Here is a 55,681-nt window from a genome sequence, read left to right on the forward strand (position 1 = left end):
AGTGACGGTCCTGCCGGAGCTCGCGGCCCACCGCCTGCCGGACGGCGTCCGCGCCGTGCCCGTCGTCCGTCCCCGGCCCGTCCGCTCCCTCGAGGCCGTCGTGCGCAACTCCGCCGCCTCCTCCGCACCGGTGGCCCTGGTGCTGGAGACACTGAAGGCACTCGCCGCACGCCGTTGAGCGCGCCTGCACGGGCGAGCTCGCAGCACACCGGAGCACGATAGGCGCGTGAGCTCCGTCGAACCCGTCACCCGTTCCGCGCCCGCGCTCGGCGGACCGCGCATCCTGAAGCAGCGCTGGACCGAGGCGACGTTCCTGCACTGGCGGGTCGACCCCGCCCTGGTGGCGCCCCACCTCCCGGCCGGGACGAGGCCCGACGAGCACGACGGCTCCTCCTGGGTGGGCCTGATCCCGTTCCGGCTCTCGCGGACAGCCTTCCTCGGCGGCCCGCGGGTGCCCTGGCTCGGCACCTTCCCCGAGGTGAACGTCCGGCTCTACTCCGTCGACGAGCAGGGACGACGCGGAGTCGTGTTCGTCTCGCTCGACGCCTCCCACCTCCTTCCCGTGCTCACCGCGCAGGCGGTGTTCGGGCTCCCCTACCGCTGGGCCCGGATGAGCATCGAGCACCGCCACGGCGCGGTGATCTACGACACGATCCGGCACTCGGACTCGGCCGCCCGCTCCCGGATCGTCGTCCGCCCGGGCGACCCGGTCGGCGAGGACCCGCTCGCCTCGTTCCTCACTGCACGCTGGGCCTACCACGAGCGCCACCTGGGCTCCACCTGGTACGGCCGCAACCTGCACCGGCCGTGGCCGTTGCGCCGCGCGGAGCTACTGGCGCTCGACGACGGGCTGCTCGACGCCGCGGGCTTCCCCGGGCTGGCGACGCGCGCGCCGGACTCGGTGCTGTACTCGGCGGGAGTGGAGACCGTGTTCACGGTGCCGCGGAAGGTGTGAGGGGGGGCGACGCTCCTCCACAGACGGTTCTTCGCGATGCTGTCCGATGAAACGGCGCTCCCGAGGCCCACGGCGAGACTTCGTCCGGTGAGATCAGGGCATGAAGGAATCGGCGACAGTAGACGACGCGCTCACGGAGGCGCTCGCGCTCGCCGGCTCACGGCACGCTGAGCGGTCCGCCGTCGAGGCATCCCGGTACCGGGCAGTCGAGGAGGCACGCCGCCTCGCGATGGCGGCACCGGCGGCGCTCGTCGGCGAGCACGTCCAGGTGCAGGTGGATCGGGCGGAGGCGGCGCACCGGGCGCTGATCGCGGAGCTCGCGACGAGACTCCGGGTCTCGGAGGCGCACGCCTCTGCACTGGTCGACGAGGCACGCCTGCTGGTGAACGACCTCCCGGCGACGTTGCGCGCACTCGCGGACGGAGCGCTCTCCCCCGAGCACGCGCGACTCGTGGTGCGAGGAGCGCTCGACGTCCCGGCCGAGGTCCGTGGGCGCTTCGACGAGGAGGCCGCCACGATCGCGGTCGCCTGCACGCCGCCCCAGCTGCGACGCGCCCTCCGGTCGCTCCGGGAACGGCTGCACCCGCAGACGCTCAGCGAACGTCATCGGGACTGCGCCCGTCGTCGCGCGCTCTGGGTGGAGGGCCTCGACGACGGGATGGCGATCCTGCACCTCTACACCGCAGCTCCCGATGTGCTCGGCGCGATGGACAGGATCGACCGGGCCGCCCGCTCCCTCGCGGATCTGCCGGACGAGGAGCGGACGCTGGGCCAGCTCCGCGCAGACATCGCCGCTGCGCTGCTGGTCGACGGGGAGACATCGGCCGACGGAGACGGCACGTCGATGCCGGCGGGAGTGCGCGCCGAAGTCGCGGTGACCGTGCCGGCGCTGACCCTCCTCGGGCGGTCCGACCAGCCCGCCGTCCTCGACGGATACGGACCCGTCGATCCGGAGACCGCGCGGCGTCTCGCAGCAGGTGCTCCCTCGTTCACGCGGCTGCTCACCCATCCGGAGAGCGGAGCGGTCCTCTCCGTCGGACGCGACTCCTACCGAGTGCCGGCGGACCTGCGTCGCCACCTCCAGCACCGCGACGGGACCTGCCGGTTCCCGGGATGCACCCGCAGCACCCGCCACGCGGACGTCGACCACACGAACGACTGGCAGCACGGAGGCACCACGTCGGCCGACAACCTCGCACACCTCTGCCGACACCACCACCGGCTCCGCCACACCACGGGGTGGACCCACCGGCAGGAGCCGGACGGCACGCTGCGCTGGACGAGCCCGACGGGACGGCAGCATGTCACCCGGCCCGGGGAGCCGGGGAACGGGACGGAGGGCGGACACGATCCGACCGGGACCGGCGGGCCGTGACAAGGGGCAGGTCGAGTGGCGTGGACCGGCAGGTCAAGGGGCGGGCCCGCTTCGGCGCGCCTGCGTAGCGTGGACGGCACGGGCCGATAGGCGCGGAAGCGACAAGAGGGGCAGCGACATGGCAGGAACGAAGGACAGGAAAGACGCGACGACGGGGACCTCCGCGGTGCTCTTCGACATCGACGGGACCCTCGCCGACACGAACTTCCTCCACGTCGAGGCGTGGTCGCGCGCCTTCTGGCAGGCCGACCTCGTCGTGCCCGCCTGGCGCATCCAACGAGCGATCGGCGCAGACTCGTCGGAGCTGCTCGACATGCTCCTCGAGGACGAAGTGAAGGAGGAGCAGCGCGCACTGGTGAAGTCGCTGCACACCAAGAACTACACCGAGACGACAGCACGCATCGTTCCACTTCCGGGAGCTCGCGAGCTCGTCGCGACGCTCGTCGGTCGAGGCGTCCACGTCGTCCTCGCCACCTCGGCACCGCAGAACGAGCTGGACGTGCTTCTCGACGTCCTCGACTTCGGCGGGTCCGTCCACGCTGTCACCAGCGGCGCCGACGTCTCCACCGCCAAGCCAGCACCCGACGTAATCTCTATCGCGCTCGACCGCGCGGGTGTCTCCGTCGACCGCGCCGTCATGGTCGGCGACGCGACCTGGGACGTCCTGGCCGCCGAGCGCGCGGGCCTGGCAACGGTCGGAGTCCTCTCCGGCGGTACCTCGGAGCACGAACTCCGCGAGGCCGGGGCCGTCGCCGTCTACGAGGACGCGGCGGCCGTCCTGACCGGTCTCGGCGAAGGGCCCCTCGCGAGCCTCCTGAACTGACCGACCGCCACCCCAGGAGGCTCACGAGCCTCAGTCGCGGGTTCGCCGTCGCAGCACGAGGAGCGTCACTCCGATGGCGGCGGCGACCGCGGCGAGAGCGCCGCCGATCCACAGGACGTCCCCGAGGAGTGCCGGGTCCGATCCGGACGTCGCCTGCGCCTCGTCGGCGGACTCGGCCTGTCCTCCTGAGACCGCGACGGTGCCGTTGCAGTCCGGGACCGAGTCCGACCCGTCGGCGAGCGCGGTCCCGTCGGACGGCGCCCAGTCGAACGCGTACTGGCCCGACACGGGGTGCCCGTCGGTGGACACGACCTGCCAGGTCACCTCGTACTCCCCCGCCGCGCCGAGCTCGAGCGGCATCGACGCTTCCGGCCCGACGACGCTGACGCAGCCGTCGCCGTAGTAGAGCCCGTCCGGCCCGACGACGCGCAGAGCCGCCGCCGTTCCGTCCGTCCCGAGGACGAGCAGGTCGTCGTTCGTCGTCAGCACCAGCGTTCCCGGCTGCTCCGTCACGGTCGAGTCCGCAGCGGGAGTCGTCGAGACGAGGTAGTTGTGCGCGCTGGCGGGCGCCGCCACCGCGATCGAGCCGAGCAGCCCGATCGCGGTAACGGCGACGAGGGCCTTCCGACGGGTCACGCCGACGCCCGGGGTCCGCGGCGGCGGGAGGCGAGCCCGACGGCCACGCCGACCGCGCCGACGACGAGCCCGCCGACTCCGAGGATGCGGGCGAGCACGTCGTCGCCGCTCGTGGCCGTCGTCGCCGAGGCGGTGGTCGCGACCGCGTCGTCACCGTCGCCGTCGTCGTCGTGTCCGCCCCCGTGGCCGGACCCCGCTTCCGCCGCGGTCACCGCGACGGTGGGAGCGGGCAGCTCGGGCTCGTCCTGGCCGTCGACGGTCGGCTGGTCCCAGGCGGTGCTGCCGGTCTCGCACGTCTGCAGCACGGGGAACTCCAGCGTGGAGCCGGCTGCGTCCTCGGGGAGCTGAAGCTGGAGGGCGACGGTGTCGCGGTAGCCGTCGGCGAGGGGCGTCTTCGCCGTGTAGACCACGTCCGAGACCCGCTTGGTCGCGGTGTTCCCGTGGGAGTCGGTGACCGGGTCGGCGATCGCGACCTCGTTCTTCACGACGTCCCAGTTCGGGTTGATCGTCGGGCTGACCGAGTTGATGCCGTCGGGCATCGTGATCGTGAGTCCCGTCGTCGGCGAGCCCTCGCAGCCGTGGGCCAGCGAGAACGTCACCACCGTGTACGAGCCGGCGGCGGTGCTGCTCGCCGCCGCGGTCACGTGGGCGCTGGCCGCCGTGGGCGCGGCGACAGCGAGCGCGATCGATCCGGCGGCGACGAGTGCGCCGCTGCCGACGAGGCGGAGCCGCGAGAAGGAAGAAGAAGAAGAAGAACGGGTCATGACGGTCGTGTCCTCGGGGGAGATCCGGCGCGGGGCCGGGAGTTCTGGACGCAGCGCGGGTGCGCGGTGCGTGCGGGGCGCCGACCGGAGCCGCTCCCGCACGGGAGGGGCGTCAGGCGGCGCGGAGGACCCGCAGCGGCGGCCCGCGGTGCCGGAGGATCGAGAGGACCGCGTCGAGGGATCGAGTCGCCCGCGGCTCGTGGGTGCCCGTCATCGAGACGCCGGGGACCGACGGGAGCGCGACCGCGGACGCGCGGGCGACGATCCGAACGACGACGCGCTGGAGGCCTGCTCCCAGCGTCCAGAAGAGGCGCTCGCCGTACCGGAACGCCGCGATCGTGAAGGCAGCCGCAGCGAGGTGGGCGACGAGCATCAGCGGAGCGTGGGCCGCGTGTCCGCCTCCGCCGGCGATCAGCTCGATGGTCGACCCGTCGTGGAAGTGCGCGCCGGTGCCCGTCGTCCCGACCACGCTCACCTCCCCACCGCTGCCCGTGATGAGGAAGAGGCCGTGGTACGCGATCTGGCTGAGGAGCACGGAGAGCGTCAGCCGGGGAAGGGACGGACGGCGCCCCGAGAGGAGGACGCAGACGACGACGGCGAACGCCGCGGCGAGGGCGAGCACGGCAGGAGCGGGGGTCTCGGCGCCCGCGAGGGTGTGGGAGGCGGCGGCCGTGGCGGTCGCGGCGAGAGCGGCGGCGACGCCGCGAGCCACTCGTGCACCTCGGGTCTGCACTCGCCCGTCCTCTCGTCGTCGCGTCGACGCGTGCGCGCGACGTCTCCAGGATAATCGACGCGGCGGAGCAGCTCCCCGCCGTCCCGGTTCCCTGCCGTTACGAAGCCGTTACCTAGATCACCGAAAGAAATCCAAACCCCCGCGGGGAGGGCTCCGAACACATGTCAACGGCCGCGACACGGTCCACACAGAACAGGTCCTCCGCATCACGTGGGGGCCGTCTCACGAAGGAGTAATCCCATGCGATCCACCAAGCGTTCCGCCCTCGCCGCATTCGCCCTGCTGGGCACCGCCGCCCTCGGCCTCACCGCCTGCTCGAGCGGAAGCGGCTCGACCACCGCCGCCAGCGACGCGGCGACCGAGATGTCGACCCCGATGGCCACCTCGTCGGCCTCCGCCTCCTCGACCCCCATGGCGACCATGGACCCGGCCGCGAACCTCGTCGGCCCCGGCTGTGCCGCGTACGCCGAGCAGGTCCCGGACGGCGCCGGCTCGGTCGAGGGCATGTCGCTCGACCCCGTCGCGACCGCCGCGTCGAACAACCCGCTGCTCACCACCCTGACCGCTGCGGTCTCCGGTGGCCTCAACCCCGACGTCAACCTCGTCGACACGCTGAACAGCGGCGAGTTCACCGTCTTCGCCCCGGTCGACGACGCGTTCGCCAAGCTCGACGCCGCGACCGTCGACTCCCTCAAGACCCCCGAGGGCGCCGCCACGCTGTCCTCGATCCTGACCTACCACGTCGTCCCCGGCCAGATCGCCCCTGACGCGATCGCCGGCGACCACGCCACCGTCCAGGGTGGCAACCTCACCGTCACCGGTTCCGGCGACGACCTGAAGGTCAACGACGCGTCCGTCATCTGCGGTGGCGTCCAGACCGCCAACGCGACCGTCTACCTCATCGACACCGTGCTGACCCCCCCGGCCAGCTAATTCCCCTCACCGGCTCCGGCCGGTGAACACGCCGAAGGGCGGGCACCGCGAGGTGTCCGCCCTTCGGCGTTCGTGCGTGCAGAAGCCTTGCGCGAAGCCGGGCACTGCAGAGTCGTCCGGCACAGAGTCGTCCAGCACAGAGCCGTCCAGCACAGAGTCGCGCAACGCAGCGCCGCCCCACGGGAAGCCGCACAGCGAGGAGCCCTGCGCAGCGCGGAGTCGGAGGGTCACCACGACCCGGCATTCGCCGTCACGCCGCACCACAGAACCCACCATGAACGACACGAGGCGCGGACCCCGATGCAGGGGTCCGCGCCTCGTCGTCGTGCGGTCGGCGGCTACTCGACCGGGGCGCTGATCTCGCGCAGGACGCGGTCGCCGGGGCGGGCCTCGATCATCTCGGCCTCGATCTCGGCACGGTCGAGCAGCTCCTCCATGCGGCGGCGGCGGTTGCGCGTGATGAGCGTCACGACCGTGCCCGTCTTGCCCGCGCGGCCGGTGCGGCCGGAGCGGTGGAGGTAGGTCTTGTACTCGTCGGGAGCGTCGGCCTGGATCACCAGGTCGATGTCGTCGACGTGGATGCCGCGCGCGGCCACATCGGTCGCGACCAGCACGTCCACGCGTCCGCTGGTGAGCAGTGCGAGGTTGCGGGTGCGGCGCGACTGGTTGAGGTCGCCGTGGAGGCTCGTCGCGGGGATGTCCGCGTGGTCGAGCTGCTCCGCGAGCTGCTCCGCGAACGCGCGGGTCCGGGCGAAGATCAGCGTCTTGCCCTGGCGGGCGGCGAGCTGCTCGATGATCTCGGCCTTGTCGCGGTGCTCGATCAGGAGCACGCGGTGGTCGATGGTCGAGGACGCCTGGTCCTCGCCGGCGACCTCGTGGACGCTCGGCTCGACCAGGAACTCGTCCACGAGCGTCGCGACGCCCTTGTCGAGCGTGGCCGAGAACAGCAGCCGCTGGCCGCCGTCGGCGGTCTGGCGGAGGATGCGCTGCACGGGCTCGAGGAAGCCGAGGTCGCACATGTGGTCGGCCTCGTCGAGCACCGTGATGGTGATGTTCGAGAGGTCGAGGCGGCCCTGCTCGACGAGGTCCTCGAGGCGGCCCGGCGTCGCGATGACGATGTCGACTCCGCGCTGGAGGGCTCCGACCTGCTTGTACTGGGGGACGCCGCCGTAGATGGTCGTCGTGAACAGGCCGACGGAGCGGGCGATCGGCTGGATCGTCCGGTCGATCTGCATGGCGAGCTCGCGGGTCGGCGCGAGGATGAGCGCGCGCGGAGCGCGGCCCGGCTTGCGGCCCTTCGCTCCGTTGTTCTCCATCAGGCGCTCGACGACGGGGGCGCCGAAGGCGATGGTCTTGCCGGAGCCGGTCTTGCCGCGTCCGAGGACGTCCTTGCCGGCGAGCACCTCGGGGATGGTCGCGGCCTGGATCGGGAACGGCGCGGCCGCTCCGAGCTCGGTCAGCATCCGGACGATGTTCCCGCCCAGGCCGAGGTCGCCGAAGGTGACGCCCTCGACGTCGACGGCGAGCGTGGCCGTCGCCTCGAGGCGCTCGAGCACGACGTCGTCTGCCTGATGCGGCGCGCGGGCGTCGCGGCTGGGGTAGAAGTCCGAGCCGGAGTCGCGGCGCGAGGGCCGGGAGTCGCGGTCGAACGAGCGGGTCGGGCGGTCGCCTCGGTCGTGGCCGCGCGAGGGACGCGCGTCCCGGTCGAAGGAGCGAGCCGGACGGTCGCTGCGGTCGAACGAGCGGGCGGGACGCTCGGTGCGGTCGTAGCCGCGCGAGGGGCGCTCGTCGCGGTCGCCGGTACGGGCGGGCCGGTCGTCGCGTCCGTAGGAGCGGGCCGGACGATCGTCGCGGTCGTTGGAGCGGGCCGGACGCGCATCGCGGTCGAAGGAACGGGCCGGGCGATCGCTCCGGTCGAAGGAACGCGCCGGACGCTCATCGCGCCCGTAGGAACGGGCCGGACGGTCGTCTCGATCGTTCGAGCGCGCCGGACGCGCGTCACGGTCGAAGGAACGGGCCGGGCGATCGCTCCGGTCGAAGGAACGCGCCGGACGCTCATCGCGCCCGTAGGAACGGGCCGGACGGTCGTCGCGGTCGTTCGAGCGGGCCGGACGCGCGTCGCGGTCGTAGCCGCGCGAGGGCCGCTCGTCGCGGTCGTTCCCGCGGGCGGGCCGATCGGCGCGCTCGGTGGCCCGCTCGGCGCGCTCGTCGGCGTTCCAGCGCGCCTTCTTGGGGGCGTTCTCGTCGACGGCGCGGAAGCCGCGGTGGCCCTCGCTGCGCGAGCCCGGCTTGGCGCCGGGGAAGCGCGAGCGGCCGCCGAGCTGGGACTTGCCGCTCGAGGCGCCGAAGCGGTTGGGCTCGAAGTTCTTGGCCGGACGTCCGCCGGCGGGCTTCTTGTTCTTGGGCATGGCAGTTCTTCCTGGGTTCAGGTCGTGCGCGAGGAGGCGACGCCGGAGGAGCCCCGTCGTGAGGGGCGTCCGTGCGCTGGACTGCTGCGGGGCAGCAGGGGGAGAACCCGGGCGAGTCATTGACCGGGGCCGATTCACACATGTGATTCGTCTCACGACGACTGTCGGAGACTCGGCCCACTTGACTAACAAACCCATCCGCACGAGAACGCACGGTGTCAAGAGCCGACCGAGCGAGTCTACACGCGGCCCCGGAGCCTGGCTAGGGCGGGGAGACGTGCGGCCAGGAGCCGCTCAGGTCGCGAGCCGCGAAGCCTAGGAGCCGCGAAGCCCGGGAGTCGCGCACCTCCGCACCCGGTCCCCCGCGGAGTCGCCCCGCATACAGCCCCCTGGCCCCGAGCCGCAGCACGATCGACGCGCGAGCCCGCGCGCAACGACCGCCCGTCCGCTACTGCGACGCCCGCCGAGCCCGGTACGCGGCCACGTTCGCGCGATTGCCGCAGTTGCCCGTGTCGCAGTAGCGCTTCGAGCGGTTGCGGGAGAAGTCCACGAGCACCGCCTCGCAGTCCTCCGCCGCGCAGACGCGGATCCGCTCGCGCTCGTCGCCGCGGATCACGTCGACGAACGCCATGGCGGCCTCGACCAGGATGCGGGTGGCGAGCGGGCTCTCGTCGCGCGTCGCGTGGAGGTGCCAGCCGTAGGGTCCGTGCCGGACCAGCTGCGGGAGCGCGCGGCCGGAGTCGAGCATCCCGTTGACGACGGGGACGAGGTCCTCCTCGGCCCGCGTGAGCCAGAGGGTGCGGAGGGAGGAGCGGATCGCCCGCACGGCCTCCAGCTCCTCGGCCGATCCGTCGCGGCTGCCCGTGTAGCGGTTCTCGAGGAGGAAGTCGTCCAGCTGCTCGATCGTCGCCATCTCGTCCTCGCCGGACGGCGACAGCTCGGGGAGCGTGTTGACGAGGGTGGCGGTGGAGGTCAGCGACGCCTCGACGTCATAGGCGAACACCATGTTGACTCCTGACAGTGCGGCTCAGTAGTGTGCGATCAGCTCGCTGTCACGAGTGTAATCCTTTTGACTCCTGAAGGAGCCGGCCATGACCGCCGAGAGCACCGCCGCCGTCACCCTCCCCGCCGCGAGCGCGCCCGCGCCTGCACGGCGCCTCGGCTCCGGCCTCGTCGCGGCGCTGGCCGCGTCGGCGGCGTTCGGTCTGGGCGGGCCGTTCGTGAAGCCGCTCCTCGAGGCGGGCTGGACGCCGGCGTCCGCGGTCCTCTGGCGGGCGGGCGGCGCGGCCCTGATCCTCGCGATCCCGGCGATCCTGTCCCTCCGCGGCCGCTGGCCCGTGCTCCGCCGCAACCTCGGCACGATCGCCCTCTACGGAGTCTTCGCCGTGATCGCCGCGCAGCTCTGCTTCTACAGCGCGATCGAGCACATGTCGGTCGGCGTCGCCCTGCTGATCGAGTACCTCGCGCCGGTGTTCCTCGTCCTCCTCGCCTGGGCGCGCACGCGCCGGCACCCCGGCCGCTTCACCCTCGCCGGCTCCGCGCTCGCGCTCGGCGGCCTGGTGCTCGTGCTCGACCTGTCCGGCGAGTCGACCCCCGAGCTGGTCGGCATCGCCTGGGCGCTGACCGCCTCGCTCGGCCTGTGCGTCTACTACGTCATCGCCGGCCGGGTGGATCCGGAGCTGCCGCCGATCGCGCTCACGGCGGGGGCGATGACGGTCGGCGCCGCGATCCTGCTGGCACTCGGGGCGCTCCGCGTCACACCGCTGCGCGCGACCTTCGGAGAGGTGGTGTTCGTCGGAGCGGAGGTCAGCTGGCTCCTCCCCGCGGGCGTGATCCTCGGCATGTCGACGGTGCTGGCGTATCTGCTCGGGATCGAGGGCGGACGCCGTCTCGGCACGCGGATCGCCTCCTTCGTCGGCCTGACGGAGGTGCTGTTCTCGATCGCGGCCGCGTGGCTGATCCTCGGCGAGCTGCCCGCGCCGATCCAGTTCGGCGGCGGCGCGCTGATCCTCGCGGGGGTCGTCCTGGTCCGGCTGCAGCGCGAGCCCGGCACCCCCTGATCGCGGGGGTGCCGCATCCGGGGCGCCGGGCACCCCGTACGCTGATCGCACTCATGCGCGAGCCCACCCGATCCCCGCGACGCGTCGCCGCGGTCCTGGCCGCCCTCGCACTCCTCCTCTCGGGCTGCGCGAGCACCACTCCCGTCTCGGAGCCGGTGGCGCAGGCGCTCGGAGCGGCACCCGCACCCGACTGGTCCGGCGTGAGCGTGACGGCCGACGTCGTCTACGACGCGAGCACCGGGCAGAGCGTCGACGTCTGCTCCTCCCCTGCCCCGTCGGCGGAGCCGCGGCCCGCCGTCCTCGTCGTGCACGGCGGCAGCTGGGCCCGTGGAGGCAAGGCCGACGCGAACTGGCGCCCGATCTGCCAGTGGCTCGGATCGGAGGGGTTCGTCGCCGTCTCGGTCGACTACCGCCTCGCGCCCGCCGCCGTGTTCCCCGCGCAGCTCGACGATGTGACGGCCGCCCTCGACTGGCTGCTCGAGCCGGAGCAGACCGCGCGCTTCGGCATCGATCCGGAGCGGGTGGCGGCCTTCGGCGGCTCGGCCGGCGGCAACCTCGCCTCTCTGCTCGGCACGCTGCCGGCGACCTCGTCGCGCCTGGCCGCCGTGGTCGACCTGAGCGGCCCCTCCGATCTCAGCGCCGCCGGCCTCGCCGACGACGACCCGGTGGTCGGAGTCGCGGCCGCCGTGCGCAGCTACCTCGACTGCGCGGACCTGGCCTCCTGCCCCTCCGCGACCGCCGCCTCGCCCCTCGCGCAGGTGGACGGCTCCGAGCCGCCGTTCCTCATCGCGCACGCGGCGCACGAGCGGGTCGCGCTCAGCCAGTCGACCCGCTTCGCGGAGGCGCTGCGCGGAGCGGGCTCGAGCGTCGACCTCCTCGTCCTCCCCGGCTCGCTGCACTCGATCGCGCTCCTCGACGACGCTCTGCGTGCTCGGGTCGTCGAGTTCCTCCGCGCCCACCTGGGCTCGTGAGCGGAGTCGTCGTCCGCCTCGAGGACGCAGCCGCAGCGGAGGGCCTCCTCGCCGCGGTCCCACCCCCGCACGCCCGCGTCCTGATCGCCCGGATCGACGGGGCGGCGGCCGGCGTGCTGGTGCTCGCTCCCGGCCCGGACGACTTCGCCGAGGTGCTGGAGCTCGTGGTCGACTCCGTCCACCGGCGCACGGGAGTCGCCCGACGGCTCGTCGCGGCGGCGGAGTCGTGGGCGCGGGTGCAGCGGATCCGCACGCTGCGCCTGGCCGCCGCTCCGGAGCTCGCCCCAGCGGCCGGGGCGCTCGGCTTCACGGCGATCGACGGCTTCGGAGCCCACGTCGGCGACGACGCGGTGCTCTGCTTCGCGCGTAAGGTCTGAGCAGCGCCCGCTCCGAGGCGAGCCTGGTCCGAGGAGCCCGGCCCGAGGGCCCGTTCGGTCGGAGGCCGACACGGCAGGACGCCCGCTCCGATCCGAGTGCCGCTCCCGGGAGGCGGCCCCGCCCTCGTCCGGCGCGCACCCCCGCCGTCAGTCGATCGAGCAGCCCGGCTCGTCCGACAGCGCCCGCTGGATCCGGGCGCGGTGCTCGTCCGACATCGGCGGCAGCGCGTCGGGCGCGAACCAGCCGACCTCGGTCGACTCGTCGTCCGCGACGTGGGCCTCCCCCGAGATCCAGCGGCAGCGCACCACGTGGTCGAGGTACTGCGAGCGGTCCCCGTTGGGGTACTGCATCGGCGGGAGGGTGTGCACCTGCACGAGGCGCTCGACCTCGATCTCGACGCCCGCCTCCTCCTGCGCCTCGCGGCGGGCGGTCCCGGCGACGGTCTCGCCCGGGTCGATGATCCCGGTGACGGCCGTCCAGGCGCCGGTGTCGGCGCGCCGGACGAGCAGGACCTCGAGCGCCGGCTCCTCCCGGAGGATCACCGCGGTCACGCCGGTGAGCCAGAGCAGCTCGGTCCCGATCCGCTCGCGCAGTCGCAGCACGAAGTCGGGAGTCGCCATCAGTGCTCTTCGGGTCGGAAGTCGAACGCGACGATGCCGGCCGTGTCGACGAACGGCCCGACGAACTCCTTGAACGCGTCGTGCGCCGGATCCCAGTGCGCGGGGTCCTCGACGGCCGGCCGGCCCAGGTAGTAGTGCAGGTCGCCCTCGGAGGAGAAGGTCAGCAGGAACGCGCGGTCGAAGCCCTCGCCCGCACCCTCGATGCTCAGCTGCGGCCCGGTCTCGATCGACTCGATGTAGGGCCGTCCGTCGCGGACGCACTCGTCGGCCAGGGCGAGGAAGCGGCGGGTGACCTCGTCCGCCTCGGCGACCAGCGCCGTCGGGCGGAAGCGGATCAGGACGAGGTGCCGGATCGTGCCCGGGCGGAAGTCGCGGGCGACGAAGCGCTCCGGACCGATCTCGTCGAGGACCGCGGTGGCGCGCTCCGGGCCGCTGCGCCAGCGCGAGCCGACCGTCTCGGCCGCATCCCTGATGTCCGTCATGCCGACGCCTTCCCGGCGCGGGCGGCACGCCGCCGCTCACGATACCCCTCGACCAGGTTGTAGACGACGGGCAGGACCACGAGGGTCAGCACCGTCGAGGACACCAGGCCGCCGATCACGACGATCGCCAGCGGCTGCGAGATGAAGCCGCCGTGGCCCGTGATCCCCAGCGCCATCGGCAGCAGCGCGAAGATCGTCGCGAGGGCGGTCATCAGGATGGGCCGGAGCCGCCGCTCGGTGCCGTGCAGCAGCGCCTCCCGCACCGGCATCCCGCGGTCGCGGTACTGGTTCACCAGGTCCACGAGCACGATCGCGTTCGTGACGACGATCCCGATCAGCATCAGCACGCCGATCAGGGACGGCACGCCCAGCGGCACGCCGGTGATCACCTGCAGGAGGATCGCGCCGGTCGCCGCGAACGGCACGGACACGAGCAGGAGCAGCGGCTGCAGGAGCGAGCGGAACGTCGCCACCATCACGACGTAGACGATCAGGATCGCGACCAGCAGCGCGATGCCCAGCTGCGAGAACGCGTCGGCCTGGTCGGCGGTCACTCCGCCGAGGGAGGCGTCGACACCGGCCGGAAGCGCCGTGGCGTCGATCGCGTTCTGCACGGCGACGTTGGCCGAGGCGAGGTCGTCGCCCTCCGGGGTGACGGTGATGGTCGCGGTGCGCTGGCCACGCTCGGTGGTGATGCTCGCCGGGCCGTCCGTCTGCTCGACCGCCGCGAGGGTGGAGAGCGCGACGGTGCCGGTCAGGGTCGGCACCTCGAGGTTCCGCAGCTCGTCCACGGTGGCCGGCGGCTGCCCGTCGGCCAGGTAGATCGAGAGGGTGCGGTCGTCGATCACGACGCTGCCGACCTGGCTGGGCTGGAGCGCCTGGCTGACGATCGTGCCCACGGCGACCTCGCTGAGACCCGCCCGGGCCGCGGCGTCGCGGTCGACCCGCACCGCGATGTAGGGCAGCGAGGAGGAGAGGTTGCTCTCGGCCTGGCTGATCCCGTCGGTCCCGCGCAGGGCCTCGAGGAGCTGGTCGCTCGCGCTCTGGAGGTCGCTCTGCGAGGCGGTCGAGAGGTCGACCTCGATGTCCGAGGAGGCGCCGAAGCCGGAGGAGGCGGCGACGCTGATGTCCTCGGCCGAGGCGACGCCCGACAGCGCGTCGCGGACGTCCGCCTGCACGGCCTCCTGGTCGGCCGACTCGTCGGTGGTGACGGAGTAGCGGATCGAGGTGCCGCCGCCTCCTCCCCCGCCGAACGCGCTCTGCAGGCCGCCGGAGGAGCCGACGGTGAGCTGGACGGTCTCGACGCCGCCGACGCCGAGGATCGCCGTGCTCGCCTGCTGCGCCGTCGCGTCCTGCGCGTCGAGGCTCTGGCCGACGGGGACCGTCTGGGTGACGGTGAAGGTGTCCTGCCCGCTGGAGCCGAGGAAGTTCGTCTTCATCAGCGGGTACAGCGCACCGGTCCCGACGAGCACGAGCAGCGCCAGGAGCACGGTGACGACCGAGTGCTTCAGCGTCCAGTGGATGATCGGGCCGTAGACCGACTGCAGCCCGCGCGCCCGCCGGGGAGCGGCGTGGGCGCCGTGGTGCGGGGCCTCCTCGACCGGCGCAGCGGTGTCGGCCGGGACGCCCGAGGCGGGTGCCCCTCCGGCCGCCGCGCGCTCCTCCGCGAGCGCCGCCTGCGCGGCCTGGCGCACCGCCGGCCGCTTCGAGGGGCGGAGGAACCAGTAGGCCAGCACCGGCACGATCGTCAGCGCCACCACGAGTGAGGCGAGCAGGGCGATCGACACGGTCAGCGCGAAGGGCCGGAACAGCTCGCCCGTGGTGCCGCCGACGAACGAGATCGGCAGGAACACCGCGACCGTGGTGATCGTGGAGGCGGTGATCGCGCCGGCGACCTCGCGGACGGCGACCGCGATGGTCCGGGCCCGGTCCTCGCCCGCGTCGAGGTGCCGCTTGATGTTCTCGATCACGACGATGGAGTCGTCGACCACACGCCCGATCGCGATGGTGAGCGCGCCGAGGGTCAGGATGTTGAGGGTGTAGCCGGCCGTCTGCAGGCCGATGAACGTGATCAGCACCGACGTCGGGATCGAGATGGCCGTGACCAGGGTCGAGCGCACCGACAGCAGGAACAGCAGGATCACCAGCACGGCGAAGACGAGGCCGAGCGCCCCCTCCTGCGCGAGCGACGCGATCGACTCCTGGATGTAGGGCGCCTGGTCGAAGACCGGGGTGAAGGCGGCGTTGTCGCCGATCGACTCCTCGAGGTCCGGGAGCAGCGCGGCCACGCCGGTCGACACGTCGACGGTGTTCGCCGCGGGGAGCTTGGTGATCGAGAGGGTCAGGGCGGGCTGGCCGTTGACGCGCGAGATCGAGGTGACGGGGGCGTCGGTGACGGCGACGGTCGCGACGGAGCCGAGGGTGGTGACCGTCGGCTCTGCGGTCACGGCCGCGCCTCCCGCCGCCGCTCCGACGTCGGAGCCGCCGACCGAAGCGCCGGAGCCCGCGGAGGCACCCGCGCCCGCTGACGCACCGGCGCCGCCCGCACCCGCGGAGGCACCTGCGGACGGCAGCAGCGGCAGCGCCGCGATCGCGTCGGTCGAGTCGAGCTTGACGCCGGACTGCACCGAGAAGGTCGAGCCGTCCTCGGTGATCTGTCCGCCCGCGACGAGCACGCCGTTCTGCTGCAGGGCCGAGCGGATGTCGCCGGTCGAGAGGCCGGCCGCGGCGAGCGCCGCGTCGTCCGGGGTGATCGTGACGCGCTGGGCGGTCTCGCCGACGAGCGCCGCCTCGCGCACGCCCTCGACCTTCTCCAGGTCCGGGATGACCGTGGTGCGCAGGCGCTCGGCCAGCGCGTCCGCGTCGCCGTCGCTCGACACGGCGAGCTGCAGCACCGGCAGGTCGTCGAGGGAGCCGGTGACCACCTGCGGGTCGACGCCGTCCGGGAGCGTGCTCTTGATCCGGTTGATCGCCTGAAGGATCTTCTGCTCGGCGGTGGCGAGGTCGGTGCCGTAGGTGAAGGACGCCGAGATGAGGGAGGAGTCCGTGGAGGACGTCGCGCTGGTCGTCTCGAGCCCCGGCACCCCCTGGATGGCGGTCTCGATCGGCGTCGAGACGTCGTCGTTGACCACCTCCGGAGCGGCGCCCGGATAGGACGTGACGACGGCGAGCTGCGGGAAGGAGATCGACGGCGCGAGCTCCTGCTTGAGCCCGGTCAGGGCGACTCCGCCGAAGACGGCGATGACGACGGTGACGAGCGCGATGAGCGCCCGGTTCTTCATGCTGAGGACCGCGAGGAGATGCACCCTCCGAGTCTTCCATCAGCCGACTGAGTGTTGGGAGGGACGCGGCGTTCCGGGGCGCGCGACGGGGCGACCGGCGCCACCGGCCGGCCCCGGACGCCCTCAGCCCAGCCGGACCTCCGCTGTCGACGACCCGACGGGGAGGCTCACCGCACCGCCCGCCCCGGCGCTCGAGAGCGCGAAGTCCCCGGCGAAGGCCCGGACGCCGACGCGCCCCTCGGCGTCCGTCCGGAGCGCCGTCGGCTCGAGCCACCAGTCCCCGCGGATCCGCGAGCGCAGCGCCTCGTAGGCCGGCTTCGGGCTCCCGTCGCGGCGGAGGAACCCGCCCGGCGCTCCGAGCCAGGCTCCGGCGTCGTCGAAGCCCCAGTAGGTGATCGCCTCGACCGCCGGATGCGCGACCAGCGTCTCGTAGTGCCGCACCATCTCGTCCGCCTGCCGCGCCTCCCCCTCCGGAGTGGTCGGCCAGTGCTCGACCACATGGTCGTTGAGGTCCTCGATCTCGGCGGGCATCAGCTCGCCCGAGACGAGGGTGGTCTCGGTCCAGTGCAGCGGCAGACCGAAGCGCGCGAACCTGTCGCAGATCGCCGTGATCTGCTCCTCCCCGCGGAACCCCTGGTGCATGTGCGACTGCAGGCCGATCGCATCGGGCCGGATCCCGGCCTCGAGCACGTCCTCGATCAGCCGCTCGTACTCGGGCCCGAGGTCGAAGTCGTTCAGCACGAGCACCGGTCCGGTGCCGAGGCTGCGCGCCTCCGAGAAGGCCAGCTCGACCATGCCGACGCGTCCCTTCTCGCGGGCGAGGCGGGTGACGGCGTTCGTCACGCCGTCCGGCTCGTTCGCGAAGCGCGGCATGATGACGACCTCGTTGATCGCGTCCCAGGTGTCGATCAGGCCGGCGAAGTCGCCCACCTCCCGGCGGATGCGCGCGCGGAGGAGCTGCTCGGCCTCGTCCAGCGGCAGGGCGTCGAGCCACTCCGGCTTCACGTAGTGCCAGACCAGCGGGTGCCCCTTGAGCCGGACGCCGTCCGCGGCGAGCGCGCGCGCCTCGGCGAGCACCTCCTCCGTCGCGGTGCGGCCGCGCTCCGGCTCGAAGCGGCCCCAGTAGACGGGGAGCGTCGCCGTGTCGAACAGGTCGAGCCAGAGCCGGCGCTCCTCGGCGCGCGCGGGGTCGGTGCTCGGAGGGGTGCAGCCGAAGCCGAAGGCGTGGCGGCGCTGCTCGACCGTCACGTCGGCGTGGGCGAGCGGAGCGCCGTCGGCACCGAGGACGGTGACGAGGGCGTCGGCGAGACGGGGGCTGAAGTCGGTCATGCGGGGCCTCTCAGGCGGGGTGGCGCTCGTCGAGCGCCGTGTACTCGGATCGGGTGAGCGGGAGGACCGCTCCGTGCTTGGTGTCCCCGGGCAGGTCGAACTCCTCCGCGAGCTCCCAGCGGCCCGAGGCCGGGTCGGTGCTCGTGTAGGCGCGGTAGCCGTAGGGGCGGAGGGCGTACTGGTCGACCCAGAGCGACCAGCGCTCCTCGCGGTGGTGCCGGAAGACCAGCGGCCCCTCGATGCTCGGGCCGAGCTCCTGCCCGATGCCCCGGGCGACGGTGGCGAAGTCGTCCGCGAGGAGGGAGGAGCCGACCTGCTGGAACACCTGCATCGTGTCGGGGGCGTCGTCGTGCTGCTTGGCGAAGCGGTGGACGGCCGTGCCCTCGATCAGCAGCGTCATGTCGATCACTCCGCCGGGAAGCCGCAGGTAGGTCTCGGGCTCGGTGAACGTGCGGAAGTCGCGCGTGCGGGAGAGCAGGATGCGGCTGTCGCCCGTCTCGCCGGTGGCGGGGTCGCCGTCCTCGGCCAGGCCGGAGGACCAGTGCACGAGGAAGTCGCCCGAGACCGGGTCGTAGACCGACTCCGGCGCCCAGGCCATGCCCGCGCCCTCGGGAGCGACGGCGACCGCGCGCGGCTCGGACCACTCGAGGAGGTCCGGGGAGTCCCAGACCACGAGGTCGCGGCTCCCCCGGTGCCGGTAGAGGTCCCAGTCCGGGCCCTCGGGCCGCCAGACGCGGAGATCGGTGGCGACGAGGTGGAAGCCCCGCGGCCCGCGGACGATGTGGGGGTCGCGGACGCCGCCCGTGCCGCCGGTCCACTCCAGCACCGGCCCGAGCGCGCGCCAGCGCAGCGGATCGTCGCCCCGGCTGAGCGAGAGGAAGATCTTCTCGCTGTGGCCGGTCCGGTCCTCCACGAAGTGGACCAGCAGGTAGCCGTACCCGTCGCTCATGAGAGAACGATCTCACACGCCCGGCGGGCACTCCACCTCAGACCACGTCGGCGAGGTACCCCGGGTCGGCCGCCGGGTGCCGGGCGACCTGCGCCCAGGCCGTCGCGAGCGCCTCCACGGCCCGATCGGTCGCCTCGGGCGAGTAGCCGATCGGGATGCGGAGGAAGCGCTCGAAGGCGCCGTCGATCCCGAAGCGCGGGCCCGCGGTGATCAGCAGGCCCGCCGTCCGGGCGGCGAGCGCCAGCTGCGAGCTCGCGGGCCGGCCCAGGCCCACCCAGGTGGAGAGACCGCCTGAGACCCGCGGCACGCTCCACTCCGGGATCGCGCGCGCCAGGGCCGCCTCGAGGTGGTCGCGGCCCGCGCGCAGCTGCGAGCGCCGCAGCTCCAGCACGCCGTCCATCCGGCCGAGCATGTCCGCGACCAGGAGCTGCTCCAGGATCGGCGTGCCGAGGTCGCTCGCCGAGCGCGCCAGCGCCAGCTTGCGGATCACCGCCCGCTCGGCGCGGATCCAGCCGATCCGGATGCCGCCCCACAGCGTCTTGCCGACGGAGCCGATCGAGAGCACCGTCCCCTCGGGCCCGTAGGCGGCGAACGGCAGCGGCGACATCCGCCGGTCGATGTCGAGCTCGGCCGTCGTCTCGTCGGCGATGATCAGGGTCCCCTGCCGGGCCGCGGCGGCGATCGCCCGCTCCCGCAGCTCGGGGGCCATGGAGCGGCCGGTCGGGTTGTGGAAGTCGGGCATCAGGTAGGCCAGGCTCGGGCTCGTGCCGCGCAGCGCGGCGATCAGGCCCTCTCCGTCCCAGCCGTCCGCCCCGTCGACGTTCACCGGCACGAGCCGCGCGCCGGCCAGCCGGAGGGCCTCGTAGGCGTGCGGGTAGGTCGGGGCCTCGATCAGCGCCCGGTCGCCCCGCGCGAGCATGGTGCGGGCGACGAGCGCGATCGCGTGCTGCGCGCCGATGGTCACCATGATCTGGCCGGGCTCGGTGCGCAGACCCCGCGCGGTGTAGCGCTCGGCGATCGCGCGGCGCAGCACCGGCAGGCCGACGGTGTCGTAGGAGCCGGAGTCGAAGTGCTCGGGGGCCGCCTGCGCCGCGCGGGTGTACGCCTCGGCCAGCTCGGGGACGGCGGGCAGGGCCGCCTTGGTGAAGTCGAGGAAGTCCGGCGCGAGCGAGGGCACCGCGTGCACGGCCGCTCCCGGCAGGCGGGTGACGCTGCCGGAGCCGCGCACGCTGACGAGGTAGCCGCTGTCGCGCAGCTCGCGGTACGCGGCGGCCACGGTCGTGCGGCTGACGCCGAGGCGGGCCGAGAGCTCGCGCTCGGCGGGCAGGCGGCTGCCCGCGGGGATGCGGCCGTCGATCCCGAGGAGGCGGATCCGATCGGCCAGCGCGAGGTAGGCGGGCCGGGTGCCGCGCTGCTCGCGCCAGTCGCCGAGGAGGGTCTGCAGGGCGCGCGCGCCGAAGTGGACATCAGCCATGCGTCCAAGGTAGCCGGATTGGACCGCGCGAAGAAGGCCAATGGCGCGCTGTGATGAGTCCATGACCCTCACCGCTCCCGTTGCCGCCGCCGCTCCCCCAGCGGGCCAGTGGCGCCTCCGACCCGTGCCGCGCCTGCTGGTGGGCCTGATCCTCTACGGATTCGCCGACGCGATGATGATCCGCGCGGCGATCGGCGTGGACCCGTGGACCGTCTTCGCCCAGGGGGTCGCGCACCAGACCGGGCTCGGGATCGGACTGCTCACGAACGTGATCGGCCTGCTCGTCCTGCTGCTGTGGATCCCCCTCCGACAGCGGCCCGGTCTCGGCACCGTGCTGAACGTGCTCGTGGTCGGCACGATGATCGATGTCGGGCTGCGCGTGCTGGCGACGCCGGAGGAGTGGTGGGCCCGCGGCCTGCTCTTCGCAGGCGGTCTCGTGCTGCTGGCGGTCGCGAGCGGGATCTACATCGGCGCCCACCTCGGTCCGGGGCCCCGCGACGGACTGATGCTGGGCCTGCACACCCGCACGGGCCTGCCGATCTGGGTGGCGCGCTCGGGCGTCGAGCTCACGGTGCTGCTCATCGGCTGGGCCCTCGGCGGCGACGCCGGCCTCGGCACCCTCCTCTTCGCGGTGCTGATCGGGCCGCTCTGCTCGGTGACCCTGCCTCTGCTCGGGGTGCGGAGGCACTGACCCGCGCACGACGGAGGCCCCTCCTCCCGGACCGGTTCCGGGAGGAGGGGCCTTCGCGATCGGATCGGCTAGCGCTTGGCCGCGATCTCCGCGCGCATCCGCGACGCCTCATCGGAGTCCTGGATCGAGGCGATCCCCTCGGTGATCGAGGTGCCCGACGCGGGGGCCTCGTGCTCGTCCGCTCCGAGCGTGGTCTCGTCGAAGGGCGAGCGCCCGCCGAGGACCTCGCGGACCTGCACCATGTCGATCTGCTTGGTCCAGGTGCCCACGAGAAGGGTGGCGACCGCGTTGCCGGTGAAGTTGGTGACCGCGCGGGCCTCGGACATGAAGCGGTCGATGCCGACGATCACGCCGACGCCGTTGACCAGGTCGGGACGGAAGGACTGGAGGCCGCCGGCCAGCGTGGCCAGGCCCGCTCCGGTGACGCCCGCGGCGCCCTTCGAGGCGATCATCATGAAGAGGAGGAGGCCGATCTGCTCCGGGATCGACATCGGCGCTCCGGTGGCCGAGGCGATGAACAGCGACGCCATCGTGAGGTAGATCGCCGTGCCGTCGAGGTTGAAGGAGTAGCCGGTGGGCACGGTGATGCCGACGACGGGCTTGGAGACGCCGAGGTGCTCCATCTTCGCGATCAGGCGGGGCAGCGCCGCCTCCGAGGAGGAGGTGCCGACGATGAGCAGGTACTCGCGGGCCAGGTACTTCATCAGCGAGAAGATGCTGACGCCGGTCACCAGGCGCAGCAGCAGGCCGAGGACGACGACCACGAAGATCGCGCAGGTGATGTAGAAGCCGATCATCAGGGTGGCGAGAGCGACGACCGCTCCCCAGCCGGTCTTGCCGACGACCGCGGCGATGGCGCCGAACGCGCCGATCGGCGCGACCCAGAGCACCATCGAGAGGATGCGGAAGACCAGGACCTGGAGCTGCTTGATCGCTCCGAGGATCGGCTGGCCCTTGGCGCCCATCTTCTGCAGCGCGAAGCCGACGAGCAGCGCGACGAAGAGGGTCTGCAGGATGCTGCCGTCCACGAGCGAGGAGAACAGCGAGACGGGGATGATCCCGAGGACGAAGTCGCTGGTGCTCTCGGCCTTGAGGTCGCTGGTGTCGTAGGTGGCGCTCGAGATGTCGAGGCCCTCGCCCGGGTGCAGGATGTTGCCGACGACGAGGCCGATCGCCAGGGCGAAGGTCGACATGACGATGAAGTAGCCCAGCGCGAGTCCGCCGACCTTGCCGACCGTGGCGGCCTTCGCGATGGAGCCGATGCCGATGACGATGGTGCAGAAGATGATCGGCGCGATCATCATCTTGATCAGTCCGACGAAGGCCTTGCCGACGGGCTCGAGCGTCGCCGCGAAGGCGGGAGCGACGAGTCCGACCACGACGCCGGCGACCACGGCGATGATGACGGCGATGTAGAGCCAGTGGTTCCGGTCGATGCGCCGCCGGGTCTTCGGAGGGGTGACCGCGGGGATCAGCCGGTCGGACGGCGTCTGAGGCGTCTTCGCCATGGGGGTGTCCTTCTCTTCGTCGAGGTGAGGGGGTAGGACGATGGTGGCCCCGCCTCCGGAGCCCGGCACGGTTGCGTTCATACTGTTCACGGCGGGGCGCCCCGAGCGCTCGCTCACGAGGGAGTGGCATGGTCAGGACGCCGAGCGCACGCGGACCGCGCGGCAGCATCGCCGCGCGGCTGTTCGCCGTGCAGCTGCTGAGCATCCTGCTGATCGCCGCGGCGGCCGTCGCGGTGCTGGCCCTCGACGCGCGGAGCCGAGCCGGCGACGAGGCCGCCCAGCGGAGCCTCGTCGTGGCGCGGACGGTGGCCGACAATCCGTTCGTCCTCGAGTCGACGGCCGGCGCGGATCCCTCCGCGAGCCTGCAGCCGTACGCCGAGGAGGTCATGCGGGACACCGGCGTCGACTTCCTCACGATCATGGCCCCCGACCGCACCCGGTACACCCACCGCGACCGCGACCGGATCGGCCTGCCGTTCCAGGGCACGATCGAGCCCGCGCTGGAGGGGCGGACCTTCACCGAGACGTACACCGGCACGCTCGGGCCCTCCGTCCGCGCCGTCGCGCCGATCGAGGACGCCGACGGCGCGGTCGTCGCGCTCGTGTCGGCGGGCGTCACGCTCTCGGCCGTGGACGCCTCCTTCGCCGCCCGCGTGCAGGTCGTCGCGTGGGGCGCGCTCGGGGCGGTCGCGCTCGGCGCGCTCGGCTCGTGGCTCCTCGCACGCTACCTGCGCCGGGTCACGGGCGGGCGGGGCCCGGAGCAGATGAGCCAGGTCTTCGCCTACTACGAGTCCGTCCTGCACTCGGTGCGGGAGGGGCTGCTGCTGGTCGACGACCGCGGCCGACTGGTGCTCGCCAACGACCACGCGCTGGAGCTGCTCGGGCTCGAGGGCGTGCGGACGCCGGTGCCGGTCGCCGAGCTCGACCTCCCCGTCGCCCTGCGCGAGCTGCTGCAGGACGACGAGCCCGTCTCGGACCGCCTGGTCGTGGCCCGGGAGCGGATCCTCGTGGTGAACGAGCGGCCCGCCGCCTCCCCCGGCGCCCGCCCCCTGGGCACGGTCGTCACGCTCCGCGACCGCACCGAGCTGCAGCGGGTGAGCGGCGAGCTGGAGTCGCTGCGCACCCTCTCGGACGCGCTGCGCTCGCAGACCCACGAGTTCTCGAACCGCCTGCACACCATCGCGTCGCTGATCGAGCTCGGCCGGCCCGACGAGGCGCTCGCGTTCGCCGCCGGCGAGCTGAACCTCAGCCAGCGTCTGGCCGACCGGGTCCTCGGCTCCGTGCAGGAGCCGGTGATCGCCGCCCTGCTGCTGGGCAAGGCCGCGCAGGCCCGCGAGCGCGGCGTCGAGCTGCACTTCGAGACGCACCTCGAGCCCGGCACGCAGGGGCTGGAGCCCGGGGACCTCGTGACGGTGCTCGGCAATCTGATCGACAACGCCCTCGACGCGGCCGCCGCCTCCGCTCCGGACCGCGAGCCGTGGGTGGAGGTCTACCTCGGCCTCGCGGAGGGCGAGCTGGTGGTGCAGGTGTCGGACAGCGGCCCCGGAGTCGCGAGCGCCGCCGACGTCTTCGCGCGCGGCTACTCGACGAAGGAGTCGGACGGCTTCGGCCGCGGCATCGGCCTGGCGCTGGTGCAGCAGGTGGTGGAGCGCCTCGGCGGCTCGATCGAGGTCTCGCGCCACGTCGGCGCGGTGTTCACGGTGCAGCTGCCGCTGCCCGCGCGGGTGGCGTCGTGATCCGGGTGCTCGTCGTCGAGGACGAGCCGCTGACCGCGAGCGCCCACGCCGACTACGTTCGACGGGTCGACGGCTTCGAGGTGGCCGCGGTCGCCGGCAGCGGGGCGGAGGCGATCCGGGCCCTGCGCGCGGACCCGGGCATCGCGCTGATCCTGCTCGACATGAACCTGCCGGACATGGGCGGCCTCGACCTCTGCCGGGCCGTCCGGGCGGCGGGCCTGGACGTCGACGTCATCGCGATCACCGCCGTCCGCGACGCCGCGAACGTGCGCGCCTCCGTCGCCGCCGGCATCGTGCAGTACCTGATCAAGCCGTTCGTCTTCAGCGCGTTCGCCGCCAAGCTCGCCAGCTACCGGTCGTACCGCGAGCGGATGCACGGCGCCGACGTCGCCAGCCAGCACGAGGTGGACGGGGCCTTCGCGGCGCTCCGCACCTCCAACGCCCCGGGTCTGGCCAAGGGGCTCTCGGCGCAGACCCTCGAGGCCGTCACCGCGCTGCTGGGCCCCGTCGGCCTCTCGGCGGCCGAGCTCGCCACCCGCCTCGACATCTCGCGGGTGACGGCCCGCCGCTACCTCGAGCACCTCGCCGACTCCGGAGTCGCGGACCGCGCGCCCCGCTACGGCTCCCCCGGCCGCCCGGAGCTGGAGTACCGCCGCCGCTGAGCGCGCGTCAGGCGGCCCGCAGCGCGTCGGCGATCTCCTCCTCGATCAGGTCGTGGTTGATCGCCGCGCCCACGCGCAGCCCGTCGGCGGACGAGGCGACGACCTGCGCCATCGGCTCGACCAGCGAGCCCGCGGCGAAGACCCCGGCGACGCCGGCCCGGCCCATCGGATCGACGGCGAGGTGCCGCGCGACTCCCGACGGGTGGTCGGCGAGCTCGAGGCCGAGCCCCTCGGGGAGCCGCCCCTCGACCCGCGGGCCGACGACGAGCGCGTCGAGCTCGTGCCGCCGACCGTCGATCACCACGCCGACCAGGCGGTCGTCCTCGACGAGGACCTTCTCGACGCGGCCCGGCACGAGAGCGATCCCGCGGGCGGCCAGCGCCGCCGCCTCGTCGCCGGCGGGCGCGGGTGCGCCGTGGAGCAGGATCGACGTCCGGTCGCTGAGCTGCCGGAACATCTGCGCCTGGTGCCCGGCGAACGAGCTGCCGAGCACGCCGATCCGCCGGCCGCGCACCTCGAAGCCGTGGCAGTAGGGGCAGTGCAGGACGTCCCGTCCCCAGCGGGCGCCGAGCCCGGGGATCTCCGGCAGCAGGTCGCGGACGCCGGTCGCGAGCAGGAGGCGGCGCGCGCGGAGGACCGTGCCGTCGGCGAGGGTCGCGGTCACGCCCTCGGCACCCGCGGAGGCGCGGACCGCCTCGCCCTCGATCACCCGGGCCCCGTAGCCCTCGGCCTCGGCGCGCGCCAGGCGCACCAGCTCCGTGGGCGGGACGCCGTCGCGGGTCAGCACGTTGTGGGCACCGGGCGAGGGTGCGTTGCGCGGAGGTCCGCCGTCGACGACGAGGACGTCGCGGAGACTGCGGCCGAGGGCAGTGGCGGCGGCGAGGCCGGCGAAGGAGGCGCCGAGGATCAGGACGTCGGCGGGGGCGGGGGCGGACGGGCCGGTGGGGGCGTCGGTGGAGGTCATGGGTCGATGCTCCGCCGCCCCGGGGCGGGCCGCGAGGATCCGTGCCGTTCCGGCATGCGGCGCGACCGCACGTGCCAGGATGGCGTCGTGCCCGAGACCCCGCCCGCCCCGTCCGACGACGAGATCGTCGCCGCCGTCGGGCCACGGCTCCGGCGCCTGCGCACCCGCCGCGACCGCACGCTCGCGTCCCTCGCGGCCGAGACCGGCATCTCGGCGAGCACCCTCTCGCGCCTCGAGAGCGGAGGCCGTCGCGCGACGCTGGAGCTGCTCCTCCCGATCGCCCGCGCCCTCGGGGCGCCGCTCGACGAGCTCGTCGGCGCCGCGCCGGAGGATCCCCGCGTGCACGGCCGGCCGGTGCGCCGGAACGGCATGCTCATCCAGCCGCTCAGCCGCGACGCGGGCGCGCTCCAGGCGTTCAAGCACACGCTCCCGGCCGGGCCGGTGACGGAGCCGGCGGAGCAGCGCGCGCACGAGGGCTTCGAGTGGCTCTACGTGCTGAGCGGGCGGCTCCGCCTGCGGCTCGGCGAGCACGATCTGGTGCTGCCGGCCGGCGAGGCCGCCGAGTTCGACACCCGGGTGCCGCACTGGTTCGGCCGCGCCGACGAGCAGCAGGTCGAGTTCCTCAGCCTCTTCGGCCGCCAGGGCGAGCGGATGCACGTGCGCGCGTCCACGCGCCGCTGAGCGCGGTCACGCCTCGCCGAGCACCTCGCGCGCGAAGCCCTCGGTGCGCGCCCGCAGAGTCGCGATCCGCTGCGCCCGCGCCGCCTCGAGGTCGAACCCGATGTAGGCCACCGACGGGCGCCGCCGCACATTCACCGAGCACTCGAAGCGGGAGCAGACGAGCGTGCCGAGCGAGTCCCCCGCCCGCCCGGCCGCTCCGGCCTTCCGCGCCCCGAAGAAGACGACGTCGTTCGGGAGCTGCACGTCGCGGCACCACGAGCACTGCGCCCGCGAGCGCGGCAGGGCGTCGGCCTGGGTGAGCAGGACCCCGACGAGGCGCTCCTCCAGCGGCACGACGACGTAGGCGCGGCGGCCCATCCTCCGGTCGCGCCACCCGAGATGGTCGATGACCGACCAGTCCAGCGCGTCGAAGTCCTTCGGCAGCGCGAGATCGGCGACCTCCTTGCGGGAGGCGTTGACGAAGGACTCGCGGATCTCGGTCTCGGTCAGTGGCTGCATAGCGCTTCCGAGCCTAGGCCGGGATCAGCCCAGGTGGGCGACGGCCTCCTTCGGAGCATGGGCGAGGAACTCCTCCTTCTTCACCCGGATCATCGCGACGGCGACGACGGAGGCGACGACCAGCCCGATCGCGGCCGCGACGAAGACCGCGGAGTAGCCGTCGACGAAGGCAACCGGCGACTGCTGCTCACCCGCGACTCCCGCGTAGAGGGTCGTGAAGATCGACAGCCCGATCGAGCCGCCGATCTGCATGGCGGCGTTCGCGGTCGCTCCGGCGGCACCGGCGTCGTGGGCCGCGACTCCGGTGAGCGCGAGGTTCTGCAGCGGCACGAAGACCATCGCCATGCCGACGCCCAGGAGGATCAGCGCGGGCAGCACCTCGAGGAGGTAGCCGCCGTCGGGGGTGATGCGGCTCAGGTAGAGGAGCCCGGCCGCCGCGATCAGCGGGCCGACGATCATCAGCACGCGCGGGCCGGTGCGCGGCAGCAGCTTGGCGGCGACTCCAGCGACGATCATGATCGTCACCGTCATCGGCAGATTGGCCAGGCCCGCCTCGAGCGGCGGCAGGCCCAGGACCAGCTGCAGGTGCAGGGTCAGGTAGAGGGTGGAGCCGATCATCACGCTGCCGACGATCGCCTGGACCAGGAAGGCTCCGCCGCGGACGCGGTCGGCGACGATGCGCAGCGGCAGCGACGGGTGGTCGGAGCGGGCCTGGATCCGCACGAAGAGGGCCAGCAGCAGCACGCCGACGAGGAGGAAGCCGAGGGTGTCGACGCGGAGCCAGCCCTGCTCGGCGAGGGTGAAGCCGTAGACGACGCTCGCGAGCCCGAGCGCGACGGTGATCGTCCCGGCGACGTCGAAGCGGTTGCGCCCCTCCGCGCGGCTCTCGGTGACGAGCAGCTGGCCGGCGATCGCGCCGACCACGACGACGGGGACGTTGACGAGGAGGCACCAGCGCCAGTCGGCGAACTCGGTGAGCAGCCCGCCCAGCACGAGGCCGACGGCGGCGCCCGCTCCGGCGACCGCTCCGAAGACGGCGAAGGCCGTGCCCCGCTCGCGGCCGGAGGGGAAGGAGACGGTGAGGAGGGCCAGAGCGGCCGGAGCGAGCAGCGCGGCGAAGGCGCCCTGCAGCCCGCGGGCGGCGATCAGCTCGGTGCCGGAGGTGGCGAGGCCGCCCCAGGCGGAGGCGGCGCCGAAGCCGATCATCCCGATCAGGTAGGTGCGCTTGCGGCCGGTGTAGTCGGCGATGCGGCCGCCCAGGAGCAGGAGCGCGCCGAACGCGAGGGCGTAGGCGGTGACGACCCACTGGCGCTCGACGTCGGTGAGGCCGAGGTCGGCCTGCGCGGCGGGGAGGGCGATCGTGACGATGGTGCCGTCGAGCACGACGACGAGCTGCGTGAGCGCGAGGATCACGAGCACCCACCAGCGGCGGGCGGAGGAGGGAGCGGACGGGGAGGGCATGGCGGCCTTTCACACGGAGCGGAGCGGGACCGGCGGGTCCGGATCCGAGCCGCGTCATCGGGGCCGAACCACCCCAACCAGTTGGTTGGGCGAAGAAGAGTGTATCGTTCGAGCGCCCGGAGGTGAACCATGGAGCCGACATCCGATGCGGCGCTGCCCGCGCGCGAGCGGATCCTCCGCGCGGCCTCCGTCGAGTTCGCCGCCCACGGCTTCGCGGGCGCCCGGGTCGACCGTGTGGCCACGGCGGCGGGTCTGAACAAGGAGCGGCTCTACGCCTACTACGGCGGCAAGCGCGGCCTGTTCGTCGCGACCGTCGTCGAGGCGCTCGGCGCTCTCGACGAGACGCTCCTCGCCGAGGCGGCGGACCTCCCCGACCTCGCGGGCCGCATGTTCGACCATGTGTGGGAGCACCCGGAGTTCCTGCGCCTGCTCACGTGGGCGCGCCTGGAGGGAGCCGGCGTCTGGGAGGAGGCCGGCGAGCAGCTCGGCGGGGTCCCCGCCCCCGAGGCCCGGGTCCTCGAGTGGCAGCGCACCGGCGTCGTCGACGCGAGCTGGTCCGCCGACGACCTCTTCATCGCCCTCCTCGGCCTCTGCGAGATCTGGCACCTCACCCCCTTCGCCTCCCGGGGCGGGGAGGAGACGCGCGACCGCCGCCGCGCCTTCGTCGTGCACGTCGCGCAGCTGGTGGGCGCACCGCGCTGAGGCCGACCCCTCCCCCGGCAACGGAAGCGACGTCGGCATCTCCGATCCGGACGCGGTGGACGGGGCGCCTCATCCCTCCGAGCCGGAACCCGACGGATCGGAGGAGACTGGGAGGTCCCGCGGATCCGGCTTCGGGACGACCCCTTCATCGCCCGGAAGGACCGCGCCCGCCGCGCGCTGAGCCTCGTCCTCGAGGAGGAGTGATTCGAAATCGCCGGGCGCGCACGGCATCTCCGCCCCGATCATGTACATCTCCTCGACAGCGCCGGTGACGAAGCTCGCCCGCAGCACCGGTCCGCCCTGCCCGTAGACCGTCGGGCGCGGAGTCGAATCGGTCACTCTCACCGTCATCCCCAGAGACTCCCAGTAGTCCGCGACCTTCCGCGCATCCCCCTCGACATCGGTGCCCGCCGGGGCCCACCAGGCGTAGCTGTAGCTCGCACCGCTCACCCGGTCGCCGGGGCCGCACACATCGGGCCTGGCCGCGCCGCTCCGCGGCCACCACCCCTCCACATCGAGCCGCCCCGCGGAGTCCCGCACGAACTCCACCACCCGATCCCGACCCTCCCGAGGACTCATCGTGCTCACCGGTCTCGCCTCCTTCTCCGTTGCACAAGCGGTCATCGACATCACGAGCAGAGCGGCGACGGTCAGCGCGGGGCCCGTCCGCTGAGGAGAGCCTCTACCCGCCATGGGAGGCTCCCACGACCGCCTTCTGGAAGGCGGTCGGTCCGAGCGGCCGGTTCTCGGTCAGCAGGTCGAGTCGCCGGGAGACGGCCCACGCCGCGTTCTGCAGGGACTCGGTGTTCGTGTCGAGATACCCCGCGAGATCGCCGTCGTCGCTCTTCAGCGCAGCGTGATCCGTCACGATCCTCCCGGCGTCGCCTCCGGTCTCCACACCGAAGACGCGCGCGCCGAAGTCCTCGTCAGCGGGATCCGTGTGGTGGTTCCAGCTGAAGGCGCGGCCCATCCACGCGGCCTCGTCGCCGCTCTCGGTCTCGCCGAGGTACTTGTCCCGCGCCTGCCCCGCGAAGACGGATTCCGCGTGCAGGTCGCTCGCCTCGTCGACGCTGTCCGGGAGGCCGGCCGAGCCCAGCGTCACGACGACCCCGAGCTCGACGTCCGAGCGCGAGGCGGCGACGGCCATGACGGTGCTGCCGTAGGAGTGGGCGACGACGTTCGGCTTCGGCAGGTCGTCGCCCCGAACCGCGGAGAGCCCCTGAACAGCCGAGGCGAGTGCGGCGCCGCCGGCGACCGCCTGGTTCGAGGTGAGGACGTCCATGCCGTTCCCGCCGAGCCGCGCCATCGGCGGGGTCTCGTAGCCGATCCAGGAGACGACGGCGCTGCCGGGCGGGAGGAGCGACTGCAGATTCTGCGACGCCTTCGTCCATCGGGTCATGCTCTCCGTCGTCTGTCCCATCCCGGGGACGGCGTAGGTGACGTTCGTGGCGGTGTCGGGATCGCCGATCGAGACGGCGGCGAGCGGAGGCTCGTCGGCGGTCAGGGAGAGGAGGAAGCGCGGGTCCTGACCGAGACCGCGCCGCAGCGATGCCCGGACGTCCCTCAGCGCCACCAGCTGCGACTCCACCGCCGCGAGTCGCTCCCCGTCGCCCGCCTTCCCGCGCAGGCCCGCCGCCTCGCTCCTCAGCGCCGCGATCCGCGCCCTCAGCGCGCTCTCGTTCGCCCTCACCCGGGCGCGGTAGGGAACACCCTCCAGATTCCCGATCACCCCGGGCAGACCGGCGACCAGCGCCTCCTGCTGCGGCGAGAAGCGCGCGCCGTCCGTGGAGTCGAGGCTCCGCCACCAGTCGTTCACGAGGGTCGGAGCCAGTCGCCCGAGGCGGGCCGCGAGATCGGGCGACGCGGCGAGGAGTGTCGCGAGATCGTCGGACGAGAGCGCCGCGAGGGAGTCGAGCAGGCTCCGGCCACCCCGGGGCCGCGCCAGGGTGCCGACGGCGTCGAGGACGGGAACGGAGAGCGCCGCTCCCCCGGCGGCGGTGAAGGCCAGGGAGATCTGCTCGACCCAGGTCGCGTCGGCCGCACCGATCGACAGCAGCTCGCGGAAGCCCTGGAGCACCGAGAAGGACTCGACCGGCGCCCACGAGCAGCGGTTGCCGAAGGCTCCCCAGGCGGCCATCAGATCCTGGAGCCGGGAGCGCATCGCCTCGTCCGCCTGCCGGGTCTGCGAGACGAAGACATCGAGGCGCTCGGGGTCGGCGGAGGTCGTGCCTCCCGCGGCGGGGCCGCCCGGGGACGTGCGGGGCACCGACCGGGGGGAGAACAGCGCACGGATCGGCGGAGGCACGACCGGCCGATCGGACGGCGGCCGGTCGACGACCTCGTCGACGCCCGCCGCGAGGGCCGCGACCGGATCGAGGCGGCGCTGCTGCTCGCGCTCGTCCGCCCGCCGCTCCCAGGCCGCGTACTCCTCCCGGCGCCGACGCTCCTCCTCGGCCTTCCGCACCACGAGCCGCACCGTGTCGGCGAGCTCGCGCAGCTCGGCGCTCAGCCGACCGCGGTTCTCCCTGTCGCAGAGGCGGACCCGGCGGAACAGCTCGGCGTACGCGCCGCGGAACTCGCCCAGCGCGTACTCGGCAGCGACGGACCTCAGCAGCTCCTGGGAGGCGAGCGCCTCCGCCGCCTCGTCCGAGGCGCGGACCAGCTCCGCCGCTGCTGCATGGTCGAAAGAGAACAGGGTCATCGCCTCCTGAGTGAGAACATCTCAGGAAATGTAGAACGACCACGGCGGCGTCGGCACCGGGTGGCGCGAGACGGCGCGCGGTCAGCGCGCCCGCGCTCCGTCCGGCGACCCGCACGCAGAAGTGGCGCGGACCCCGTCGGTCCGCGCCACTCGTTCAGATCACGCGGCTCACTCCGCCGCGGTCAGCCGCTCCAGGTATCCCGCGAACGCGCGCAGGTCCTCCTCGGGCCAGGCGCTCAGCGCCTCCTGCATCCGCTGCCGCTGACGGCCGCCGAGATCGCGCATCCGCTCGCATCCGGCCGCGCTGAGCGAGAGGAACCGCGCTCGGCCGTCGGCGGGATCGGAGGTCATCTCGACCAGGCCCAGCTCGGCGAGCTGGCGGGCCTGGCGGCTGATCGCGCTGCGGTCGACCCCGAGCCGCTCCGCCGCGGCGCCGGAGTGGACCGGACCGCAGCGCTCGAGGATCCGCAGCAGCCGCAGTCCGAAGGGCGGCAGCGCCGGGTCGATCGACGCCGCCGCGTCCCGGACGGCGAGGCGCACCTGGACGGCGAGCACGGTGATCTGCTCCTCGACCTCGTGGAGCGCCTCGGCCGAGGGCGCGGCGGCGGGCATCAGGAGCGCTCGATCACGTCGACGGAGCCGGTGGGAGCGGCGTGGCGGGCATGACCGACCGGTTCCTCCTGCCGCTCCTCGTCGGCGTGGCGGCCGTGTCCGGCGGGAGTGGCCTCGCGACCCTCCCGGGCGTGCGTCGCGTCGTCCGTCCGCCGGGCCTGGCCGACGGGGCGGAGCGCCGCCTGGCCGTCCGAGGCGGCGATGAGGGCGTCCTCCGCGGCCTGCAGCGGAGTGGTCGGCTCCGCCTTGAGCTGCACCGCGTTCTTCGAGCCGAGGCTCACGTTGGGCAGGAGGACGACGGCGATCAGCGTGACCACGGCGAGCGGGATGCTGTAGAGGAACACGTCGCCGACGCCGATCCCGTAGGCGCTCTCGACCACGACGCGCACGGCGTCGGGCAGGGTGGCCGGCTGCGGGATCGTGCCGCTGCCCAGCGCCTGCGCGGCGAGAGCCTGGTCGGCGGGAGCGAGCCCCGCGATGCCGGTCTTGATGCGGTCGGCGATCACGGTGCCGAGCATCGAGCCCAGGACCGAGACTCCGACGGTGCCGCCGAGGCTGCGGAAGAACGTGACCGCGCTGGTCGCGACGCCGAGGTTCTTCACCTCGATCGAGTTCTGCACCACCAGGACGAGGTTCTGCATCAGCATGCCCAGGCCGGCGCCGAGGACGGCCATGTAGATCCCGACGAGGACCAGGTCCGTGTCGTAGCGGAGGGTGCTGAGGAGGGAGGTTCCGATCACGGCGAGCACGCCGCCGCTGATCATGATCGCCTTCCACTTGCCGGTGCGGGAGATGATCCCGCCGAAGATCGTCGAGGCGATCAGCAGGCCGGCCATCATCGGGATGGTGAGCAGGCCCGACTGGGTCGGCGTGGCTCCGCGGGCCAGCTGCATGTACTGCGCGAGGAAGACGGCGACGCCGAACATCGAGACGCCGACCGAGATGCTCGCCACGACGGCGAGGCTGAAGGTGCGGTTCTTGAACATCCCCATCGGGATGATCGGCTCGGCCACGGTGAGCTCGGTGATCACGGCGGCGATGAGCAGCACGACGGCGCCGCCGACCATGACCGCGGTCTCCCACGAGGCCCAGTCGAAGTTCTTGCCGGCGAGGGAGACCCAGATCAGCAGGAGCGAGACTCCGCCCGCGATGAGCACGGCGCCGAGGTAGTCGATCCGCACCTTGCGCTTCGGGTGCGCGGGGAGGCGGAGGGTCATCTGGAGGAGGACGATCGCGACGATCGCGACGGGCATCGCGATGAAGAAGTTCCAGCGCCAGCCGAACGCGTCGGTCACGACGCCGCCCAGGAGCGGGCCGCCGACGGTGCCGATCGCCATCACGCCGCCGAAGAGGCCGGCGTACTTGCCGCGCTCACGGGGGCTGATGATGTCGGCCATGATGATCTGGCTCAGCGCGGCGAGTCCGCCGGCGCCCAGGCCCTGGAACACGCGGAAGACGATCAGCATGTTCGTGTCCTGCGAGAAGCCGGCCAGAGCGGAGCCGATGACGAACAGCCCGAGGGCGAGCTGGATCAGCAGCTTGCGGTTGAACAGGTCGGCGAACTTGCCCCAGAGCGGGGTGGAGACCGTGGTCGCGAGCAGGGTCGCGGTGACGACCCAGGTGTAGGCGTTCTGGTCGCCCTTGAGGTCGGAGATGATCCGGGGCAGCGAGGTCGACACGACCGTGCCCGCGAGGATCGAGACGAACATGCCCAGCAGCAGGCCGCTGAGCGATTCGAGCACCTGGCGGTGCGACATGGCGCCGTCCGGCCCGGCGGGGGCGTGCGGCGCGGTGGTTCCGCGCGATGCGGCGCGGTGTTCGGGGTGTGACATGGGCTCCTCTTCAGCACGGCGGCGGTTCTAGTTGACCGCGATCAACTATTGACCGAGAGCAACTATATAGCCGGGCGTCACGAATCTCCAGTGGCACTCTGCTGCCGTCCAGGCGCCGCTCCGGCCGCGCCTATCCTCGGAGCATGGACAACATCGATCGGAAGATCCTCGATCTGCTGCGCCAGAACTCCCGCGCGGGCTACGGCGACATCGGCGGCGTGGTCGGGCTCTCCGCCTCCGCGGTGAAGCGCCGCGTCGACCGCCTCGTGGCCGACGGCGTGATCCGCGGCTTCACGATCAAGGTCGACCCCGCGGTCGACGGCATGGCCACCGAGGCCTACGTCGAGCTCTTCTGCCGCGGCACCGTCGCTCCGGACGAGCTCCGCCGCATCCTCTCCGCGGTCCCCGAGGTCGTCGACGCGGGCACGGTCACCGGCTCCGCCGACGCGATCGTCCACATCCGCTCGCGCGACATCCCCAGCCTCGAGCTCGCCCTCGAGAAGGTCCGCATCGCGCCCAACGTCGACCACACGCGCTCCGCGATCGTCCTCTCCCGCCTCATCCAGCGCAGCGAGGCCTGACGGATCGCGCCACCTCCTCGACGCGCGTCGCGACCGCCTGGTACTCCATACCTGTATGGTGAATCCAGGAGGGCGAGCGTGAGCGACAGGGAACAGGCCGGTACGGCAGCACGACGGAGACGGCGCATCTGGCTGATGCTGCCGGCACTGTTCGTCGGCGTCCTGGCCGGGCACCTCGTCGCGACCGCGGTGGGCGCCGAGGATCCGTGGGACGTCGTGGTCACCGCCGCCGTCGCGGCAGCGGTGGCGTCCGTCGTCCTCGCCCTCGTCGACCGGCGGCGCTGAGCCCTCCCTCCTGGATCGGAATCCGAGGGAGGGAACGACGATGGAACGACAGAGGACGAGCACGGCACTGGTCGCGGCGGCGGCCGCTCTGCTGGCGGTGCCGCTGTTCACAGCGCAGGCCGCGCACGCCGAGCCGGCGAGGCAGGAGACGAGCAGCCGGGTGCACCTCGAGGCACGGGGCGGATCGGCGTCGACGGTGACCTTCGACCTCACCGACGACACGCGGATCGTCGAGCTGGCGGGCGGCGGGGTCGGCTTCACGGACGGCGCCGAGACGTCCGACGCACTCCCGGAGAGGATCGACGTCGGACGCGGCCGCACCGTGTCGGGCCACTGGTCGATCGACGACTCCGACACGCTCACCTTCCACTTCGCCCCGGACTCGGCGTCCCGCTCGGCGGCGGGTGGCCTGCACCTGAACAGCGACTGGAGCTCGCCCGAGTGGGGCCACTGCGTCGCCGGGAGCGGCGTCAGCGGTGCCGCGACCGGCGGGGTGATCGGCGCGATCTCCGGTCCCGGCGCGATCGCCTCCGCGACCGGCGGGCTGCTCGCGGGGATCATCGGCGGAGCGATCACCTGCTGAGCGCCGCCTCCTGAACGACCCGGATCAGGCGGGCGCGTCCGCTGCGGTGTGGACGCGCTCGCCGCCGATCCAGGTGCCCAGCACCCTTGTGTCCCCGATCGCGCGGGGGTCGCCGGCGAAGGGGTCCCGGTCCAGCAGGGCGAAGTCCGCCGCGAGTCCCACGGCGATCGAGCCCGACTCGCCGTCCAGGCCGTTCACCCACGCCGAGCCGGCCGTGGAGGCGGAGAGGGCGGTGGCGAGGTCGAGGCGCTGCTCCGGGAGGAACACCTCCTCGCTCCACCCCGGCTCGCGCTCGGACGGCGCCGAGATCCGGTTCACCGCGACGTGGATCGCGGCGAGCGGGTCGGGCGTCGACACCGGCCAGTCGCTCCCCGCGGCGAGCACCGCGCCCGAGCGGAGCAGATCGCCGAAGGGGTACTGCCACGAGCCGCGCCGCTCACCGAGGAACGGCAGCGTCAGCTCCACCATCTGCGGCTCCAGCGAGGCCCACAGCATCTGCAGGTTGGCCGCGACGTCGAGCGCACGGAAGCGCGGCAGGTCGTCCGGATCCACGACCTGCAGGTGGGCGAGGTGGTGGCGGTTGCCGCGGCGCCCGTTCGCCTCGATCGCCCGCTCGACGGCGTCCAGGCACTCGCGCACGGCGCGATCGCCGATCGCGTGGAAGTGCACCTGGAACCCGGCCGCGTCCAGGAGCGGCACGGCCTCGTTCAGGAGGCGCGGGTCGACCATCGAGAGGCCGTCGCCGTGACCGTGGCCGCCGTGCCCGTCGAGGTAGGGCTCGAGCATCGCCGCAGTGAAGTTCTCGGCGACCCCGTCCTGCATGATCTTGACGGTCGTCGGCGCGAAGCCGCCGGCGGCGAGCGCCGCGCGCCGCTCGACGAGCTCCGGGATCTGCTCGACGCCGCGGCCCCGGTCCCACCACAGCGCACCGCGGACGCGCCCGGTCAGCTCGCCGCTCAGCGCCGCGCGGCGGTACACCGGACCGGGGTCGCCCACATCGCCGTAGGAGCCGATGATCGCGTCCTGCCACGCCGTCACTCCGAACGAGTGCAGGGTCTCCTGCCCGAGGAGCAGCGCGCGGTGGAGCTCGTCCGCGCTCGCGGGCGGGAGGTGGCGGCGGACCGCGTCCATCGCCCCCTCGTGCAGGGTGCCGGAGGGGGTGCCGTCGGCCAGGCGCTCGATGCGGCCGTCGGCGGGGTCCGGCGTCGTGCGGTCGATCCCCGCGAGGCGCAGTGCGGCGGAGTTGACCCAGGCGCCGTGCCCGTCGGCGTTGGTGAGGAAGGCGGGCCGGTCAGGGACGACCGTGTCGAGCTCGCGGGCGGTCGGGGTGCCTCCGGGGAAGTCGGGCAGGTTCCAGCCGCCGCCGAGGATCCACTCCGCTCCGCTCTCCAGAGCCGCGTACTCGGCGACCGTCGCCAGGTGCTCGGCGGGCGACCCTCCCGCTCCGAGCCAGCAGCGCAGCAGCGCGGCACCGCCCCAGACCGGGTGCACGTGGGCGTCCTGGAAGCCGGGGACGAGCATCCGGCCCTCGAGGTCGACCACCTCGGTGCGCGGCCCGATCAGGTCGGAGGCGTCGGCGCCGACCGCGACGATCCGCCCTCCGACGACAGCGACGCCGAGCGCTCGGGAGCGCACGGCGTCGGCGGTGAAGACGGCGCCGCCGGTCAGGACGAGATCGGCGGCGCGCACGGGTTCAGAAGCCCGCGGGAGCGAAGGCCTGCGTCATCTGGGAGAAGAGCGACACCGTCCAGCCGATCGCGATGAGGAACGACACGACTACGACGCCGAGGAAGACCCAGAGCGGGAGGAGTCCGCCGCCGGTCACGCGCTTCACGACCACGCTTCGGCCGATCACGTAGACGTAGGGAGCGGCGAGGAAGGCCCACGCCCAGTGGAACGGACGCTGCAGGCCGGCTCGCTTCAGCTGGCGCCAGTCGAGGAAGGCGAAGACGACCTCCGCCGCGTAGATCAGGAAGCCGACGACCTGGAGCACGCCGAGGCCGACGAGGTAGGCGGTCGACATCCCCATCGAGGAGCTCGGCCCGTAGGTCGAGGCCATCGACGAGTCGACGATCGCGCTCGGCGGGAGGAGGAAGATCGACAGCGCCGAGAGCAGCGGCAGGAGGACTACCACCCAGATCCACGGGGTGGACGTGACGATGCTCGTGTCGCGCTGCTGCACGGGTGCTCCGGGAGCCGCGGCGTATTCCGGGTACTGCGGCTGCTGCTGGTTGTAGGGCTGCTGCGGCTGCTGGCCGTACTGCTGGGGAGCCTGCTGGCCGTAGCCCTGCTGCGGCTGCTGCGGCTGCTGCTGGCCGGCGCCCTGCTGGCCGTAGCCCTGCCCGTAGCCCTGCTGCCCGTAGCTCTGCTGCGGGTCGGCGGACGACGGCTGCTGCGGATACCGACCCGAGGCCGACTGCCCGTAGCTCGTCGCCGCTCCGCTCGACGTCTCCCCGTAGGCGGGACGCTCGGCGGGCGGCGCGGGCGGAGTCGGTGCGGTCGGCGGAACGGGAGTCACGGCGGCCTGCGCCGACCCGCTCTCGGCCGGGGCGGTGGGAGTGGCCGCCGGCGCGTCGCGGAGCGACTCCGTCCAGCCGGTCCCGTCCCACCAGCGCTGACGGGACGAGCCCGCCGGGTCCGGGTACCACCCGGCGCGGGGTCCGGAGGCCTCGCCGCCCGTGCTCGCGCCCTGGTCCGTGCCGGTTCCGTTGTCGTCCGTCATGGCGTCCTCCACTCCCCTCCGGGCGTCTGCCCGCGATCTCGGACCACCGTAGCGCCGCGACACGATGCATGGCCTGAGGGCGGGCTGATCGCGCGCTGTCCGAGCGCTGTCCGCTCCGGCAGACGCCGGAGGCCGCCGACCGCCAGGATGGACGCATGCACCACCTCCTGCGAGCCCGCGCCGCCCTCTTCGACATGGACGGGACGCTCGTCGACTCGACGGCCGTCGTCGAGACCATCTGGGGCGCCTTCGCCGAGCGCTTCGCTCTCGACCACGACGCGGTGCTCGGCGCCGTTCACGGTGTCCGCGCCGCCGACAGCGTCCGCCGCTTCGCTCCGGCCGGCAGCGACGTCGACGCGATCGTCGCGGAGCTCGACGCGTACGAGCTCGAGCACACCGAGGGCACCGTCGAGATCCCCGGCGCGACGGCGTTCCTCGCCTCGCTCCCCCGCGAGCGCGTCGCCCTGGTCACGTCCGCGAGCCCGGCACTGGCGGCCGCCCGTCTGGCCGCGGCGGGCGTCCCCTCCCCCGACACCGTCGTCACCGCGCACGACGTCGCGAACGGCAAGCCTGCTCCCGACGGCTACCTCGCCGCCGCGGCCCTGCTCGGCGTCTCCCCCGAGGACGCGCTGGTGTTCGAGGACGCCGAGGCCGGCATCCGGGCGGGTCTGGACGCCGGCATGCGCGTCATCGTCGTCGGGAGCCACGAGAGTGCGAGCACCCGGGGGCTGCCCCGGATCGCGCACTACTCCGACGCGCACGCCGCGCTCGAGGGCGACGAGCTCGTCATCACCCTCGGCGGGCCTCAGTAGCGGATCGCGTCGATCACCTTCACCCGCACGGCGACGATCGCCGGCACCAGGCCCGCGAGCGCGCCGACGAGGGTCGCCGCCCCGAGCCCGAGCAGCGCCGCCTCGGCCGGGAAAGGCGGGATGTCAGCGATCCCGTTGTCCTGCACGAAGGCCACGGTCCAGGGGTTGGTGACGAGGATGACCGCGATCGTCACGCCGACCACTCCGGCGACGACGGTCGCCACGACGCTCTCCATCATGATCGAGAAGAAGATGCGGCCGGAGGAGGCGCCGAAGCTGCGCCGGATGCCGATCTCGCGGATCCGCTGCCGGACGGTGACCAGGGCGATGTTGAGCAGTCCGAGCGCGCCGAGCGCCAGCACCAGGCCCGCCACGCCGCCGATCACCCAGGTCAGCACGCCGAAGGGGTCGGAGTCGTAGACCAGGTAGTCCTGCCGGTCGACCGACACCTCGAAGTCGGATCCCAGGGCGCCGGCCACGTCGCGCTCCACCGCCGCGGCGAGGGGCTCGGCCAGGTCGAGCGGCACCCACATCTCGTAGTTCGGCACGCCCTGCCCGCCGTACTGCGGGTCGGCGTCGCGGGCGACCGCCGGGTAGGCGTCCGCGAGCATCATCATCGACGGATCCGTCTCGAACTGCGAGGAGGGAGTCACGCCGACCACCACGCCCGTGACGTCGCGCTCGGAGCCGAGCAGGGTGACCACCGGGTGGGTGCGCAGATCCGGGCTCCCGATCCGCTCCCAGAAGCGCTCGTTGACGACGAGGGCGGGAGCGAGGCGCTGGGAGTCGCGGGCGGTGAACCAGGAGCCGTCCACGATCTTCAGCCGGTGCATCTCGGCGAAGGGCTGGTCGACCGCCTGCACCGCGACGTCGACGGCGCCGTCGGCGAACTGGACGCGCGCGCTGCCGTAGGTCGAGCGGCTCGCGTAGGTGATGGAGTAGCGCTCGAGCGCACCGGTCCACGCGGCCTGGAGTGCGTCGGCATCCACCTCGGAGGTGCCGGTACCGGAGGGGTAGGCGGAGAGGAAGAGGCTCGCCGGGCGCCCGCTGGAGCGCTCGGCCTGCTCGATGCTGGCCTGGCGGGCGATGCCACCGGCGGCGACGACCGCGGTCAGGGCGGCGACGGCCACCGCGACTCCGATCAGCGAGAGCAGCACGCGGCCGCGGTGGATCCGCAGCTCGGTCCACGCCTCGACGATCGCGCCGGCGATCCCGACGAGCGCGCGCATCAGAGGACCACCCCCTCGGCGACGGGGCCCGCATCCGCGGTCGAGCCCAGGCGGCCGTGGTCGAGCCGGTAGTGGCGCTCGGCCCGCGCCGCGATGGCCGGGTCGTGGGTGATGGTGACCAGCGCGGAGCCGGACTCGCGGGCGATCTCGTCGAGCAGGCCCATCACGCTCTCGCCGGTGTCGGTGTCGAGGGCGCCCGTCGGCTCGTCGGCGAGGATCAGCCGCGGTCGGCGCACCAGGGCGCGGGCGATCGCGATCCGCTGCTGCTCCCCGCCGGACATGCGCCCGGGCATCGAGTCCACGCGGTGCCCGAGGCCGACCCGCTCCAGCATCTCGGCCGCGAGGTCGCGGCGGCGCCAGAACTCCGATCCGGTCGCGTAGAGCAGCGGCGTCATCACGTTCTCGCGGGCGGTCCGCCCCTCCAGCAGGTTGAACTGCTGGAAGATGAAGCCGATGCTGCCGCCGCGGATGCGCGCGCGGGCCCGCGAGGACAGGGTCTCGGTGGGAGCACCCTCGAGCAGCATCCGCCCCTCGGTCGGCTCGTCGATGAGTCCGAGGATGTTGAGCAGCGTCGACTTGCCGGAGCCGCTGCGCCCCACGACCGAGACGTGGTCGCCCTCGCCCACCTCGAGATCGACGCCGTCGAGGATCGTCAGCGGCGGCGCATCGGGCAGCGGGACGACCTTGCGGATCCCCTCGAGCCGGAGGATCGTCACGAGCAGAAGACCGAGCCGTCGGGCTGCGCGATGCAGTCGCCGCCCAGCTGGACGTCGGGAGCAGCCTCCTCCGCGCCCGGCACGAACTGCAGGAGCTCGGCGCCCTCCTCCACTCCGCCGGTGATCTCGACGGAGCTGCCGTCGGTGAGTCCCAGCGTCACCGGGACCTCCTCGGTGCTGCCGTCGTCCGCCCGGCGGAACACGACGCCGGACTGGGCGGTGCCCTCGACCGCGGTGGTCGGCACGACGAGGACGTCCTCCGCCTTGCCTCCCGCGAGCGTCACCGAGGCGGCGAGCCCGGGGAACACGGTGACCTCCGTCGGCACCTGGCAGGTGAAGCTCGTGCCGGAGCCGCCGGTGGAGGTTCCACCGCCGCCGCCGTCCGTCGCTCCGCCGGTCGTGCCGCCCTCGCCGGCTCCGGCGAGAGGGGTGCTGATGGTGAGGTCGGTGCAGGTGAAGCCGGCGGGCCCGCCGGTGATCGCGACCTGCGCCTCCGTCGGCCGGTTCTGGATGCGGTAGAGCTGCTGCGCGTCGATCGTGCCGGTGACGGCGTAGCTCGGCGGCGCGACCTGTCCGGTCACCTCGCCGACCGTGACGGCCTGGTCGTGGATGACGCCGAGCGCGCTGAGGGTGCCGCCGGTCGCGGCGTAGACCCGCTCGAAGCGCACGGAGGGCTCCTGCTGGGTGAGGGTGACGGCGCCGTCCGGGCCGGTCGTCTCGACCGGGTCGCGCGGAGTCTCGACGCGGATGTCGTAGATGAGATCGCCCGACGCGACGGCCGCGCCCTGCTGCACGTAGACGTCGTCGACCGTTCCGGCCGCCGTCGCCTTGAGCGGCACGGCGGGGTCGGCGGCGACGGTACCCTGGAGGGTGAGGTCGTTGGTGACCGTGCCGCGGGCGACCGTGACGGTCGGCTCGGTGATCTCACCGGTCGGCTGCGTCGGATCGGCCTCGGCCGCGCCGTCCGGGAAGAACGCGATCTTCACCAGGGCGATGCTCGCCGCTCCGATGATGACCATCCACACGATCGGGAACACCCAACGCCGAACCGCACCCATCAAGTCCCCCGACTCCGCTTCCAGGGCGCTCCGCCGTGGGGCGCCGGAGGCAGCCTATCCGGCGGGGAGGTCGCGTCCCGGACCGTGGCGCGCCCGTCAGCCGGCGAGCGCCGCGACGATCGAGGCGACGCGGCGCGCCCTCGTCTCGGCTGCCTTCGCGCCCTCGACCGACGTGACGTGGGCCTTCCGCGCGCTGGGCGAGAGCGCGGCGAAGCGCTCCACAGCGCCCGCTGAGGCCAGCGCGGACGCCAGGTCCTCCGGCACGACGACCTCGCGCGGCGCGGTGTCGAGCTCGATCACGACGTCGATCGCGTCACCGCCGGCGAGCTGCGTCTCGCGGCGCTTCTCGGCCGAGAACGGGATGAGCGCGCGTCCGCCCATCGCTCCGACCGTGCTGGTGAAGCGGTAGCCGTTCACCGTCACCGCGACGGCGGGACGCTTGCCGCCGCCGAGTGCCTCGAGGACCTCGGGCGGCACCTCGATGCCGGTGTTGTTGCCGATCTGGAAGAGCGTCGTGGTGAACTGCACGAGGCGATGATGGCACCGATTCCCGCGTGTCGCGCGGCCGATCACTGTACTGACGCGGAGGGCCGTCGACTCGATCCTCGTCGACCTCCCGTTCACGGATCCGGAGCGCTCGAGGGCGTTCTCCACGGCGCTCGGCCGGACCCTGGATCCCCTTCTCAGCCCTGAATCCTCTGTTCAGCGACGACGCCGCCTGCTCCGTCGCCTCCGAGCACGTGTCCGCGATGGTCGTCCCGCACCTCTCCTTCTCGACCTCCAGGTCGAAGGAGATCGTCGACGCGCGCTCCCGGGTGCAGGGCCTCTTCGCGGTGAGCGTCGGCAGCCGGGAGGAGGTCGGCGAGGTGCTCGGGAACGGGTTGGCCTCCGGCGGCGCCGAGCCGGTCGGGGTGCAGGGCCTCGGCTCCCTGTGGGCGCGCGGCCTCGAGGACCCTGACGGGCACGTCCGGGAGTCCCTGTACACGGATCCGGCCGCGGCCGAGGCCGGTCCGCCCCGGGAGTGAGGGGTCGGCGCGCTCAGCAGGAGCGGGTGTCGGGGTCTCCGAGCGAGGAGCGCACGGCGTCGACCGTCATCCTGCCCTCGGGGTCGAGCCGGGCGAGCATGCGCGACATGATGTCGGCCAGCTGCGGGATCTGCTCGGCGTCGAGCGGATCGATGACGTCGGCCAGCACGGTCGCGACGTGACCGGGCGCCGTGTCGACGATCTTCTGGAGGCCGGCGTCGGTGAGCACCGCGTTCGTGGCGCGGCCGTCGGAGGCGCAGGGGCGGCGCTCGAGGTAGCCGCGGGCGACGAGGCGGGTCACCACGTGCGAGAGGCGGGGCAGGGTCGCGTTGGTGCGGGCGGCGAGCGTGGTCATCCGGAGGGCGCGGTCGGGCGCCTCGGACAGCATCGCCAGCGTCAGGTACTCGAAGTGCGTGAGTCCCGCGTCGCGCTGCAGCTGCGTGTCGAGGGCGCCCGGCAGCAGTTCCACGACCGCGATGAAGCGCAGCCAGGCGTCGAGCTGATCGGGCGTCAGCCAACGTGTCTCGGGCGCACTCATCCCCCCACCCTACCCACTACTTGCCGCGACAAGTAAGTCCCCCGCGCCTCGTCGAGCCGCGTCCCGGGGCTCCGTCGGGAGGCCGACCTGCGCCAGCCTGATCTCACCATCCCCGCGAGCACCGCCCCCGAGGCCAACCAGCGATCCGCGTACCAGCGGATCGCTGCAGGCGAACGCACCCCGCCCTGCAGAACGCACCCCGTCGAGAAGCCGACCGCGCCACGCCCGTTCACACCATCCCCGCGAGCACCGCCCCGAGGCGAACCAGCGATCCGCGTACCAGCGGATCGCTGCAGCCGAACGCACCCCGCCCTGCAGAACCCACCCCGTCGCGAAGCCGACCGCGCCACACACGATCCACACCATCCCCACGAGCACCGCCCCCGAGGCGAACCAGCGATCCGCGTGCGAGCGGATCGCTGTAGCCGAACGTCCCCCGCTCCACAGAACGCACCCCGTCGAGATGCCGACCGCGCCACGCCCGTCAGGGACGGGCGTGGAATCGACTACAGCACGTCGTCGCTCAGATCGATCGGGTTGCCGAAGCGGTGGTTCGTGATCGAGATCGCCTGCTCGCGGAGGAAGGGCAGCAGTTCGACGCGGCCGGCGGGGGTGACCGGGTCGGCGTAGACGGCGGTGTCGAGGGCGCCGCCGAGGGCTTCGGCGAGGGCGGTCGCGAGGGGGACGCGGGATCCGTCGGCGCGGGTGAGCGGGACCGGCTTGCCTGTGCTGCCGCGGGTCATGCCGGCGACGACGTCGGTGAAGGAGCCGGTCGAGTCGGACGATCGGCGGACGACGGCCTGCTGTCCGTGCGTCGGGCTGCCGGGGGCCTGCGGGCCCGCGTAGCCGTCGACGCGGTCGGAGACGATGTCGCCGATGATGCGGATGCGCGGGGCCGTGATGCGGCCGGCGGCGGCGCGCTCGAGCCACTGGGCGTCGGTCTCGACGACGATGCGCGGGACGAGGCCCGCCATCTCGGCGAGCTCGTCGCCGCCGAGCATCTCCTGGACCCGCGGCGGGAGCGGGAGGGACGTGGAGATGTCCATCCGGGAGCGGGTCAGCAGGCCGGCGGCGATGACGCGGAGGAGCTCTCCGAGGTCGCCGCCGTCGGCCAGGCGCAGCGCGATCGGCACGCGGAGGTAGCGGAACAGGTTGCGCTCGACGCCGACCTTCGAGATGTCGGTGACGACTCCGAACTCGGTCGCCCAGGCGAGCTGGTCGGAGAGTGCGGAGCGGCGGAGCAGGTCGAACTGCTCGAACCGGAGCGAGGACTGGGCCGCCTCGATGAACTGGCGCGCGCGGTCGTCGAGCCCGCGCAGGTGCAGCGTCGAGGAGGAGCGCGCGGGCGAGGGCTTCCAGGAGCCGAGGCCGATGAGGTGGTTGGGTCCGCCCGCCTTCGCGCCGCCGCCGACGGACGAGCGCTTCCATCCGCCGAAGGGCTGGCGCCGGACGATCGCTCCGGTGATGCCCCGGTTGACGTAGAGGTTGCCCGCCTCGACCGAGTCGATCCAGAGGGCGAGCTCGTCGGCGTGCAGGGAGTGGAGCCCGGCCGTGAGCCCGTACTCGGTGCCGTTCTGCATCCGCACGGCGTCCTCGAGGGTCGCCGCGTGCATGATCCCGAGCACCGGGCCGAAGAACTCGGTGAGGTGGACGTAGCTGTCCTCGGTGACGCCCTCGCGGATCCCGGGGGACCAGAGCGTGCCGCTCTCGTCGAGGCGCTGCGGCTCGACGAGCCACGACTCGCCTCCGCCCAGCGTGGTGAGCGCGTGCAGGAGCTTGCCGGTGGGCTCCTCGATGAGCGGCCCCATCACCGCCGACGGGTCGTCGGGCCGGCCGACGCGGAGCGACGTGACGGCGTCGACCAGCTGAGCGCGGAAGCGCTTGGAGCGGGCGACCGAGCCGACCAGGATCACCAGGGAGGCGGCGGAGCACTTCTGGCCGGCGTGCCCGAAGGCGCTGCGGACGATGTCGGCGACGGCGAGGTCGTAGTCGGCGTGGGGAGTGACGATGATCGCGTTCTTGCCGCTGGTCTCGGCCTGCAGTGCGAGGCCGGGCCGCCAGGAGCGGAAGAGGCGGGCGGTCTCGTAGGAGCCGGTGAGCAGCACGCGGTCCACGAGGGGGTCGGTGATCAGCGCCCGTCCCAGCTCCTCCTCGTCGAGGTCGACCAGGGCGAGGAGCTCCTGCGGGACGCCCGCGTCCCAGAGCGCCTCGACGAGCACAGCGGCCGAGCGGCGGGCCTGAGGCGCCGGTTTCACCACGACTCCGGAGCCGGCGGCGAGCGCCGCGAGGATCGATCCGGCCGGGATGGCGACCGGGAAGTTCCACGGCGGAGCGACGACGGTGACCCGCGCGGGGACGAAGGTGGCCCCGGTGACGGCGTCGAGCTCGCGGGCGCGGGTGGCGTAGTAGTGGGCGAAGTCGATGGCCTCGGAGACCTCGGGGTCGGCCTCGGCGATCGTCTTGCCGGTCTCGGAGGCCATCACCTCGATCAGGCGGTCGCGGTTCGCCGCGAGGACGAGGCCGGCGCGGTCGAGCACGGCCGCTCGGTCGTAGCCCAGGCGCTCGCCCCAGCGCTCCGCGCGGCGGGACACCGTGCGCAGCACCTCCTGGAGCTCCGCCTCGGTGCTCACGCGCGCGGCGTCGGCCGTGCCCGCTCCGATGGTCGACCCGGCGATGCGCTCGGTGATCAGGCGCGCCCAGCGGCGGTTGCCGGGGAGGGCGGGGTCGGTGTCGGGCTCGTTGTGGAAGCCCGCGGTCGCGGCGGCGGCGCCGGAGCCGCGGCTGAGGCCGAGGACGGCCTGCGTCAGGCCCGCGGCGGCCGGGTCCTGCGCCCGCTCGCCGGCGCGGGCGTGCTCCTGCACGAGGCGGCGGCCGGAGCCGGAGGACCACTCCCGCAGGCGGTCCTGCGTGCGGTTCGGCGGCGGGACGGAGTCGTCGAGGGCCTCGAGCGAGGCGCGGAAGCGGCCGAGCTCCCGCTGCAGCACCTCCTCGTCGTCGAGGCGGAACGCGGCCGAGAGGAAGTTCTCGGGGCTGCTGTTCTCCTCGAGCCGGCGGATGAGGTACGAGATGGCCACGTCGAACTCGTGCGGGTGCACGACGGGCGTGTAGAGGAGGAGGCGTCCCACGTCCTCGCGGACGGCGCGCGCCTGCCCGGTCGCCATGCCGAGCAGCATCTCGATCTCGACCGCGCCGGTCACCCCGCGCTCGGTCGCCGTGAGCCACGCCCAGGCGAGGTCGAAGAGGTTGTGCCCGGCGACGCCCACGCGCACCGCGTCGACGCGCTCCGGCCGCAGTGCCCGGTCGAGCAGGCGCTTGTAGTTCGTGTCGGCCTCCACCTTGCTGCCGACCGTCGCGAGCGGCCAGTCGTGCAGGGCCGCGTCGACCCTCTCCATCGCGAGGTTCGCGCCCTTCACGACGCGCACCTTGATCGGGGCTCCGCCGCGGGCCCGGCGCTCCTGCGCCCACTCGGTCAGCTCGTCGAGCACGCGGACGGAGTCGGGCAGGTAGGCCTGCAGGACGATGCCCGCCTCGAGGTCGAGCATGCCCGGCTGCTCGAGGAGGCGCCGGAACACGGCGACCGTCAGATCGAGGTCGCGGTACTCCTCCATGTCGAGGTTGATGAAGGTGGGGTCGGCTCCGGACGCGGCGGCCTGGTAGAGCGGGGTGAGACGCTCCACGACGCGGTCGACCTCCTCCTCGAAGGCCCACATCGACAGCTGGCTGACGACGCTCGAGACCTTGACGCTGACGTAGTCGACGTCCGGCCGCTCGAGCAGGCGGAGGGTCCCCTCGAGGCGGCGGCGGGCCTCGCGCTCGCCGAGCACGGCCTCGCCGAGGAGGTTGAGGTTGAGCCGGTCGCCGCCCTCGCGCAGCGCGGCGACGGCCGCACCGAGACGCGCCTCCGAGGCGTCGACCACGAGGTGCCCGACGAGGCGGCGGAGGACCCGGCGGGCCGCGGGCACGACCACCCAGGGCAGCACGGGGCCGACGGCGCCGCCGGTGCTGATCGCGGCGCGCAGGTAGGAGGGGAGGAAGGCGGGCGTCTTCGCGGTGAGCGCCGCGAGGTTCTCGGCCGCGACCGAGAGGTCCTCGGGCCGGGCGACGCCGTCGACGAACCCGACGGTGAAGTCGAGTCCGTTCGGGTCCTGGAGCACGCCCGCGAGCCGCTGGGCGGCGGGCTCGACCGGGAACTCGCCGCTGCGCGCGATCCAGCGGCGGACCAGGGACTCGACGCGCTCGATCATCGGGCGGTCGTCGACCTCGGGCTCGGCGGCGGCGGGCGCGGCGAGCTCCGACTCCGACGCGGCGTCGGGCCCGCGCAGGACCTCGTCCTCAGCGTCGCGCACGACCTCGTCCTCGTCCTGGATCTCGGACTCGCTCACGGCCTCGTCCTGAGCGTCGCGCACGACCTCGTCCTCGTCCTGAACACCGGACTCGCGCAGGTCCTCGTCCTCAGCGTCGGACTCCTGCTCGTCCTGAGGCTCGGCCACGTCCTCGGACGCGGACTCCGGCGCCGGCAGGACCTCGGCCCCGCTCACGGAGTCGCAGGCCTCACCTACCTCGACCTCGTCGTCCGACTTCGTGCCGCCCTCCGGCGTCCGACCACCGACAGTCGCGGCGACCCCGCTCCGCACGGCCGCGTCGTCGGGCTCGCGCTCCGGGTCGCTGCCGGGCACACCTGGGGTCGTCGACTGCTGCATCCTCCGAGGCTAAGCCCGACCCGCCGCGCGAACGCGGCGTGACGCGGTGGTCGCGCCGACTCGCCCGCGAGCCGCCCCTGTGGAGGAGCGGATCAGTGCCGGCGGTGGTCCTGGATGGTCATCCGCGGGCCGTGCCGCGGCTTCCTCGCTGCGCTGCAGCCGATCAGCCGGATGACCCGCTGCCGGTGCCCGCGCCACGGCTCGAGGAGCTCGAGCATCCCGTCGTCGTCGACCCCGAGCCGGCCCGTGAGCGCGAAGCCGACGGCCGCGGCCAGGTGGTAGTCGCCCACGCTGACCGCGTCCGGATCGCCGTGGGCCCGCATCATCACCTCGGACGCCGTCCACGGCCCGATCCCCGGCACCGACTGCAGCCGGCGGGCGACCTCGTCGCCGCCCCGCCCGAGCGCGAGGGTCCGCTCGAGGCCGGAGGCGACGAGCGCGGCGGTGAGGACGGTCCGCGAGCGCCGCGGATCCACTCCCGCGCGGTGCCAGTCCCACGAGGGCACGCGCCGCCACTGCTGCGCGCTCGGAGCCACGTGCAGAGCGACCGGCCCCGGGGCGGGCTCCCCGTGGAGGCGCACCAGCACCCGGTAGGCGCGCCACGCCTCCGTGCTCGTGACCTTCTGCTCGAGGACCGACGGCGCGAGCATCTCGAACACCAGGTTCGTGCGCGTGAGGCGCAGGCCCGCCGAGCGGCGGAGCACCTCGGCGAGCGGCGCGTGGGCCGACAGGTCGAGCCCGCTCCAGTCGTCGCCGTGGCCGAGGAGCTCGGGGACCGCGTCGATCAGCCACTCCGCTCCCCCGCCCCAGGCGCGCGCGTGGATCGCGCCGTCCGCCGCCTGCCGCAGATGCAGCGTGCCCGGGCCGAGCGGCGTGCGGAACGCCCGCCAGAAGCCGGACGCGTCGAGGAGCATGGTCGGGTCGCCCGAGCCCCGCAGCAGCGTGCGGAGGGTGAGCTCGAGGCTCACGGGCTCCGACGGCGCGTAGACCGTCGCCCAGGAGGGCTCGGGAGCAGGGGCGGGGATCGACACGCAGTGATGCTAACCGGCGGCTCCGACACCGGATCGGACGCTCCTCCGCAGAACCCCCATCCACGACGTGTTCGGAGCGACACGCCCGGCGGATTGGTTCAGACGGCGTGAACACATGCGCGGATCCGATCGCCCGTTTCCACTGGTCAGCAGGTCGGTCCCGGGCGTAGCTTCGCGCTGTCGCGGCGGCGCTCCAGCTGCCCGGCACCCGCCTAACACTGGAGATGCGCACATGTTCGACACGACCTTCATCCGCAACGCGATCGTCAAGAGCTCTGAGACCGCTCTCGACCGTCGCCGCTTCTTCGAGGCCACCGGCGTCGCCGGCCTCGGCATCGGAGCCGCGGCCCTCGCCGCGCCCACCGCCTCCGCCGAGGAGGTCGCTGCCAGCGGCCCCAGCGACGCCTCGATCCTCAACTTCGCCCTCAACCTCGAGTACCTCGAGGCCGAGTTCTACCTCCGCGCCGTCTACGGCACCGGCCTCGGCGGCTCGGACGTGACCGGCAAGGGCACGCCCGGCGGCGTCATCGGCGGCCGCCCCGTCGACTTCAAGACCCCGTGGCTGAAGAGCTTCGCCACCGAGGTCGCGAACGACGAGAAGGCCCACGTGCAGTTCCTGCGGGCCGCGCTGGGCACCGCGAAGGTGGCCCGCCCGGCGATCAACCTGAAGGACAGCTTCAACTCCGCCGCCGTTGCGGCGGGGCTGATCAAGGCGGGTCAGTCGTTCGACCCGTTCGCGAGCGAGTCGAACTTCCTGCTCGGCGCCTTCGTCTTCGAGGACGTGGGAGTGACCGCCTACAAGGGCGCCGCCCCGCTCATCCAGTCGAAGACCTACCTCGACGCGGCCGCCGGCATCCTCGCGGTGGAGGCGTACCACGCGGGCGCGATCCGCTCGGCGATCTACGCCGCCGACCTGTCCGACTCGGCGAACAAGCTCTCCGACGCGCGCGACAGCCTCGACGGCAAGACCGACCTCGACCAGGGCGTCAAGGTCAACGGCCAGGCGAACATCGTCCCGACCGACGGCAGCTCCATCGCGTTCAGCCGCACCCCGGGCCAGGTCCTCAACATCGTGTACCTGAACCCCGCGGCCGGGACGCGCACCGGCGGATTCTTCCCCCGCGGCGTCAACGGCGAGCTCGTCACGACCTAGTCCCACCAGCACCGAGCACGACGACGGGCCCTTCCTCGAGGCGGCGAGGAGGGGCCCGTCGTCGTCCGCGTGCACATCCGTTCACCGGGTCCTCTAACCTGAGCGGGTGAAGATCGGGATCCTGACCTCCGGTGGCGACTGCCCCGGCCTCAACGCCGTCATCCGCGGTGCCGTCTACAAGGGCATCAAGGTCTACGACCAGGAGTTCGTGGGCTTCCGGAACGGCTGGCGCGGAGTGGTCGACGGCGACCTCCTGCCCCTGGGCCGCCCCGAGATCCAGGGCATCGCCAAGCAGGGCGGCACGATCATCGGCACCAGCCGGACGAACCCCTTCGAGGGCGAGAACGGCGGCCCCGAGAAGATCGCCGAGATGATGGACCGCAACGGCATCGACTCGATCATCGCGATCGGCGGCGAGGGCACCCTGGCGGCGGCCAAGCGCCTCACGGACGCGGGCCTCAAGATCGTCGGCGTCCCCAAGACCATCGACAACGACCTCGGCGCCACCGACTACACCTTCGGCTTCGACACCGCCGTCGGCATCGCGACCGACGCGATGGACCGCCTCCGCACCACCGGCGACTCGCACGGCCGCTGCATGGTCGCCGAGGTCATGGGCCGCCACGTCGGCTGGATCGCCCTGCACTCCGGCATGGCCGCGGGCGCCCACGTCATCCTCATCCCGGAGAAGCGCACCTCCCTAAACCAGATCGTCGAGTGGGTGCAGAGCGCGCAGGACCGCGGGCGCGCACCGCTCGTCGTGGTCGCCGAGGGCTTCTCGCTCGACACGATGGACGACGCCCACTCCGAGCGCGGCCTCGACGCCTTCGGCCGGCCCCGCCTCGGCGGCATCGGCGAGCTGTTGGCCCCGCTCATCGAGGAGCGCACCGGCATCGAGACCCGCGCCACGACGCTCGGCCACATCCAGCGCGGAGGCACGCCCACCGCGTTCGACCGCGTCCTCGCGACCCGCCTGGGCATGGCCGCCATCGACTCCGTCGTCGCCGAGCACTGGGGCCGCATGGTCGCCCTGCGCGGCACCGACATCTACCACGTGGACTTCGCCGAGGCGCTCGGCACCCTCAAGACGGTCCCGGACGCCCGCTACGAGGAGGCGCGCACCCTCTTCGGGTAGCGCGCGCTCCCCGCGGAGCGGGTCAGCCCTTCGCGCCGTCCGGCGTCGCCGTGGCGACGATCTGCGCCCGCGCGAGGGTGTGGAAGTGCGCGTTGAAGCCGAGGATCGCCGGCGTCGACTCCGGATCGAGGTCGAGCGACTCGACGTCGAGGGCGTGCACCACGAAGAAGTAGCGGTGCTCGCGGTCCGGCGGCGCCGCTCCGACGAACTGGCGCAGCCGCATCTCGTTGGGCAGCGTCTGCGCGCCCGCCGGGAGCAGCTCGAAGCCGGCGGCTCCGGCTCCCGTGGGGAGCTCCGTGGTGTCGGCCGGGAGGTTGTAGACGGCCCAGTGCCAGAAGCCGGAGCCGGTGGGCGCGTCGGGGTCGAACACCGTCACGGCGAAGCTCTTCGTCTCGGCGGGGGCTCCCGACCAGCGCAGGTGCGGCGAGACGTCCTCCCCGCCGGAGCCCTCGCCGTAGTGGCGGGCGGACAGGGGCGCACCGTCGGCGATGTCGTCGCTCTCGAGCGCGAAGGTCGGCACCTCGCCGAGGCGGGCGTAGGGGTCGTAGGTCCAGTCGGACATCCGGTTTCTCCGTTCGGGAAGGGCGGGCGGGGGCCCGCGCCCTCAGCCTAGGAACCCGGCGGTGCGCGCCGAAGGGCTTGCGGAGGGGGTCAGGACCCGAGATAGCGCCCGGGCCGGTGGTTGAACGCCAGGACCAGGTTGAGCACCACCACTCCCGCCGCCGAGATCAGCACGTTCAGCGGAGGCACCACCAGCAGCGCGGCCGCGACCACGCACGCGTCGAGCGCCATCATCACGTAGCCCGCCCGCCAGCCGAGCCGCTCCTGCGCGATCAGGGCGACGATGCTGAATCCGCCCAGGCTCGACCCGTGCCGGAAGAGGATCAGGAGGCCGATCCCCGCGAGCACGTCGCCCGTGAGGACGCCGTAGACGGGCTCGATCCGCAGCTCGCCGAACGCCAGCGGGTGCAGCCCCGCCAGGACCGAGACCAGCACGATCGAGAACATGGTCCGCAGCGTGAACCGCCAGCCCTTCTTCCACAGCGAGAGGGCGAGGAACGGCACGTTGACCGTGACGAGGATCACGCCGAACGGGATGTCGAGCGGGTACCCCAGCAGCAGCGCGAGACCCGCGGTGCCGCCCGTGACCGCCTGGCTCGCGCGCAGCAGGTAGAGGCCGAGCGACACGACGAACGCACCGGTGACGAGACCGAAGACGTCCTCGAGGCGGGAGTGCGGCACGGGGGCGGAGGCGTCGGGCACCCGACGATGCTGCCACACGCCGCGCCCCGGTCCGGACGTCCTCGTAGGATGTGCCGGTGCTGCCGAAGATCCTGCTGTTCTACCGCTTCGTGCCGCTGGCCGACCCCGAGTCCGTGCGGCTGTGGCAGCGCGAGCTGTGCGAGTCGCTGGGCCTGCGCGGGCGCCTGCTGATCTCGGAGCACGGGGTGAACGGCACGCTGGGCGGCGGCATGGACGCCCTGAAGCGCTACGTCCGCCGCACCCGTGAGCACTCGGCCTTCCACGGGCTCGAGGTGAAGTGGAGCGACGGCTCCGGCCTCGACGACGACGGCCGCAGCCTCGACTTCCCCGGTCTCTCGGTGAAGGTGCGCGACGAGATCGTCTCGTTCGGCGCGCCCGACGAGCTGCGGGTCGACGCCGACGGGGTCGTCGGGACGGCGCCGCGGCTCGACCCGGACCAGCTGGACGCCCTGGTCGCCGAGCGCGACGACGTGGTGCTCTTCGACGGCCGCAACGCCTTCGAAGCCGAGATCGGCCGGTTCGAGGGGGCGATCGTGCCGGGGGTCTCCAGCACCCGCGAGTTCGTCGAGCAGCTCGACGCCGGCGTCTACGACCACCTCAAGGGCCGGCCCGTCGTCACGTACTGCACCGGCGGCATCCGCTGCGAGGTGCTGTCGAGCCTGATGACGGCGCGCGGCTTCGGCGAGGTGTACCAGCTCGACGGCGGCGTCGTCCGCTACGCCGAGGCGCGGCGCGACCGCGGGCTGTGGAAGGGGGCCCTGTACGTCTTCGACGGCCGCGGCTCCGTCTCCTTCTCCCCCGACGCCGAGGTGCTGGGCCGCTGCACCTCGTGCGCCGCGCCGACCAGCCGGATGCGCAACTGCACCGACCTCTCCTGCCGCGCCCAGCTCGTCGTGTGCGCGGACTGCGATGCGGCGGCCTGCGCCGCGCACGCGGGCCCTACGCTCGTGCCATGAGCATCGAAGCGCGCGGGCGCACCCTCGTCGACCTCCACACCGCCCCCGAGCTGCTGCAGGTGGTGAACGTCTGGGACGTGATCAGCGCGACCACGATCGCCGCGCTCCCGGAGACCCGGGCGCTCGCGACCGCCAGCCACTCCATCGCGGCGGCGTTCGGCTACGAGGACGGCGAGCGGATCCCGCTGGAGCTGCACCTCGGCATGATCGAGCGCATCGTCGCCGCCGTCGAGGTCCCGGTCTCGGCCGACCTCGAGGCGGGCTACGGCGACGCGGGCGAGACGGTCCGGCGCGCGATCGGGATCGGCGTCGTGGGCGCGAACCTCGAGGACCAGGCGAAGCCGCTCCCGGAGGCGCTGCGGGCGGTCGAGAAGGCCGTCGCCGCGGCCGAGGAGGAGGCGGTGCCCTTCGCGCTCAACGCCCGCACGGACGTGCTCCTCCGTGCCGGCGACCGCGACCGCGATGAGGTCCTGGCCGACGCCGTCGAGCGCGGCCGCGCCTACCTCGACGCCGGCGCCACCTGCTTCTTCGTCCCCGGGCTGCTCCAGGACGCCGAGCTGGAGTCCCTCGTCGCCGCCCTCGGGCGGCAGCGCGTCAGCGTCATCGGCGTCCCCGGATCGCAGTCCCCCGCCCGCTTCGAGGAGCTCGGGCTGGCCCGCGTCTCCTACGGTCCGTGGACGCAGCGCGTCGCCCTGACGGCGCTCCAGGACGCGGCCGCCGCCCTCTACTCCGGCGGATCGCTCCCCGAGGGCACCCGGCCCCTGAACTGACCGCCCGGCCGCGGGCCCGCGGGCGTAGCGTGGGCCCATGTACCGAGCCATCGTCGTCGAGCGGCACTCCGACTCCGACACCGACACCCCCAACCGAGCCCGCCTCCTCGAGCGCGACGACCCCGACCGCTCGCACGGCGACGTGTCGATCGCCGTCGAGTACTCGAGCGTCAACTACAAGGACGCCCTCGCGCTGGCGGGGCGTCCCGGGATCGTGCGCCGCACCCCGCTCGTCGCCGGCATCGACCTGGTCGGCACCGTGGAGTACGCGGACGGCGAGGCGGGCGAGCGCTTCGACTCCGGCGACCGGGTGGTGCTCAACGGCGCCGGCCTCGGCGAGCGCCACGACGGCGGGCTCGCCGAGCGGGCGCGTGTCGACTCCGCGTCGCTGCTCCGGCTTCCCGGCGCCATCTCGGCGGCACGGGCCGGAGCGATCGGCACCGCGGGCTTCACGGCGATGCTGGCCGTGCTGGCGCTCGAGCGGCACGGCGTGCGGCCGGGCAGCGGTCCCGTCCTGGTGACGGGGGCCTCGGGAGGCGTGGGGTCGCTCGCCGTCGCGCTCCTGGCGCGCCTGGGCCACGAGGTCGTCGCCTCGACCGGCCGGCTCGGCGAGCACGGCGCTCTGCTCCAGCGCTTGGGCGCCTCCGACGTCATCGACCGCGCCGAGCTGCAGGAGGGCGGGAAGCCGCTGCAGTCCGAGCGCTGGGCGGGAGCGGTGGACTCCGCCGGCTCGCACACGCTCGCGAACGCCCTCGCGCAGACGCGGTGGGGCGGGACCGTGGCGGCATGCGGTCTCGCGCAGGGGCCGGACCTGCCGGTGAGCGTGATGCCGTTCATCCTGCGCGGAGTGACGCTGGCCGGCATCAACTCGGTGGAGGCGCCGCGCAAGCTCCGCGAGGAGGCCT

The 55,681-nt window shown here is 73.3% G+C and carries 53 protein-coding genes (2 of these 53 cut by a window edge); 23 read left to right on the forward strand and 30 right to left on the reverse strand.

The window, feature by feature from the left end; translation table 11 throughout:
* The 4 genes from C5C53_RS06670 to C5C53_RS06685 all read left to right on the forward strand — a co-directional run.
* Positions 1–178: the 3' portion of a LysR family transcriptional regulator gene (locus C5C53_RS06670; RefSeq protein ID WP_104267139.1), read on the forward strand. It extends 710 nt beyond the left edge of the window; the window shows 178 of its 888 coding nt (coding positions 711–888); the start codon falls outside the window, past its left edge; its stop codon occupies positions 176–178.
* A 48-nt stretch (positions 179–226) separates the two neighbouring features.
* Complete coding sequence (locus C5C53_RS06675; RefSeq protein ID WP_104237664.1) at positions 227–955, forward strand: YqjF family protein; 729 nt, start codon at positions 227–229, stop codon at positions 953–955.
* Positions 956–1,055: 100 nt separating this feature from the next.
* Entirely contained in the window at positions 1,056–2,330 is a 1,275-nt protein-coding gene (locus tag C5C53_RS06680; protein WP_104267140.1) for an HNH endonuclease signature motif containing protein, read from the forward strand.
* Positions 2,331–2,448: 118 nt separating this feature from the next.
* Positions 2,449–3,153, forward strand: coding sequence for an HAD family hydrolase (locus C5C53_RS06685; RefSeq protein ID WP_104267141.1), 705 nt, complete (start codon positions 2,449–2,451; stop codon positions 3,151–3,153).
* A 30-nt stretch (positions 3,154–3,183) separates the two neighbouring features.
* Here C5C53_RS06685 and C5C53_RS06690 read toward each other — a convergent pair whose 3' ends face one another.
* The 3 genes from C5C53_RS06690 to C5C53_RS06700 form a co-directional block, all read right to left on the reverse strand.
* Positions 3,184–3,789: a copper resistance CopC family protein gene (locus C5C53_RS06690; protein WP_104267142.1), complete on the reverse strand. Its 606-nt coding sequence runs from the start codon at positions 3,787–3,789 to the stop codon at positions 3,184–3,186.
* On the reverse strand, positions 3,786–4,553 hold the full coding sequence (locus tag C5C53_RS06695; protein ID WP_104267143.1) for a YcnI family protein: 768 nt from the start codon (positions 4,551–4,553) through the stop codon (positions 3,786–3,788). Before C5C53_RS06695 ends, C5C53_RS06690 begins: the two co-directional genes overlap by 4 nt.
* 112 nt (positions 4,554–4,665) lie before the next feature.
* Positions 4,666–5,265 carry a hypothetical protein gene (locus tag C5C53_RS06700; RefSeq protein ID WP_104267144.1) on the reverse strand — a complete coding sequence of 200 codons (600 nt, stop codon included), beginning with the start codon at positions 5,263–5,265 and terminating at the stop codon, positions 4,666–4,668.
* A 261-nt stretch (positions 5,266–5,526) separates the two neighbouring features.
* Here C5C53_RS06700 and C5C53_RS06705 point away from each other — a divergent pair, with 261 nt between their 5' ends.
* Entirely contained in the window at positions 5,527–6,219 is a 693-nt protein-coding gene (locus C5C53_RS06705; RefSeq protein WP_104223824.1) for a fasciclin domain-containing protein, read from the forward strand.
* A gap of 338 nt (positions 6,220–6,557) precedes the next feature.
* On the opposite strand, the gene C5C53_RS06715 is transcribed toward C5C53_RS06705, so the two are convergent.
* Both C5C53_RS06715 and C5C53_RS06720 read right to left on the reverse strand, forming a co-directional pair.
* On the reverse strand, positions 6,558–8,627 hold the full coding sequence (locus tag C5C53_RS06715; RefSeq protein WP_104267146.1) for a DEAD/DEAH box helicase: 2,070 nt from the start codon (positions 8,625–8,627) through the stop codon (positions 6,558–6,560).
* Between the two features lie 448 nt (positions 8,628–9,075).
* The gene (locus C5C53_RS06720; RefSeq protein ID WP_104226176.1) at positions 9,076–9,633 is read right to left on the reverse strand and encodes a CGNR zinc finger domain-containing protein; all 558 of its coding nucleotides are present in this window, start codon (positions 9,631–9,633) and stop codon (positions 9,076–9,078) included.
* 85 nt (positions 9,634–9,718) lie between these two features.
* Between C5C53_RS06720 and C5C53_RS06725 the strand changes: the two genes are divergently transcribed.
* Genes C5C53_RS06725 through C5C53_RS06735 form a run of 3 tightly spaced genes read left to right on the forward strand, consistent with a single transcriptional unit; the run spans position 9,719 to position 12,035 of the window.
* Positions 9,719–10,687: a DMT family transporter gene (locus C5C53_RS06725; protein WP_104267147.1), complete on the forward strand. Its 969-nt coding sequence runs from the start codon at positions 9,719–9,721 to the stop codon at positions 10,685–10,687.
* Positions 10,688–10,740: 53 nt separating this feature from the next.
* Positions 10,741–11,658: an alpha/beta hydrolase gene (locus tag C5C53_RS06730; protein WP_104267148.1), complete on the forward strand. Its 918-nt coding sequence runs from the start codon at positions 10,741–10,743 to the stop codon at positions 11,656–11,658.
* Positions 11,655–12,035: a GNAT family N-acetyltransferase gene (locus C5C53_RS06735; protein ID WP_104267149.1), complete on the forward strand. Its 381-nt coding sequence runs from the start codon at positions 11,655–11,657 to the stop codon at positions 12,033–12,035. The genes C5C53_RS06730 and C5C53_RS06735 overlap by 4 nt, the downstream gene beginning before the upstream one ends.
* Positions 12,036–12,182: 147 nt before the next feature.
* Here C5C53_RS06735 and C5C53_RS06740 read toward each other — a convergent pair whose 3' ends face one another.
* The 6 genes from C5C53_RS06740 to C5C53_RS06765 form a co-directional block, all read right to left on the reverse strand.
* Positions 12,183–12,656 carry an NUDIX domain-containing protein gene (locus C5C53_RS06740; RefSeq protein ID WP_104246894.1) on the reverse strand — a complete coding sequence of 158 codons (474 nt, stop codon included), beginning with the start codon at positions 12,654–12,656 and terminating at the stop codon, positions 12,183–12,185.
* Positions 12,656–13,138 carry a Dabb family protein gene (locus C5C53_RS06745; RefSeq protein WP_104267150.1) on the reverse strand — a complete coding sequence of 161 codons (483 nt, stop codon included), beginning with the start codon at positions 13,136–13,138 and terminating at the stop codon, positions 12,656–12,658. Before C5C53_RS06745 ends, C5C53_RS06740 begins: the two co-directional genes overlap by 1 nt.
* Entirely contained in the window at positions 13,135–16,443 is a 3,309-nt protein-coding gene (locus C5C53_RS06750; protein ID WP_104267151.1) for an efflux RND transporter permease subunit, read from the reverse strand. The genes C5C53_RS06745 and C5C53_RS06750 overlap by 4 nt, the downstream gene beginning before the upstream one ends.
* 99 nt (positions 16,444–16,542) lie before the next feature.
* Positions 16,543–17,748 (reverse strand): endo-1,4-beta-xylanase, encoded by a 1,206-nt coding sequence (locus C5C53_RS06755; RefSeq protein WP_104267152.1) that lies wholly within the window; start codon positions 17,746–17,748, stop codon positions 16,543–16,545.
* Positions 17,749–17,758: 10 nt separating this feature from the next.
* Complete coding sequence (locus C5C53_RS06760; protein WP_104267153.1) at positions 17,759–18,697, reverse strand: glycoside hydrolase family 43 protein; 939 nt, start codon at positions 18,695–18,697, stop codon at positions 17,759–17,761.
* A gap of 37 nt (positions 18,698–18,734) precedes the next feature.
* A complete protein-coding gene (locus C5C53_RS06765) occupies positions 18,735–20,171 on the reverse strand; it encodes a PLP-dependent aminotransferase family protein (RefSeq protein WP_104267154.1) in 1,437 nt (478 codons plus the stop codon).
* A gap of 61 nt (positions 20,172–20,232) precedes the next feature.
* Here C5C53_RS06765 and C5C53_RS06770 point away from each other — a divergent pair, with 61 nt between their 5' ends.
* Positions 20,233–20,862, forward strand: a complete 630-nt coding sequence (locus C5C53_RS06770; RefSeq protein ID WP_374953113.1) for a YitT family protein — start codon at positions 20,233–20,235, stop codon at positions 20,860–20,862.
* A 68-nt stretch (positions 20,863–20,930) separates the two neighbouring features.
* Here the strand turns inward: C5C53_RS06770 and C5C53_RS06775 are convergent, their stop codons facing one another.
* Positions 20,931–22,370: a cation:dicarboxylate symporter family transporter gene (locus tag C5C53_RS06775; RefSeq protein ID WP_104223811.1), complete on the reverse strand. Its 1,440-nt coding sequence runs from the start codon at positions 22,368–22,370 to the stop codon at positions 20,931–20,933.
* A gap of 128 nt (positions 22,371–22,498) precedes the next feature.
* On the opposite strand from C5C53_RS06775, the gene C5C53_RS06780 reads away from it, so the two are divergent.
* Positions 22,499–24,106 carry a sensor histidine kinase gene (locus tag C5C53_RS06780; protein ID WP_104267155.1) on the forward strand — a complete coding sequence of 536 codons (1,608 nt, stop codon included), beginning with the start codon at positions 22,499–22,501 and terminating at the stop codon, positions 24,104–24,106.
* Positions 24,103–24,768: a response regulator gene (locus tag C5C53_RS06785; protein WP_104223809.1), complete on the forward strand. Its 666-nt coding sequence runs from the start codon at positions 24,103–24,105 to the stop codon at positions 24,766–24,768. The genes C5C53_RS06780 and C5C53_RS06785 overlap by 4 nt, the downstream gene beginning before the upstream one ends.
* Positions 24,769–24,775: 7 nt before the next feature.
* Here C5C53_RS06785 and C5C53_RS06790 read toward each other — a convergent pair whose 3' ends face one another.
* Complete coding sequence (locus C5C53_RS06790) at positions 24,776–25,732, reverse strand: NAD(P)/FAD-dependent oxidoreductase (protein WP_104267156.1); 957 nt, start codon at positions 25,730–25,732, stop codon at positions 24,776–24,778.
* A gap of 87 nt (positions 25,733–25,819) precedes the next feature.
* Between C5C53_RS06790 and C5C53_RS06795 the strand changes: the two genes are divergently transcribed.
* Positions 25,820–26,413, forward strand: coding sequence for a helix-turn-helix domain-containing protein (locus C5C53_RS06795; protein WP_104283164.1), 594 nt, complete (start codon positions 25,820–25,822; stop codon positions 26,411–26,413).
* Between the two features lie 6 nt (positions 26,414–26,419).
* On the opposite strand, the gene C5C53_RS06800 is transcribed toward C5C53_RS06795, so the two are convergent.
* Both C5C53_RS06800 and C5C53_RS06805 read right to left on the reverse strand, forming a co-directional pair.
* Positions 26,420–26,911, reverse strand: coding sequence for an FBP domain-containing protein (locus tag C5C53_RS06800; protein ID WP_104222848.1), 492 nt, complete (start codon positions 26,909–26,911; stop codon positions 26,420–26,422).
* Between the two features lie 24 nt (positions 26,912–26,935).
* The gene (locus C5C53_RS06805) at positions 26,936–28,372 is read right to left on the reverse strand and encodes an MFS transporter (RefSeq protein WP_104267157.1); all 1,437 of its coding nucleotides are present in this window, start codon (positions 28,370–28,372) and stop codon (positions 26,936–26,938) included.
* 129 nt (positions 28,373–28,501) lie between these two features.
* On the opposite strand from C5C53_RS06805, the gene C5C53_RS06810 reads away from it, so the two are divergent.
* Entirely contained in the window at positions 28,502–29,074 is a 573-nt protein-coding gene (locus tag C5C53_RS06810; RefSeq protein ID WP_104267158.1) for a TetR family transcriptional regulator, read from the forward strand.
* A gap of 69 nt (positions 29,075–29,143) precedes the next feature.
* Here the strand turns inward: C5C53_RS06810 and C5C53_RS06815 are convergent, their stop codons facing one another.
* The 4 genes from C5C53_RS06815 to C5C53_RS06830 form a co-directional block, all read right to left on the reverse strand.
* Entirely contained in the window at positions 29,144–29,626 is a 483-nt protein-coding gene (locus tag C5C53_RS06815; RefSeq protein ID WP_146078788.1) for a hypothetical protein, read from the reverse strand.
* Between the two features lie 130 nt (positions 29,627–29,756).
* Complete coding sequence (locus tag C5C53_RS06820; protein WP_104267160.1) at positions 29,757–31,775, reverse strand: alpha/beta hydrolase; 2,019 nt, start codon at positions 31,773–31,775, stop codon at positions 29,757–29,759.
* A gap of 168 nt (positions 31,776–31,943) precedes the next feature.
* A complete protein-coding gene (locus C5C53_RS06825) occupies positions 31,944–32,387 on the reverse strand; it encodes a MarR family winged helix-turn-helix transcriptional regulator (protein ID WP_104222853.1) in 444 nt (147 codons plus the stop codon).
* On the reverse strand, positions 32,387–34,144 hold the full coding sequence (locus C5C53_RS06830) for an MDR family MFS transporter (RefSeq protein ID WP_104237640.1): 1,758 nt from the start codon (positions 34,142–34,144) through the stop codon (positions 32,387–32,389). The genes C5C53_RS06825 and C5C53_RS06830 overlap by 1 nt, the downstream gene beginning before the upstream one ends.
* Positions 34,145–34,362: 218 nt before the next feature.
* On the opposite strand from C5C53_RS06830, the gene C5C53_RS06835 reads away from it, so the two are divergent.
* From C5C53_RS06835 to C5C53_RS06840, 3 genes are all read left to right on the forward strand, one after another.
* A complete protein-coding gene (locus C5C53_RS06835) occupies positions 34,363–34,800 on the forward strand; it encodes an Lrp/AsnC family transcriptional regulator (protein ID WP_104222855.1) in 438 nt (145 codons plus the stop codon).
* A 78-nt stretch (positions 34,801–34,878) separates the two neighbouring features.
* Positions 34,879–35,085: a hypothetical protein gene (locus tag C5C53_RS16775; protein ID WP_146076614.1), complete on the forward strand. Its 207-nt coding sequence runs from the start codon at positions 34,879–34,881 to the stop codon at positions 35,083–35,085.
* A 40-nt stretch (positions 35,086–35,125) separates the two neighbouring features.
* Positions 35,126–35,668, forward strand: a complete 543-nt coding sequence (locus tag C5C53_RS06840; protein WP_104267161.1) for a hypothetical protein — start codon at positions 35,126–35,128, stop codon at positions 35,666–35,668.
* 24 nt (positions 35,669–35,692) lie between these two features.
* Here the strand turns inward: C5C53_RS06840 and C5C53_RS06845 are convergent, their stop codons facing one another.
* Positions 35,693–37,357, reverse strand: coding sequence for an amidohydrolase (locus C5C53_RS06845; RefSeq protein WP_104267162.1), 1,665 nt, complete (start codon positions 37,355–37,357; stop codon positions 35,693–35,695).
* 4 nt (positions 37,358–37,361) lie between these two features.
* The gene (locus tag C5C53_RS06850) at positions 37,362–38,390 is read right to left on the reverse strand and encodes a DUF2510 domain-containing protein (RefSeq protein ID WP_146084650.1); all 1,029 of its coding nucleotides are present in this window, start codon (positions 38,388–38,390) and stop codon (positions 37,362–37,364) included.
* A gap of 155 nt (positions 38,391–38,545) precedes the next feature.
* On the opposite strand from C5C53_RS06850, the gene C5C53_RS06855 reads away from it, so the two are divergent.
* Positions 38,546–39,202 carry an HAD-IA family hydrolase gene (locus tag C5C53_RS06855; RefSeq protein ID WP_104267164.1) on the forward strand — a complete coding sequence of 219 codons (657 nt, stop codon included), beginning with the start codon at positions 38,546–38,548 and terminating at the stop codon, positions 39,200–39,202.
* On the opposite strand, the gene C5C53_RS06860 is transcribed toward C5C53_RS06855, so the two are convergent.
* The 4 genes from C5C53_RS06860 to C5C53_RS06875 all read right to left on the reverse strand — a co-directional run bounded on the left by C5C53_RS06860 (position 39,196) and on the right by C5C53_RS06875 (position 42,733).
* Positions 39,196–40,431, reverse strand: coding sequence for an ABC transporter permease (locus C5C53_RS06860; RefSeq protein ID WP_104267165.1), 1,236 nt, complete (start codon positions 40,429–40,431; stop codon positions 39,196–39,198). The two genes, C5C53_RS06855 and C5C53_RS06860, sit on opposite strands and share 7 nt — an antisense overlap.
* Positions 40,431–41,147, reverse strand: coding sequence for an ABC transporter ATP-binding protein (locus C5C53_RS06865; protein WP_104233102.1), 717 nt, complete (start codon positions 41,145–41,147; stop codon positions 40,431–40,433). Before C5C53_RS06865 ends, C5C53_RS06860 begins: the two co-directional genes overlap by 1 nt.
* Complete coding sequence (locus tag C5C53_RS06870; RefSeq protein ID WP_104246912.1) at positions 41,144–42,166, reverse strand: efflux RND transporter periplasmic adaptor subunit; 1,023 nt, start codon at positions 42,164–42,166, stop codon at positions 41,144–41,146. The genes C5C53_RS06865 and C5C53_RS06870 overlap by 4 nt, the downstream gene beginning before the upstream one ends.
* Before the next feature lie 135 nt (positions 42,167–42,301).
* Complete coding sequence (locus C5C53_RS06875; protein ID WP_104267204.1) at positions 42,302–42,733, reverse strand: YdeI/OmpD-associated family protein; 432 nt, start codon at positions 42,731–42,733, stop codon at positions 42,302–42,304.
* Positions 42,734–42,945: 212 nt separating this feature from the next.
* Between C5C53_RS06875 and C5C53_RS06880 the strand changes: the two genes are divergently transcribed.
* Positions 42,946–43,230, forward strand: a complete 285-nt coding sequence (locus C5C53_RS06880; protein WP_104267167.1) for a hypothetical protein — start codon at positions 42,946–42,948, stop codon at positions 43,228–43,230.
* Between the two features lie 13 nt (positions 43,231–43,243).
* Here C5C53_RS06880 and C5C53_RS06885 read toward each other — a convergent pair whose 3' ends face one another.
* From C5C53_RS06885 to C5C53_RS06895, 3 genes are all read right to left on the reverse strand, one after another.
* Complete coding sequence (locus C5C53_RS06885; RefSeq protein ID WP_104233099.1) at positions 43,244–43,768, reverse strand: MarR family winged helix-turn-helix transcriptional regulator; 525 nt, start codon at positions 43,766–43,768, stop codon at positions 43,244–43,246.
* Positions 43,769–44,274: 506 nt separating this feature from the next.
* A complete protein-coding gene (locus tag C5C53_RS06890; RefSeq protein ID WP_104267205.1) occupies positions 44,275–48,012 on the reverse strand; it encodes a proline dehydrogenase family protein in 3,738 nt (1,245 codons plus the stop codon).
* A gap of 548 nt (positions 48,013–48,560) precedes the next feature.
* Entirely contained in the window at positions 48,561–49,499 is a 939-nt protein-coding gene (locus C5C53_RS06895) for a DNA-3-methyladenine glycosylase (protein WP_258075384.1), read from the reverse strand.
* A gap of 232 nt (positions 49,500–49,731) precedes the next feature.
* Here C5C53_RS06895 and C5C53_RS06900 point away from each other — a divergent pair, with 232 nt between their 5' ends.
* Together C5C53_RS06900 and C5C53_RS06905 are read left to right on the forward strand one after the other, a co-directional pair.
* A complete protein-coding gene (locus C5C53_RS06900; protein ID WP_104222865.1) occupies positions 49,732–50,652 on the forward strand; it encodes a ferritin-like domain-containing protein in 921 nt (306 codons plus the stop codon).
* A gap of 106 nt (positions 50,653–50,758) precedes the next feature.
* Positions 50,759–51,787, forward strand: a complete 1,029-nt coding sequence (locus C5C53_RS06905; RefSeq protein ID WP_104226151.1) for a 6-phosphofructokinase — start codon at positions 50,759–50,761, stop codon at positions 51,785–51,787.
* 22 nt (positions 51,788–51,809) lie between these two features.
* Here C5C53_RS06905 and C5C53_RS06910 read toward each other — a convergent pair whose 3' ends face one another.
* Both C5C53_RS06910 and C5C53_RS06915 read right to left on the reverse strand, forming a co-directional pair.
* Positions 51,810–52,349, reverse strand: a complete 540-nt coding sequence (locus C5C53_RS06910; protein ID WP_104222867.1) for a YbhB/YbcL family Raf kinase inhibitor-like protein — start codon at positions 52,347–52,349, stop codon at positions 51,810–51,812.
* 89 nt (positions 52,350–52,438) lie between these two features.
* Positions 52,439–53,050, reverse strand: coding sequence for a YitT family protein (locus C5C53_RS06915; protein ID WP_244230588.1), 612 nt, complete (start codon positions 53,048–53,050; stop codon positions 52,439–52,441).
* Between the two features lie 56 nt (positions 53,051–53,106).
* Here C5C53_RS06915 and C5C53_RS06920 point away from each other — a divergent pair, with 56 nt between their 5' ends.
* The 3 genes in view from C5C53_RS06920 to C5C53_RS06930 are tightly spaced (at most 37 nt apart) and all read left to right on the forward strand, a layout consistent with a single transcriptional unit that may run on beyond the window.
* Complete coding sequence (locus C5C53_RS06920) at positions 53,107–54,006, forward strand: rhodanese-related sulfurtransferase (protein WP_104222869.1); 900 nt, start codon at positions 53,107–53,109, stop codon at positions 54,004–54,006.
* On the forward strand, positions 54,003–54,776 hold the full coding sequence (locus tag C5C53_RS06925) for an isocitrate lyase/phosphoenolpyruvate mutase family protein (protein ID WP_104257672.1): 774 nt from the start codon (positions 54,003–54,005) through the stop codon (positions 54,774–54,776). The genes C5C53_RS06920 and C5C53_RS06925 overlap by 4 nt, the downstream gene beginning before the upstream one ends.
* 37 nt (positions 54,777–54,813) lie before the next feature.
* Positions 54,814–55,681, forward strand: the 5' portion of a protein-coding gene (locus C5C53_RS06930) for an MDR family oxidoreductase (RefSeq protein WP_104249899.1). The gene runs 143 nt beyond the window's last position; the window shows 868 of its 1,011 coding nt (coding positions 1–868); it begins with the start codon at positions 54,814–54,816; its stop codon lies off the right edge, out of view.

Source organism: Rathayibacter sp. AY1E3, assembly GCF_002932235.1.
Classification (GTDB): domain Bacteria; phylum Actinomycetota; class Actinomycetes; order Actinomycetales; family Microbacteriaceae; genus Rathayibacter.

Coding starts and splice junctions, on each gene's coding strand:
- C5C53_RS06695 (WP_104267143.1), bottom strand. CDS start 4,553: ATGACCCGTTCTTCTTCTTCTTCTTCCTTCTCGCGGCTCCGCCTCGTC.
- C5C53_RS06850 (WP_146084650.1), bottom strand. CDS start 38,390: ATGACGGACGACAACGGAACCGGCACGGACCAGGGCGCGAGCACGGGC.
- C5C53_RS06825 (WP_104222853.1), bottom strand. CDS start 32,387: ATGCCCGCCGCCGCGCCCTCGGCCGAGGCGCTCCACGAGGTCGAGGAG.
- C5C53_RS06705 (WP_104223824.1), top strand. CDS start 5,527: ATGCGATCCACCAAGCGTTCCGCCCTCGCCGCATTCGCCCTGCTGGGC.
- C5C53_RS06885 (WP_104233099.1), bottom strand. CDS start 43,768: ATGAGTGCGCCCGAGACACGTTGGCTGACGCCCGATCAGCTCGACGCC.
- C5C53_RS06800 (WP_104222848.1), bottom strand. CDS start 26,911: ATGCAGCCACTGACCGAGACCGAGATCCGCGAGTCCTTCGTCAACGCC.
- C5C53_RS06925 (WP_104257672.1), top strand. CDS start 54,003: ATGAGCATCGAAGCGCGCGGGCGCACCCTCGTCGACCTCCACACCGCC.
- C5C53_RS06685 (WP_104267141.1), top strand. CDS start 2,449: ATGGCAGGAACGAAGGACAGGAAAGACGCGACGACGGGGACCTCCGCG.
- C5C53_RS06830 (WP_104237640.1), bottom strand. CDS start 34,144: ATGTCGCACCGCCAGGTGCTCGAATCGCTCAGCGGCCTGCTGCTGGGC.
- C5C53_RS06780 (WP_104267155.1), top strand. CDS start 22,499: ATGGTCAGGACGCCGAGCGCACGCGGACCGCGCGGCAGCATCGCCGCG.
- C5C53_RS06860 (WP_104267165.1), bottom strand. CDS start 40,431: ATGCGCGCGCTCGTCGGGATCGCCGGCGCGATCGTCGAGGCGTGGACC.
- C5C53_RS06890 (WP_104267205.1), bottom strand. CDS start 48,012: ATGATCGAGCGCGTCGAGTCCCTGGTCCGCCGCTGGATCGCGCGCAGC.
- C5C53_RS06855 (WP_104267164.1), top strand. CDS start 38,546: ATGCACCACCTCCTGCGAGCCCGCGCCGCCCTCTTCGACATGGACGGG.
- C5C53_RS06805 (WP_104267157.1), bottom strand. CDS start 28,372: ATGCCCTCCCCGTCCGCTCCCTCCTCCGCCCGCCGCTGGTGGGTGCTC.
- C5C53_RS06765 (WP_104267154.1), bottom strand. CDS start 20,171: ATGGCTGATGTCCACTTCGGCGCGCGCGCCCTGCAGACCCTCCTCGGC.
- C5C53_RS06835 (WP_104222855.1), top strand. CDS start 34,363: ATGGACAACATCGATCGGAAGATCCTCGATCTGCTGCGCCAGAACTCC.
- C5C53_RS06740 (WP_104246894.1), bottom strand. CDS start 12,656: ATGGCGACTCCCGACTTCGTGCTGCGACTGCGCGAGCGGATCGGGACC.
- C5C53_RS06770 (WP_374953113.1), top strand. CDS start 20,233: ATGACCCTCACCGCTCCCGTTGCCGCCGCCGCTCCCCCAGCGGGCCAG.
- C5C53_RS06775 (WP_104223811.1), bottom strand. CDS start 22,370: ATGGCGAAGACGCCTCAGACGCCGTCCGACCGGCTGATCCCCGCGGTC.
- C5C53_RS06760 (WP_104267153.1), bottom strand. CDS start 18,697: ATGAGCGACGGGTACGGCTACCTGCTGGTCCACTTCGTGGAGGACCGG.
- C5C53_RS06870 (WP_104246912.1), bottom strand. CDS start 42,166: ATGGTCATCATCGGAGCGGCGAGCATCGCCCTGGTGAAGATCGCGTTC.
- C5C53_RS06680 (WP_104267140.1), top strand. CDS start 1,056: ATGAAGGAATCGGCGACAGTAGACGACGCGCTCACGGAGGCGCTCGCG.
- C5C53_RS06715 (WP_104267146.1), bottom strand. CDS start 8,627: ATGCCCAAGAACAAGAAGCCCGCCGGCGGACGTCCGGCCAAGAACTTC.
- C5C53_RS06755 (WP_104267152.1), bottom strand. CDS start 17,748: ATGACCGACTTCAGCCCCCGTCTCGCCGACGCCCTCGTCACCGTCCTC.
- C5C53_RS06840 (WP_104267161.1), top strand. CDS start 35,126: ATGGAACGACAGAGGACGAGCACGGCACTGGTCGCGGCGGCGGCCGCT.
- C5C53_RS06820 (WP_104267160.1), bottom strand. CDS start 31,775: ATGACCCTGTTCTCTTTCGACCATGCAGCAGCGGCGGAGCTGGTCCGC.
- C5C53_RS06725 (WP_104267147.1), top strand. CDS start 9,719: ATGACCGCCGAGAGCACCGCCGCCGTCACCCTCCCCGCCGCGAGCGCG.
- C5C53_RS06810 (WP_104267158.1), top strand. CDS start 28,502: ATGGAGCCGACATCCGATGCGGCGCTGCCCGCGCGCGAGCGGATCCTC.
- C5C53_RS06910 (WP_104222867.1), bottom strand. CDS start 52,349: ATGTCCGACTGGACCTACGACCCCTACGCCCGCCTCGGCGAGGTGCCG.
- C5C53_RS06730 (WP_104267148.1), top strand. CDS start 10,741: ATGCGCGAGCCCACCCGATCCCCGCGACGCGTCGCCGCGGTCCTGGCC.
- C5C53_RS06790 (WP_104267156.1), bottom strand. CDS start 25,732: ATGACCTCCACCGACGCCCCCACCGGCCCGTCCGCCCCCGCCCCCGCC.
- C5C53_RS06900 (WP_104222865.1), top strand. CDS start 49,732: ATGTTCGACACGACCTTCATCCGCAACGCGATCGTCAAGAGCTCTGAG.
- C5C53_RS06720 (WP_104226176.1), bottom strand. CDS start 9,633: ATGGTGTTCGCCTATGACGTCGAGGCGTCGCTGACCTCCACCGCCACC.
- C5C53_RS06745 (WP_104267150.1), bottom strand. CDS start 13,138: ATGACGGACATCAGGGATGCGGCCGAGACGGTCGGCTCGCGCTGGCGC.